The sequence below is a fragment of the Chryseobacterium sp. MYb328 genome (assembly GCF_037572595.1).
Lineage (GTDB): Bacteria > Bacteroidota > Bacteroidia > Flavobacteriales > Weeksellaceae > Chryseobacterium > Chryseobacterium pennae.
On record NZ_JBBGZQ010000018.1, the window covers coordinates 1 to 57671 of the forward strand.

The 57671-nt window shown below is 36.0% G+C and carries 42 protein-coding genes and 1 pseudogene; 11 read left to right on the forward strand and 32 right to left on the reverse strand.

What is annotated here, in order from left to right; all coding sequences use genetic code 11:
- Nucleotides 1-212: 212 nt before the first annotated feature.
- Nucleotides 213-1409 carry a glycine C-acetyltransferase gene (kbl, locus tag WH267_RS16745; protein ID WP_340009868.1) on the reverse strand — a complete coding sequence of 399 codons (1197 nt, stop codon included), beginning with the start codon at nucleotides 1407-1409 and terminating at the stop codon, nucleotides 213-215.
- A 158-nt stretch (nucleotides 1410-1567) separates the two neighbouring features.
- On the opposite strand from kbl, the gene WH267_RS16750 reads away from it, so the two are divergent.
- On the forward strand, nucleotides 1568-2446 hold the full coding sequence (locus tag WH267_RS16750; RefSeq protein WP_340009870.1) for a cupin-like domain-containing protein: 879 nt from the start codon (nucleotides 1568-1570) through the stop codon (nucleotides 2444-2446).
- 31 nt (nucleotides 2447-2477) lie between these two features.
- Here the strand turns inward: WH267_RS16750 and WH267_RS16755 are convergent, their stop codons facing one another.
- The 3 genes from WH267_RS16755 to priA all read right to left on the reverse strand — a co-directional run bounded on the left by WH267_RS16755 (nucleotide 2478) and on the right by priA (nucleotide 8568).
- A complete protein-coding gene (locus tag WH267_RS16755; protein WP_340009872.1) occupies nucleotides 2478-4382 on the reverse strand; it encodes a M1 family aminopeptidase in 1905 nt (634 codons plus the stop codon).
- A gap of 111 nt (nucleotides 4383-4493) precedes the next feature.
- Nucleotides 4494-5960: a D-alanyl-D-alanine carboxypeptidase/D-alanyl-D-alanine endopeptidase gene (dacB, locus tag WH267_RS16760; RefSeq protein ID WP_340009874.1), complete on the reverse strand. Its 1467-nt coding sequence runs from the start codon at nucleotides 5958-5960 to the stop codon at nucleotides 4494-4496.
- Between the two features lie 160 nt (nucleotides 5961-6120).
- Complete coding sequence (gene priA / locus WH267_RS16765; protein ID WP_115971001.1) at nucleotides 6121-8568, reverse strand: replication restart helicase PriA; 2448 nt, start codon at nucleotides 8566-8568, stop codon at nucleotides 6121-6123.
- Nucleotides 8569-8670: 102 nt separating this feature from the next.
- Between priA and WH267_RS16770 the strand changes: the two genes are divergently transcribed.
- Nucleotides 8671-9420 (forward strand): sulfite exporter TauE/SafE family protein, encoded by a 750-nt coding sequence (locus WH267_RS16770; RefSeq protein ID WP_340009877.1) that lies wholly within the window; start codon nucleotides 8671-8673, stop codon nucleotides 9418-9420.
- A gap of 13 nt (nucleotides 9421-9433) precedes the next feature.
- Here the strand turns inward: WH267_RS16770 and WH267_RS16775 are convergent, their stop codons facing one another.
- From WH267_RS16775 to WH267_RS16800, 6 genes and pseudogenes are all read right to left on the reverse strand, one after another.
- Entirely contained in the window at nucleotides 9434-10342 is a 909-nt protein-coding gene (locus WH267_RS16775; protein WP_340009879.1) for an AEC family transporter, read from the reverse strand.
- A 149-nt stretch (nucleotides 10343-10491) separates the two neighbouring features.
- Nucleotides 10492-12966, reverse strand: coding sequence for a beta-mannosidase (locus tag WH267_RS16780; RefSeq protein ID WP_340009881.1), 2475 nt, complete (start codon nucleotides 12964-12966; stop codon nucleotides 10492-10494).
- 91 nt (nucleotides 12967-13057) lie between these two features.
- Nucleotides 13058-13345, reverse strand: a pseudogene (locus tag WH267_RS16785) (GxxExxY protein).
- Nucleotides 13346-13659: 314 nt separating this feature from the next.
- On the reverse strand, nucleotides 13660-14322 hold the full coding sequence (locus WH267_RS16790; protein ID WP_340009883.1) for a copper homeostasis protein CutC: 663 nt from the start codon (nucleotides 14320-14322) through the stop codon (nucleotides 13660-13662).
- A 15-nt stretch (nucleotides 14323-14337) separates the two neighbouring features.
- The gene (locus WH267_RS16795; RefSeq protein WP_340009885.1) at nucleotides 14338-14901 is read right to left on the reverse strand and encodes a hypothetical protein; all 564 of its coding nucleotides are present in this window, start codon (nucleotides 14899-14901) and stop codon (nucleotides 14338-14340) included.
- Nucleotides 14902-15059: 158 nt separating this feature from the next.
- On the reverse strand, nucleotides 15060-16055 hold the full coding sequence (locus WH267_RS16800) for an isoaspartyl peptidase/L-asparaginase family protein (RefSeq protein ID WP_340009886.1): 996 nt from the start codon (nucleotides 16053-16055) through the stop codon (nucleotides 15060-15062).
- A 108-nt stretch (nucleotides 16056-16163) separates the two neighbouring features.
- Between WH267_RS16800 and WH267_RS16805 the strand changes: the two genes are divergently transcribed.
- The 4 genes from WH267_RS16805 (at nucleotide 16164) to WH267_RS16820 (ending at nucleotide 19909) form a co-directional block, all read left to right on the forward strand.
- The gene (locus WH267_RS16805; RefSeq protein ID WP_123319807.1) at nucleotides 16164-16769 is read left to right on the forward strand and encodes a Crp/Fnr family transcriptional regulator; all 606 of its coding nucleotides are present in this window, start codon (nucleotides 16164-16166) and stop codon (nucleotides 16767-16769) included.
- A 212-nt stretch (nucleotides 16770-16981) separates the two neighbouring features.
- Nucleotides 16982-17344, forward strand: coding sequence for a DUF3302 domain-containing protein (locus WH267_RS16810; protein WP_115970992.1), 363 nt, complete (start codon nucleotides 16982-16984; stop codon nucleotides 17342-17344).
- A gap of 5 nt (nucleotides 17345-17349) precedes the next feature.
- Nucleotides 17350-18507: an HlyD family secretion protein gene (locus tag WH267_RS16815; protein WP_115970991.1), complete on the forward strand. Its 1158-nt coding sequence runs from the start codon at nucleotides 17350-17352 to the stop codon at nucleotides 18505-18507.
- Nucleotide 18508: 1 nt separating this feature from the next.
- Nucleotides 18509-19909 carry a TolC family protein gene (locus tag WH267_RS16820; protein WP_340009887.1) on the forward strand — a complete coding sequence of 467 codons (1401 nt, stop codon included), beginning with the start codon at nucleotides 18509-18511 and terminating at the stop codon, nucleotides 19907-19909.
- Between the two features lie 60 nt (nucleotides 19910-19969).
- On the opposite strand, the gene WH267_RS16825 is transcribed toward WH267_RS16820, so the two are convergent.
- The 6 genes from WH267_RS16825 to WH267_RS16850 form a co-directional block, all read right to left on the reverse strand.
- Complete coding sequence (locus WH267_RS16825; RefSeq protein WP_340009888.1) at nucleotides 19970-20443, reverse strand: DUF6691 family protein; 474 nt, start codon at nucleotides 20441-20443, stop codon at nucleotides 19970-19972.
- A gap of 25 nt (nucleotides 20444-20468) precedes the next feature.
- Entirely contained in the window at nucleotides 20469-21032 is a 564-nt protein-coding gene (locus WH267_RS16830; RefSeq protein WP_340009889.1) for a YeeE/YedE family protein, read from the reverse strand.
- 16 nt (nucleotides 21033-21048) lie between these two features.
- The gene (locus tag WH267_RS16835; RefSeq protein WP_340009890.1) at nucleotides 21049-22461 is read right to left on the reverse strand and encodes an MBL fold metallo-hydrolase; all 1413 of its coding nucleotides are present in this window, start codon (nucleotides 22459-22461) and stop codon (nucleotides 21049-21051) included.
- Nucleotides 22462-22772: 311 nt separating this feature from the next.
- Complete coding sequence (locus WH267_RS16840; RefSeq protein WP_340009891.1) at nucleotides 22773-23567, reverse strand: sulfite exporter TauE/SafE family protein; 795 nt, start codon at nucleotides 23565-23567, stop codon at nucleotides 22773-22775.
- 252 nt (nucleotides 23568-23819) lie between these two features.
- Complete coding sequence (locus WH267_RS16845) at nucleotides 23820-24455, reverse strand: Crp/Fnr family transcriptional regulator (protein WP_340009892.1); 636 nt, start codon at nucleotides 24453-24455, stop codon at nucleotides 23820-23822.
- Between the two features lie 19 nt (nucleotides 24456-24474).
- Nucleotides 24475-26655, reverse strand: a complete 2181-nt coding sequence (locus WH267_RS16850; protein WP_340009893.1) for a glycoside hydrolase family 20 protein — start codon at nucleotides 26653-26655, stop codon at nucleotides 24475-24477.
- A 378-nt stretch (nucleotides 26656-27033) separates the two neighbouring features.
- Here WH267_RS16850 and WH267_RS16855 point away from each other — a divergent pair, with 378 nt between their 5' ends.
- Complete coding sequence (locus WH267_RS16855; RefSeq protein ID WP_185148463.1) at nucleotides 27034-27861, forward strand: DUF4197 domain-containing protein; 828 nt, start codon at nucleotides 27034-27036, stop codon at nucleotides 27859-27861.
- A 264-nt stretch (nucleotides 27862-28125) separates the two neighbouring features.
- Here WH267_RS16855 and WH267_RS16860 read toward each other — a convergent pair whose 3' ends face one another.
- Entirely contained in the window at nucleotides 28126-28779 is a 654-nt protein-coding gene (locus tag WH267_RS16860; protein ID WP_115970983.1) for a CoA transferase subunit B, read from the reverse strand.
- A gap of 247 nt (nucleotides 28780-29026) precedes the next feature.
- Here WH267_RS16860 and WH267_RS16865 point away from each other — a divergent pair, with 247 nt between their 5' ends.
- Nucleotides 29027-30829 (forward strand): ABC transporter ATP-binding protein, encoded by a 1803-nt coding sequence (locus tag WH267_RS16865; protein WP_340009894.1) that lies wholly within the window; start codon nucleotides 29027-29029, stop codon nucleotides 30827-30829.
- A gap of 68 nt (nucleotides 30830-30897) precedes the next feature.
- Here the strand turns inward: WH267_RS16865 and WH267_RS16870 are convergent, their stop codons facing one another.
- Entirely contained in the window at nucleotides 30898-31599 is a 702-nt protein-coding gene (locus tag WH267_RS16870; RefSeq protein ID WP_115970981.1) for a CoA transferase subunit A, read from the reverse strand.
- Between the two features lie 386 nt (nucleotides 31600-31985).
- Here WH267_RS16870 and WH267_RS16875 point away from each other — a divergent pair, with 386 nt between their 5' ends.
- Nucleotides 31986-33515 carry a membrane-binding protein gene (locus WH267_RS16875; protein WP_340009896.1) on the forward strand — a complete coding sequence of 510 codons (1530 nt, stop codon included), beginning with the start codon at nucleotides 31986-31988 and terminating at the stop codon, nucleotides 33513-33515.
- Between the two features lie 310 nt (nucleotides 33516-33825).
- On the opposite strand, the gene WH267_RS16880 is transcribed toward WH267_RS16875, so the two are convergent.
- A complete protein-coding gene (locus WH267_RS16880; protein ID WP_340009897.1) occupies nucleotides 33826-36573 on the reverse strand; it encodes a fibronectin type III domain-containing protein in 2748 nt (915 codons plus the stop codon).
- A 299-nt stretch (nucleotides 36574-36872) separates the two neighbouring features.
- On the opposite strand from WH267_RS16880, the gene rplS reads away from it, so the two are divergent.
- Entirely contained in the window at nucleotides 36873-37229 is a 357-nt protein-coding gene (gene rplS / locus WH267_RS16885; RefSeq protein ID WP_068942389.1) for a 50S ribosomal protein L19, read from the forward strand.
- 510 nt (nucleotides 37230-37739) lie between these two features.
- Here rplS and WH267_RS16890 read toward each other — a convergent pair.
- Entirely contained in the window at nucleotides 37740-38183 is a 444-nt protein-coding gene (locus WH267_RS16890; RefSeq protein WP_340009898.1) for an SRPBCC family protein, read from the reverse strand.
- A 188-nt stretch (nucleotides 38184-38371) separates the two neighbouring features.
- Complete coding sequence (locus tag WH267_RS16895; protein WP_340009899.1) at nucleotides 38372-39154, reverse strand: AraC family transcriptional regulator; 783 nt, start codon at nucleotides 39152-39154, stop codon at nucleotides 38372-38374.
- A 75-nt stretch (nucleotides 39155-39229) separates the two neighbouring features.
- On the opposite strand from WH267_RS16895, the gene WH267_RS16900 reads away from it, so the two are divergent.
- Entirely contained in the window at nucleotides 39230-40378 is a 1149-nt protein-coding gene (locus tag WH267_RS16900) for an MFS transporter (protein ID WP_340009901.1), read from the forward strand.
- Nucleotides 40379-40497: 119 nt separating this feature from the next.
- Here WH267_RS16900 and WH267_RS16905 read toward each other — a convergent pair whose 3' ends face one another.
- The 11 genes from WH267_RS16905 to WH267_RS16955 form a co-directional block, all read right to left on the reverse strand.
- Entirely contained in the window at nucleotides 40498-40941 is a 444-nt protein-coding gene (locus tag WH267_RS16905; RefSeq protein WP_340009902.1) for a hypothetical protein, read from the reverse strand.
- Nucleotides 40942-40969: 28 nt separating this feature from the next.
- Nucleotides 40970-41542, reverse strand: coding sequence for a hypothetical protein (locus tag WH267_RS16910; RefSeq protein WP_340009903.1), 573 nt, complete (start codon nucleotides 41540-41542; stop codon nucleotides 40970-40972).
- 76 nt (nucleotides 41543-41618) lie between these two features.
- Entirely contained in the window at nucleotides 41619-42548 is a 930-nt protein-coding gene (locus WH267_RS16915) for a hypothetical protein (protein WP_340009904.1), read from the reverse strand.
- A 134-nt stretch (nucleotides 42549-42682) separates the two neighbouring features.
- A complete protein-coding gene (locus tag WH267_RS16920) occupies nucleotides 42683-43678 on the reverse strand; it encodes an alpha/beta fold hydrolase (protein WP_340009905.1) in 996 nt (331 codons plus the stop codon).
- 86 nt (nucleotides 43679-43764) lie between these two features.
- The gene (locus tag WH267_RS16925) at nucleotides 43765-44751 is read right to left on the reverse strand and encodes an EamA family transporter (protein WP_340009906.1); all 987 of its coding nucleotides are present in this window, start codon (nucleotides 44749-44751) and stop codon (nucleotides 43765-43767) included.
- Between the two features lie 128 nt (nucleotides 44752-44879).
- Nucleotides 44880-47522: a T9SS-dependent M36 family metallopeptidase gene (locus WH267_RS16930; RefSeq protein ID WP_340009907.1), complete on the reverse strand. Its 2643-nt coding sequence runs from the start codon at nucleotides 47520-47522 to the stop codon at nucleotides 44880-44882.
- Between the two features lie 219 nt (nucleotides 47523-47741).
- Complete coding sequence (locus WH267_RS16935) at nucleotides 47742-49166, reverse strand: T9SS type A sorting domain-containing protein (RefSeq protein WP_340009908.1); 1425 nt, start codon at nucleotides 49164-49166, stop codon at nucleotides 47742-47744.
- A gap of 133 nt (nucleotides 49167-49299) precedes the next feature.
- Entirely contained in the window at nucleotides 49300-50730 is a 1431-nt protein-coding gene (locus tag WH267_RS16940; RefSeq protein WP_340009909.1) for a T9SS type A sorting domain-containing protein, read from the reverse strand.
- Between the two features lie 320 nt (nucleotides 50731-51050).
- Complete coding sequence (gene rpsA, locus WH267_RS16945) at nucleotides 51051-52841, reverse strand: 30S ribosomal protein S1 (protein WP_340009910.1); 1791 nt, start codon at nucleotides 52839-52841, stop codon at nucleotides 51051-51053.
- 225 nt (nucleotides 52842-53066) lie between these two features.
- Nucleotides 53067-55616 (reverse strand): DEAD/DEAH box helicase family protein, encoded by a 2550-nt coding sequence (locus tag WH267_RS16950; RefSeq protein WP_340009911.1) that lies wholly within the window; start codon nucleotides 55614-55616, stop codon nucleotides 53067-53069.
- 4 nt (nucleotides 55617-55620) lie between these two features.
- Nucleotides 55621-57621 (reverse strand): site-specific DNA-methyltransferase, encoded by a 2001-nt coding sequence (locus WH267_RS16955; RefSeq protein WP_340009912.1) that lies wholly within the window; start codon nucleotides 57619-57621, stop codon nucleotides 55621-55623.
- Nucleotides 57622-57671 lie beyond the last annotated feature (50 nt).

The window sequence follows — 57671 nt, forward strand, 5'->3', positions numbered from 1 at the left end:
AATTTAATATGATTAATTTTTGATTAAATATAATGTTTTAAAAATCCGTTTTTGACAACTCTTTGAATAATAAAAGATTGGAGACAAACGAAACATATCAGAAATCATCGTGTGAAAATAGAGGAATTGATGAATATAAAAAAAGACTTCGGCTCGGGCAACGAAGTTGCCGAGCCGAAGATTATATTGTATTGATTTATTGAGATCAGTAATTAAGAGATCACTCCCAATTCTTTTCCTACCTTTTCGAAAGCAGCAATGGCTTTATCCAAATGTTCTTTCGTGTGAGCAGCAGATAGCTGAACTCTGATTCTTGCTTTTCCTTTTGGTACTACCGGATAGAAGAATCCAATTACGTAGATTCCTTCGTCCATCAGTTTTTCCGCCATTTTCTGAGAAAGCGGCGCATCATAAAGCATTACCGGAACAATTGCAGCATCTCCTTCCGGAATATCAAAGCCTTTAGCTTTCATTTCTGTTCTGAAATATTCTGCATTTTCCATTACTTTATCACGAAGAGAAGTATCATCAGAAATCATATCCAATACTCTTAAAGCAGCACCTACAATTCCTGGCGCTAATGAATTGGAGAATAAGTAAGGGCGTGAACGCTGTCTCAGCATATCGATGATTTCTTTTTTACCGGATGTAAATCCTCCTAAAGCTCCACCTAAAGCCTTTCCTAGCGTAGAAGTAATAATATCTACTCTACCCATTACTTCATTAGCTTCATGAGTTCCTCTTCCTGTTTTTCCGATAAATCCTGTTGCGTGAGAGTCGTCAACCATTACCAACGCATCATATTTATCAGCGAGGTCACAAACTCCTTTCAGGTCTGCTACAATACCGTCCATTGAGAATACTCCATCGGTAACGATAATTTTGAAACGGTGATTTTTTTCTGAAGCAGCGATCAACTGTGCTTCAAGATCCGCCATATCGTTGTTCTTATAACGGTATCTTGCTGATTTACAAAGACGTACACCATCAATAATAGAAGCGTGGTTCAGTTCATCAGAAATAATTGCATCCTCTTCAGTGAACAGAGGTTCAAAAACTCCCCCGTTCGCATCAAAAGCAGCTGCATAAAGGATCGTATCTTCAAGTCCTAAGAAATCAGCAATTTTTTTCTCTAATTCTTTGTGAATATCCTGAGTTCCACATATAAAACGTACGGAAGACATTCCATATCCATGAGACTGGATCATTTCCTGAGAAGCTTTCATTACTTCCGGATTGTTGGATAATCCAAGGTAATTATTGGCACAGAAGTTCAAAAGCTTTTTCCCGTTGGCCTCAATTTCTGCACTTTGCTGAGATGTGATGATTCTTTCTCTTTTGAAAAGTCCGTCATTCTCAATATTTTGAAGTTCGTTCTGTAAATGTTGAAGGTATTTTTCAGAAATCATTTTTAGTAATTTTTTAGATGTGCTAATTTAATAAAAAGGCAGTAAAATAAAACCTTTTATAAGCTTAATTCTAAAATTTGACCTTTAGATTCATTTTTAACACTATTAGTCTACAAATTTAGTAGGATAATATTTATATTTGTTTAAAATTTCTGAATATGCAATTGATCCCGGTAAAGAAAACGAAGAAACTTATTTCAAGAAACTTTATAGCCAACCACATGAAACCTCGAATCCCTATAATTATCGAAGATTTTGTAGACGCTGAAAGCCCCGCATTCCAGAAATGGAATTATGAATATTTCAAAGAAATAGCAGGAAATCAGAAGGTAGACATCTATGGCAGTGAACTGGATTCTATGGATCGAGTAGCAAGCCAGCCCATTGCACAGAGCACTTTCTCAGAGTATCTCGACCTTATAGACTCCACTCCTACTGAACATCGGCTTTTCCTATTTAATTTACTAAGTATACAACCTGAACTGAAAAATGATATTATCTATAATGATGTTACCAACGGCAAACTATTAAAATGGCTACCTTTTATGTTTTTCGGAGGCCAGGGTTCTGCGACCCGAAATCATATTGACATTGATATGTCCCATGTATTCATTACCCAGTTTGAGGGAATTAAACGGATCTGGCTATTTCCCTGGGAGCAGTCTGACCTCATGTATAAACTTCCTTTTAATTTCCACAGCCTGCCTAATATAAAGACCCCTGATTACAGCCAATACCCTGCCCTACTGTATCTAAAAGGCTATGAAGCTATCCTTCATCCGGGTGAAACACTTTATATTCCGTCCGGATGGTGGCATTATATACAATATGAAACCGGCGGATATTCTGTGTCAGTCAGAGCGCTCCCTTCAAGTCTCCTTGAAAAATGGCGTGGCTTTAAGAATTTGGTCATTACAAGAAATTTTGATAACATTATGCGAAATATCTTTAAAGAAAAATGGTTCAGATACAAGATAAGAGCAGCAAGAAAAAGAGGAGCAAAAGCTTTCAAAAAACAAAAAAGCTTTCAGATTTGAAAGCTTTTATAGTAAATAAATAAGTCGTTATTTAATGTTTCATGAATTTAATATTCTTTTCTTTCAGTGTAAAAATATAGGTTCCGGGAACCAATTCTCCAATCTGTATGGCTTTTCCCGGATGATAAACAGCCTTTCTCACCAATTTTCCATCTATAGCATGAATAGAAAATTCTGTTGTCTTATCTACTCCTTTTAAATAAAGTTCATTTTTGGCAGGATTAGGATATAAATCAAACACCTCTTTCTCTACAGAAGCTACACTTAAAGTATTATCCTGCATAACAGTGGAGCTCTTTTCCAGAATCTGATATTCATAATTAAATTGGACATTGGCTACAGGAAACAATATATTTTCAGTAAAATATTGGTTATTGAAACTGTTATTCAATACTAAATAAGCAGTCTGGCCACCGGTTCCGGTAACTTTTACGGGCAAGGGCATTTCAAAAAAGCTTACTGCAGGACTGCTCTGTGTCTGGGACACATTAAAAACCAGCTGGTTACCTGTCTGTTTCCATTTTATCATATAGGTAGGATATCCTTCTCCATACACCCAATCATTTAAAAACTCTGTAAAGTCTTTTCCTGTAGACTGAAGTAATGAGGCCTTAAAATCTGCCGTTCTCACATAATTATAAGCAAGTGCAGGCCTTGCATGATATTCCTTAAGTGCCTGATAAAATGCATTGTCTCCTAATATCCATTTTATCATTCTTAAAGTATAGCCTCCTTTGGCATAGGTCAGTCTGCTGTCAAAAATTCTATAGATATTGTTCAATCCTGAATCAGGAACATAAATACTCCCTCCTGCACTACTGGTAATATAATCTATCTGCCCGGAAAGGTAATCCATAAACTCAGCATTATTCATAATCAGTTTTTCATTCGTTACATGTTCTCCAAAGGTTGCAAAACCTTCATTCAGCCATATATCATTCCATACGCCACAGGTTACTTTATCTCCAAACCATTGGTGAGCAAGTTCATGGGCAATAAGCGGTTTGCTCCACCCTCTCATGGAAGACATCGTCTGATGTTCCATTCCACCGGTATTAAGGTATTCCATGTGCCCATATTTCTCATTACGGAAAGGATAAGCTCCAAAGTAGGCTTCATAAACATCCATCACCTCTTTCGTCCATTCTATATTAGACATTAAAGAAGCATCTCCCGCTGTAGAGGGATAGACATAATTTACAAATGGGAAGGGAGGATTTCCGATGGTTGTGACCTGTTTAGCAAAATTTGTAATGGACAATGCAATAAGATAGGCTGCAGTAGGATACATAGTTCTCCAAAAAGTAAGCTTTTGCCCTGTAACGGGTGAAATTATTTCAGACATCAATTTCCCATTGGCGGCTACACTATATTGTGAGGGGGTAGTAATTTTAAAATCAAACTTTTCAATCTTATCATTAAGACTTTGCTTGGTAGGAAACCAATCCTGTGCACCGTACGGCTCGCTTAAGGTAGAAATAGCAGGTATACCGGGCCCTTGAGTTCCTGCAACAACTGTACTGTTAGCAGGTGAACCGGAATAATGAATCGTTAATGAATCCAAAGTATTGGCTGGAACAGAAGCGGGAAAATCTATTTTAATTTCGTTGGCAGACAGTTGCTGGAAAGGGATACTGTTCCCATGATACTGTACCTGGGAAACCGTAAGAAGATTAGTAAGATCAAAGTAAATACTTCCCATGGCCTGATTAGGCTTAAAATGTGAAGTCACAGATCCCGAAACATTATGGAATACCGGATCTATACTGAGATCCATTCTCTGATACTGCAAATCGTAATTCAGAGTATTGGGATTCACACTTCCGATACCCATTTTCTTTGTGAAGGACTTCATTTCTTTTTCGGTAAGACCTTTCATGTCGATATTAGAAATCTTTTTTTGGCTGTAAAGCTGCTGAACAATCAAAAAACTCATTATCAGAAAGTAAAATTTTCTCATATGCCGTGATATTGTATTTCCCAAATATAAAAAAAACCTCTTAATCATTGATTAAAAGGTTTTTATAATATATAAAATAAACTATTTTTAAAGATCCAGAGCCGGCTCAAGAATCTTTTCCATTCTTTTCTTAACCATATCTACTGATCCTGAATAATTATTTACCATCAGAGAGAAAACTAAGGTTTTTCCTGAATTTGTCTTCAGATATCCCGCTAATGTTTTCACTTTATTTAAAGTTCCTGTTTTTGCAAAAACCTGCCCGTTTCCAGTTCCCAGAAACATTCTTTTTAATGTTCCGGACTGTCCGCCAATAGGTAAAGACGTTAAATAAGATCTGTAATATTTTTCATCCATTAAAGAAGTCAGAAACTTCACCTGAGAAATTGGAGTTACATTATTACTTCTTGAAAGTCCGCTTCCATCTATATAATTAAGGCCTAGCATATCAAAACCGGCATCCTTTAAGTGATCTGTCACTACAATTCTTCCGGATTCCGATGTTTGATCTCCCAGTCTCTGGAATCCAACTGTTCTTAATAAAGCTTCTGCTAAAGAGTTATCGCTATGCTGATTGGTATAATATATAATATCAGCCAATGTAGGAGATTTATAGGCAGATATCATTTTTCTGTTCTCCGGAGCCGGATCTGTCATTTTTGCAACTACTTTTCCGGTAACAGAAATTCCGCTTTTCACCATCGTCGTTCTGAAAGAATTTGCAAGATACGCTGGTGCGTCCGGAAGTTTGGTTGTTAAGATCCCATCTCCGTCATACTTTTCTGCATATACCATTTGATGGGCATATGGTGAAACATAGAAAAACTTCTTTTCTGTAGAAAAACCGGATTTCTTTACGATCAGCTTTTCATTAGCCGGGTTAATTGCACGGGTGGTTCCAGCTGGCAAATAATAATTATTGTTCTCTAACCATACAACATTTTCCGGAAGCATTGCAATATTGCCTTTGAAAAGCGCTGTCTGAATGATAATATCACCATTTACCTTTCGGATTCCCTCACGTGAAAGCCCACCTATGAAGTCTGAAATAATATCCCTGTAAGATCCTGCTCCTGCTTTGTTTGTTCCCAGAGATGGATCTCCACTTCCAACCACATACAGGTTACCATTTAACGTTCCGTTTTCATCTACAGATCCTGCATACTCCAGCTGAGTGATCCAGCGGTAGTTTTCTCCCAGTAGATTCAATGCGGTTTCTGTGGTCAGTAATTTTGTAGTGGAAGCTGGAACCAACGGTGAGCTTTCATTGTACGAAGAGATTACTTTCTTCGTTTTCGGGTCATACACTACGAATCCCCAGGTTGCATTTTTCAGCACAGGATCCGCCATCATTGTGTTTACATTAATGTCTACAAGTTCTTTAGCCGACAAAACGCTTCTCTCCATCGAGCCTGCAGGCGACGGAAGGTTTAAGCTGTTTTTCTGATTGTCGTAATTCTGAGAGTAAAGAACAGTAGAAACGGTAGATTGAGCCAGGAAGAAACCGGAAGCCAACACCGCTGCACTTGAAATATATTTTCTGAAATTTACCATCTATCCTTTTTTTGTTCTATAGTTTGAGCCTATAAAAAATGATAAGTTAAATCATTCAATTAAAAAGCCAAACACTTAATCAACGACCAAAAGTAGAAATTATTGTTATAAAACGGATCACAGACGTCTTATAAAAGACTGTAAAGTTTGTTAAAAATTGTTAAAAATCAACAAAAACATCTTTTTTAATGCTTTGATAAGCAGTAATTTCATCAAATTCCTTCAAACTTATTAAAACCAGGCTTTTGAACTTTTCATAGTTTTTCCCACGGGGTAACTTCAATAAAATCTGGAACTGATATAAATTATTCAACCTGGCAATCTGAGCTCTTTCCGGTCCTAAAATACATTCTTCAGGAAGATATTTTCTCAGGATTGAACCCAGAAACTGAGAGGCACGGTCTACCTTATCATCTCTCCGGTGTTTCAGTTCGATCATAATAAGCTTGGTAAACGGCGGATAGTGGAATTTCTGACGTTCGGTAAGGATATATTTATAGATTTTTGCCGGATTATTCATTTTAATCAACTGGAAAACAGAATGATCTGGATTATAGGTCTGAATCAGGATTTTCCCTTTCCCGGAAACTCTTCCTGCTCTTCCTGAAACCTGAGTAATTAATTGATATGCGCGTTCTTCCGCTCTGAAATCCTGTACATATAATAATGAATCAGCTTTAGGAATAGCTACCAGTTCTATATGGTCGAAATCTAGCCCTTTGGAGATCATCTGCGTACCTACCACAATATCAGTTTCTCCATCTTCAATTTTTTCATACAGCTTTTCGTAGGCAAATTTCTTACGCATGGAATCCACATCCATTCTGTCTACCTCATTTTCCGGAAACAGCTTGGAAACTTCTTCATGAATCTGCTCTACGCCTACTCCTCTTTCGTTCAGGTTTTCGGAATTGCATTTCGGACAGGTTCTCGGTTTTGAAGCTCTCTGACCACAATAATGGCATTTCATTTCATTGGCAGCCTTATGATACGTCATTACCACATCACAATTGGAACAATAATTAACATAGCCACAGGTTTCACACTCTATAACATTGGCATAGCCACGTCTGTTGTGAAGAACAATAGCCTGCTTCTTTTCATCAATTGTTTTCTTGATCTCATCAATAAGTTTTAAAGAAAAGTTTCCGGATACGTTTTTAGATTCCTGAGCTTCTTTGAAATTAATCAACTCATATTCAGGTAGATTTACATTCCCGAACCTTTCATTCAGGAAAATATATTTCATTTTATCTTTTCGGGCCCGGTAATAACTGTCAACTGAAGGTGTTGCAGATCCCAGAATCACTCCGGCTTTATACAAACCTCCCAAAACCAGTGCAGCATCTTTAGCATTAAAATAAGGGGTTACCTCTCGTGGCTTATAGGCTGAATCATGTTCTTCATCCACTACGATCAATCCCAGATTCTTATACGGCAAAAACAAAGCATTTCTGGTTCCCACCAGGATACTAATATCATTCTGCTTAATTCTCCGCCATACTTCAACTCTTTCAAAATCTGTAAGTTTCTGATGATAGAAACCTAGCTGCCTGCCATATTTTTTTTCCAGTCTTTGGGTAATCTGTTTGGTCAGTGAAATTTCAGGAAGCAAAAACAGTACGTTTTTTCCGTTTCTGATGCATTCTTCAATTTTCTCTAAATAAATATGGGTTTTTCCCGATGATGTTACGCCATGAAGCAGTACATTTTTCCCTTCTTCAAATGCTTCATCTATTTCGGATTTTGCTATTTTCTGCTCTTCGGAAAGTTCTTCAATCTCTTCAATCTCCCCTTCGTAACTTTCAATCCTGTCTTTCTGCATATAATACTCCTCCACAAGACCTTTGTCTGCCAATGCCTTGAAATGAGAGCTTCCAAAATAGCCATCTTCAAACAATTCGGCTTTTTTAATATGAAGATCAGGTTTTTCCGTTTGTTTCTCCAAAATGAGAAGGAACAGATCTTTCTGTTTAGGAGCTTTATTTAATTTTAAAAGAATTTCTGTAAGATTCTGATTGCTTAAAACCTCACCATTGATTCTTACATAAGCTACCTCTTTAGCCTTATATTTTTCTGCAATTTTTTCATCAATCTCTATATATTGAAGATCAATTAATGAATTGATGGTTTTAATAATTTCTTTCTTGGGAATAAAGGCTTCAATATCTGTAAGATTTACCAGCTGTCTTACTTCCAGTGCCTGGATAAGATACATTTCATTGACATCCAGATTTTCAAAATCAACAGTTATCCCCGGTTTTAATTTCAAATAGGTTTCACTCTCCAGCTTTAAAGAAGACGGAAAAGCTAACCTGTAAATTTCTCCAAGATTACACAGATAATAATCGGAAAGCCAGTTCCAGAATCGAATCTGCTCTTCAGGAAGAATAGGCTTTTCATCCAACATACTGATCACTTCCTTTGCTACAAAATCATCCGGAGCATTATTGTGAAGTTCCAAAACGATTCCGGTATAGATCTTTTTCCCTCCAAATGGAACCAGAACCCGCATTCCCGGCTGAATTTCAGAGATTAGTTCTTGTGGAACCTTATAGGTAAAGGATCCTTTTAAATTCAGCGGTAAAACAATTTGAGCGTATTGCAAGGGAAATATTTAAAGTGTAAAATTAGATTTTTCTTTAGAGAACTGCAATTTTTTGTTAATGATTACACCTATTTTGTATTATCTTTATTCACCATTTTTTTCATGGAAAATTACATTTTATTATTTTTGATAGGACTTATAGCTGGTGCTCTGAATGCGGCAGCTGGTGGTGGATCATTCATTACTTTTCCAGCTTTTATCTATGCAGGTGTTCCTCCAATTCAGGCTAATGCATCCAGTACTGTAGCATTATTTCCTGGAAGTTTAGCCAGTGCCTGGAAATTCAAAGAGTATATTCAGCCTTTTCCCAGTATTTCAATAACGGCAATGATTATTTTTACTCTTTTGGGGGGATGTGCAGGAGGCCTGCTTCTTTTATATACGCCATCAGGAGATTTTAAGCTAATAGTTCCATGGCTTCTTTTATTAGGTTCTCTCGCATTTGCATTTGGAAAACAAGCTGGTAACTGGCTTAGAAAAAGAATTAAGATTGGTTCCGGATTGGTTTTAGGTGCTCAGTTTATTTTAGGAATATATGGCGGTTATTTTGGCGGTGCAGTAGGAATTATGATGATAGCTGTATGGTCATTATTCGGCCTATCAGACATTAAAATTATCAATGCTAATAAAACACTTTTTACAGGAATAGCTAATGCTGCGGCCGTTATTTTATTTATTTCAGCAGGTAAAATATATTGGCCGGAAACCTGTACCATGATGGTTGCTACGATTCTAGGCGGATATTTTGGTGCTCATTTCACCAAAAAACTTAATCCGGTAAAGTTAAGAACCGGAATTATATTCTTCAATTTTCTGATCACCATCGTTTTCTTTATTAAAACTTTTTTCTAGTCGAAATCCATATTTAGAATATAATATCTATTATCTCATACCACATCGCAGAGGTAAAAAATCCTACAATAATGCTGACACCAATAATTAGGTTGGTTAGCTTTGTATTCAGCCTGAACTGCTCTGCAATGATACTTGAAGTTACTAATGTTGGCATCGCTGCTTCAAATATGGTAATTTTTGCTACATCTCCTTTTATTCCTAACAATAAAGCTAATCCTAAAACGATTGCCGGAGCCAGAATCAGTTTATAAAGCATAGAGGCTGACATCTGAGGAATAAGCTTTTTCCAGCCATTAAATTTCAATTGTAATCCAACTGAAAACAATGCGAGTGGACTTACCGTAGCTGCCAGTTTATCAAAAAGGGGCTCAGCAAAGGTCAAATCTATAAATTGAGACAACACCAATGCAGAGATACAGCCTATTAATGGTGGAAATGTAATCAAACGCTTCAGGATAAATACCGCACTCACCTTTCCGGACTTACTTCCACCTTTTACAGCAGCGATAATTCCTAATGTTGAAAGGGCAAAAAACATAGTTTGGTCACAAATAATAGCGATACTTAAAAGTCCTTCACCATAAAAAGCACTGATTAATGGAAATCCGATGAAAGAGGTATTACTATATCCACTGGCTAATTCCAAAGTACTCCTCGAGCGCCTTGAATATCCCCGGCTTTTACTGTAAAACATTACATAAAAGAAACAGAATACAGAAATTAAAAAGGTGGCAGCAATCGGAAAAAGCATTTCCGTTGTCCATTGTACTTTGGGCAGGTATTTAAATGAAACTGCCGGCAGAGCAAGATAAAGAATCCAGGTATTGATCCCCTTATGGGCATCCGGGTGGATAGATTTTGTTGCTTTGAATATCATTCCTGCAATAATGCACACTGCAATCAGAACAAAATTTACCATAACTATAACGAAATATGATGCAAATTTACGGCTGATTTTTGAGTTGGAAGGGTAAAATTTATCTTTTTTGAGTAAAATTTCTGCCAGATCCGAATGGCAAAGAGATTATCAAAGTCACCTGCTTTTGGTAATTCATTCTACATTTTTTTTTAAAAAGTATCAAAGAGACTCATTGCCTCAACTTTATCCAAAGATCTGGAAAGGGTGATCTTTTTTGAAGTTCCCGGTAACAGATCAAAGAAGTTATCACTGAAATGAGTGTCGCCAATCAGGTATACGTCTTTTGCCAGAACATCTGTAGAAACTTCAATTTCCGTTGGGGATACCTTTTTAATTGTGATTTGAGGTTTTGAAAGTTTCAAATCTTTTGGACTCTTAAAGAAAAACAACTTTTCGTGCTTTGCTGAATTGTTATTGAAATAAACCTTTAATACAGTTTTTGACAAATCGAATTCTGAAAACTCTCTTTTCGAAATATCAAAATGTTTCTCGCTCGAATTGGCTGGCAATTTGTCAAGAGCATCTATTCCCCACAGAAATTTACCATTAAAGTCAAATAATTCAGCTCCGGAAACGCCTTCATACTCTTCAATAAGGTCATTAATAAAGTAGATATCATAAGTTTCCTCTGTTTCTACTACTGATGGTAACACAGGCTCGTAACTTCTTTTTGCCTGATAGTGAAATGCCTTCCAATTTCCTGAATAATCAACCGAAGACCATGAAACCACGGGCCAGCAATCGTTGAGCTGCCAATATAAAGTTCCCATATTATAAGGTTTTGCCCGGCGGTGCGCTTCTATTGCAGTCTGCATTCCTCTCGCCTGCAATAATTGGGAAACGTAGTTGTATTTTACAAAATCGGTTGGGGTTTTATAGTCCCTTTCCATGTATTTATTGATGATCTCCCAGCCTCTTGCATGTTTTTCATGAGCTTTAATGGTTGAGTTTTTAAGGCTCAGATCCGGAACACCTGAAAACATTGATTTTGTAGTTTCCAGAGTGGGCATTCCCTGAAAACCATACTCAGACATAAAACGGCCTACTTTTTCATTATAAATTTCAAAGGGTTGTTCTCCCCACCAGACCCCCCAATAGTGGGAATCTCCTTCTGTAAGACTTTCTTTATGCCCCCATCCTATTGACGGAGAACTTGGCCAATATATATTTTTATCCGGACTAAGATTTTCTTTCAATGTATTGGGAATAACTTCATGAAATAATTTTTTATAATCTTTCCAGACCTGTAGCGAATCTACTTTTGAATATTTAAACTGCTTCTGGTATCCCCAATTGACGATGGCTTCATCAATTTCATTATTTCCACACCATAACGCAATAGACGGATGGTTCTGCAGTCTGTTGACCTGATCTTTTACTTCTTCTTTTACATTCTCCAGAAACTCATTGTCTGCCGGATAAAAGCTTCCTGCAAACATAAAATCCTGCCACACCAGAATTCCGTTTTCATCGCAGGCTCTATAAAACTCTTCGTCTTCATAAATACCACCACCCCAGATCCGGATCATGTTCATATTGGCATCTTTAGCCGCTTTAATCAGTTGCTGGTATTTTTCCTTCGTGATTCTTGGAGAGAAACTGTCTGCAGGGATCCAATTTGTACCTTTGATGTATAAAGGATCTCCATTGACTTTAAAAGAAAATGATTTTCCTTTTTCGTCTTTTTTCTGAACAAGTTCAATATCCTTAAGCCCATAAGTAACATTAATATCACGAATAATTCGACCTCCTTTCTTATACAAAGTAATTTTTGTTGCATATTGGTGAGGCTTCCCCCTTCCATTAGGCTGCCATCTCTTTGGATCCTTAATACTATAAGGAAGTTTGATGGTATTAAAACCTTTATTAAGATGGAATTTATGCATTCCTCTATTTAAGTTAAACCATGTAAAATATTCGCCTTCTTCTTCAGCAAAAATGTTCATATTAAATGATACCTCAGCCAATGTATTGGTGAGAGATTTTTGCTGAACCTGAATGTTCTTAACCTTTGCATTTCCCCAGAATTCCAGCTTTACATCTTTCCAGATTCCAGCTGTTACCAATCTTGGTCCCCAATCCCAACCAAACTGATATTGAGCTTTTCTTACAAAACTTCGTGGTGATTCGGGCATCGTAAACGGAACTTTTTTTGCCAGCTCTTTACCTTCATGAACAGCAGACTTAAACTTTACCTGTAGCAGATTATCTCCAAGCTTTACATATTCTTTCACCGGGATTTCCCACTTTCTGAACATATTATCTGTTTTCTTCAGCAGTTTTCCATTAAGATAAATTTCTGAAAATGTATCCAACCCGTTAAAAACAAGATCAATATTTATAAAATCAAATTCTTTGGATAAAATATCAAAATGAGTCTGATAATCCCAATCTTCATTCTCCACCCATTGAACTTTCTTTTCATTTTCGTCTTTGAAAGGATCCGGAATAAGCTTATTATTCATCAGATCCAGATGTACCGTTCCCGGGATCGTTGCTGGAAGCCAGTTTTTATCTTTTGAATTTCTGAACTGCCACTTTTCAGAAGACAGACTTCTTTCAGCATACTGTGCAAAAAGAACATTCTGAATGAGAAGAAAGGCAAAAAGTAGATTTTTATGCATCAATGATTTTATTTACAATTCGATGGATTCCATATTTAATGAGTTCACTGTTAAAATTAATAAGAAGTCCGAGTTTCAGATCAGTCTGCCTTCAATAAGTTAATACCTGAGCATTGAAAATTGGATGTAATTCCAATACAGATTTAACTTCAACAATTACCTTGTCTTCTACAATAAGATCAATTTTATATGCATTTTCTATTGATATTTCTTTGTATTGTAATGGCAAAGCAACTTGTTGTTTTACATTAAGGTTTTAAATTCTTAATTCGTAAGCCAAAGCTGTTTCATATGCGCTTTCTAATAATCCAACTCTTAAATTTTTATGAACCTCTATAGCTGCACCTATTATTTTGTAAGATAATTCGTTTTCGGTCATTTGCGTGTGTGTTCTATTAAACGCAAAGTTTTATTGAGAATGCATTATTTTAAGTGGGCAAAGAAGGAATCGATTATAATGAAGCGAATGTGATCCACAGCTTATTCAGCGGCTTTGCCACATTACTTTGCTTCCTTAAAGATATAATGATATACCCAATAAAACTTTGCGTTTAAATTAATTCTAATACCATTTAGTCTTCAAAAGAAGATAATAGAAGTTTGTTATTCTGAGGAACAAGGGATCTCTGCAATGTTTTGAGGTTCTTCATTCAGTTTTGCTCCATTCAGAATGACAAATTAACTATATAATGATTATTTATTCTTCAATGCTACCACCTCATCAGGATTTGCAAAAGATCCGCCATCTGTAATTGCTGAAGAATGGAAATATCCAGCTTTTGTAGCTTCTCTGATTCCTTCAATATTTGAGGAGCGAAGACCACCGCCTACAAGAATTTCAATTCTTCCATTGGAAAGAGCCACCAATTTTTTCAGGTTTTCCTTTCCTTCTGATACATTAGGTTTCTGGCCTGATGTGAGAATGGTTGTAAAACCGCATTCAATTACTTTTTCTAAAGATTCCTCCAAACCATTTGCTCTGTCGAAGGCACGATGGAATGTACAGGGAAGCGGGGATGCCAATTCTACGAGAATTTTATTCTGCGCTTTATTCACCTCATCATTTTCATCCAGAATACCGAATACAAAACCATCAACATTTAATAATTTCAATGCGGTTAAGTCGGTTTTCATCTGCTCAAATTCAGTATCTGAATAGGTAAAATCACCTCCTCTTGGGCGGATCATCACAAATATTGGAATATTTATTTTCTCTCTTAAGCTTTTTGTAGATTCAAAATCAGGAGTTGTTCCTCCTTCGCTCAATCCGGAACATAATTCTATTCTGTCAACTCCATTTTCAAAAGCAATGATCGCTGATTCAGGATTAAAGCATGCTATTTCTATTTTCGACATGGTCTTTTTTATCTTTTAATTAAATTCGGGAGTATCTTGCAGTACATCGGCAATCAGGAAGGAATTATTTTCTTTACTCACCCTAACTTTGACAGGATATACAGCTTTTAATGCTTTATCATTAAGAACAACATCAAACAAATAATTGTTTTCATTTTCAGAAATCAACTGGCATTTGGTTACCTGCACTTTATCCCAATCCTGTCCTGCGATTAAGAATCCAACGCCTATACCCGCTTTTTGAGTATCGAACTTTCCTTTCCATTTATCATTGAATTCTTTTTGTGTAAGGCTTCCGTCAACATCCATATCAACACTCATGGCATCACCTTTATAATCGTAATATTCCTTGGTTGTTATCTTTTGCATATTCTTATCCAGATTGCCAAGATCTGATTTAAAATACTCTTCAACACTTTTTTCTACCCATTTTTTCGCTTCTTCTGCTTCATTAACCTGAGGCTTAGTTTCCTGAACTACATTTTCCTTTACTTCCGGTTCCGGTTGGGTTGCTGCTTCTTTCTTTTCTTCTTTACATCCTATTATTAAAAACAGGGAAGCGATAATCGTTCTTTTCATATTCTATCTGTCTATTTTTTTGGCGGTGCCACCTATATTTAGTTTCAATTTATTGGTTTGTATAAAGGTGCAGGTAAATCAAAGATTTCCTGTTTTTTTCAGCCACGAATGCACGAATAAATTCATTAGTGCATTCGTGGACATAAGAAAATTGTGCATTACTTCACTGCAAATTCCGGAGTTTCAAGACGGTTCCCTTTCTGGTCGTATACCGCAAAGTTAAATCCGTCCTGAATGCAATAAGCACCATATTCTCCTTTTTTATTGATGGCAATAAAACCTACCTGAATGTCCTTAAGGTTTTTATTTCTTCTCTGATTGATCTTCACAATTCTGTCTACCGCTTCCTTACAGGCCTGTTGCGGACTTCTTCCCTGTCTCATCAGTTCTACCACAAGATGTGTTCCCACGGTTCTTATGACCTCTTCACCATGTCCGGTTGCTGTTGCCGCTCCTACTTCATTATCTACAAATAAACCCGCTCCAATAATAGGAGAATCTCCTACTCTCCCATGCATTTTGAAAGCCATTCCGCTGGTGGTACAGGCTCCGGAAAGATTTCCATGGGCGTCAAGAGCGATCATTCCTATAGTATCATGATTTTCGATATTGGCAATGGGTTTATATTGACTTGTTTTCAACCATTCTTTCCATTCTTTTTCGGATTCCTGAGTCAATAAATTTTCTTTTTTAAAACCTTGTGAAAGGGCAAACTGTAATGCTCCGTCTCCTACCAACATGACGTGAGGTGTTTTTTCCATCACTGCCCTGGCTACGGAAATCGGATTTTTGATATGCTCCAGACATGCCACTGAACCGATATTGTAATTATCATCCATAATACAGGCATCCAATGTCACCCTGCCATCTCTGTCTGGGCGTCCACCATAACCAACACTCCTTTCTTTGGGATCAAGTTCTACAAGCCGAACTCCTTTTTCAACAGCATCCAGGGCCTTTCCTCCTTTTCCAAGGATTGTCCAAGCCTCTTCATTGGCTTTTATTCCAAAGTTCCATGTTGAAAGAACAATGGGCTGATTGGTAACTGTAATATTTTCAGGTAATTCTTTCGCCATTAAATCCAATGGATTTACAGCCAATGCTGCGGTTGCTATTCCCAGTTTTTTGATAAAACTTCTTCGGTTATTGTTCATTGTATATCAAAATTATAGTATCAACAAATCTAAAAAAAACTTCTTTGAAAACCTTGGTATAGCTTAACGAATATCTGTATTCAATTTTTAATTATCTTTACTGCTGTAATGGACCTATTTAAGACTTTCAGGAATATTGTTTTCTTTCAGGAATTATCTGATGAGGAAATTAATGTTTTGATCAGCATCAGCACTCCCAGACTTCTTCAAAAAAAAGAAAAACTGGCAGAGCCCGGGCAGTCTTTTAATCACTTATTTATCCTTTCCAACGGATTACTGAGATTTTTCTTTGATGACGAAAACGGTATTGAGACTAACCTTTTTTTACCCTCAGAAAAAGAAGTTGCCATTATGGAGAGTCCGGAATCCTTTTCGGGAGAAAGTGAAAGAAAATATACGATTGAAGCTGTTATAGAATCCCAGATCTTTTTATTTAACAAAACTGAATTTGAAGAATTGGCATTCCAACACAGGGGAATTTATAATGCTTATCTAAAATCTTTAAAACAGATCATCAACACATTAAAGGTACGCACCGAGCAGCTTTGCTCTACCTCTCCTCATTCACGATATGAAGATTTTCTGGAAACCCGTCCTTTCACTTCTCAAAATGCCAACAGAAAGTATATTGCTAATTTTCTGGGCATTACTCCCAACTCACTTTCAAGGATGACTGCAAGGGTTCATAAAAAAAGGAACGAAAGAAAAAAATAACTTAGGAATACTTTTTCTCACTTTATTCGATTTATTTTTGCTTACTCAAAATACTGTTACACAAATCATTAAAAGCAAAAATGAGAAAGATATTATTTACAAAACATTACCTATTATAGAAACATTACGAGGACTTTAAGCTAGCCGGCTGATATTGATTAACGGCTCGGTTACCATGTTTTACATTTCATTATACCTTATACAATTATATTATGCAAAGAATATTCATCCTTCTCTGCCTGTTACTTTCATGCAATTTTGTTCAGGCCTCTACAGGTGGCATAGAAGACCATATAGCTGATGGTGCATCCTGGCTCATTCTACTTGTTTTACCTTTTGCCGGGATCTATCTTTTCTGGAAAGTTCACATTTATCCGGAGAAAGTAGCCGAAAAAAAGAATCACCCTCAGCTCAACGCCATAAAAAGTATGTGCCTCCTTTCCCTTGTTTTTGGAGGCCTTTTATGGCCGGTTGCTTTAATCTGGGCCAATTATGATTATGACAATCAAAAGCAATCCAAAAATGACCCTGACATTCCTGAAGAAGAAAAAGAACTAAACACAATTGAAAATTAACCGATATGCTAGAACTACTCATTGCCATATATGCCGGGATTTGCTGGCTTCTCATCAAAAAATTAAAATTAATTCCATGGACGTTTACCACTCAGGTTGTGGTATACTCTCTTCCAATTTTTGGGTCTATAGCTTTAATATTAAGTCTTAACTACTACTGTCCCATCACTTCCGATGTGAAAGTAGGAAACAGAAGTGTAGATATTACTACCCAGGTTCTGGGAAAGGTAAAAAAGGTATATGTAAAGACCAATCAGGAAGTAAAGAAAGGTGATACCTTATTTGTACTGGACAGAGAACCTTATATTCAAGAAATTAAATCACTGGAAGCGAAACTCAGCAATATGAAAGCTACGGTGAGCTCTTACAATACAGATATTTCTGCTTCCAGAAAAAACATTACGGGTTTGCAGTCACAGCTTGACCTGGCTAATAAAAGAGTCAGCCAATATAAAGAATTGGTGGAAGCTGGTGCTGCCAATAAATTTGATCTTGAACAGGCAATGACCAATGTTCAGGATTTACAATCCCGTATCAGTGCTGCACAGTCTCAGCAACAGTCTCTTGAAACAAAGTCTAATGCCTCTTACAATGGAGAAAACTCTTCAGTATCTGAAATTCAGGCAAAACTGGATCAGGCAAAATGGAATCTGTCGCAAACGGTTGTTTTAGCTCCTACAGATGGTGTTATTCCCAATGTTCAGCTTAATGAAGGAGCAATAATGGCCCCTTTTAAATCTGCCTTTGTTTTGATTCAGAAACAACAGTCTGTAATTGGTTTCTTTGCACAAAATGAACTTGAAGCTGTAAAAGACGGAGATGAAGTAGAGCTGGCTCTTAAAACGGAACCGGGAAAAGTGGTTAAGGCTAAACTAGAATACGTTATTGACGCTACCAGCCAGGGAATCATGAACAATGCCGGTGGAATGCTTGGTGGAAATGGGTCTACTGCAGGACTTCCTGATACTGCCAGACAATTACCGGAAACAGACGGAAAACTGATTGCCAAGTTTATACTGGAGGACAATCAAAAACAATTAACTGTTGGAGCCAGAGGAACGGCTGTTATTTACTCGGATCATATTAAACCTTTACATCTTATCCGAAAAGTAATGGTACGCATCAACAGTAAAATTAACTTCCTGATCCCAAAACTTCATTAATATGTATAAAAGATTCATCATGGCAGGAATTCTTGTTTTAAGTGTAAGCTCATGCATAGGCTACAAAGAACCTACCAAAGAAAATATAGCCCAATTAAAGGAAAATAGTGAAGTGGCATCTCACATTATCATTCCTGATGATTGGATTTTTGACCGGAATGCTAATGCAAGATCGCTTTCTTATGACTGGGTTACAGATCTTAAAACTCCTCAGCTGGAAGCTCTTATTAATGAAGGAATGCAATATAATGCAGATATTATTATCGCTAAAGAAAAGCTCAATCAGATTGAGCTGGCTATGGAAATTGCAGGAAGCACTCTTTATCCGAGTGTGAGTGCTGTTGCCAATACATCCAATAATCTGGTAAGTGAAAGCCAGATCCGCCGTCTTGCATTGAAAGCCAATTGGGAAATTGATTTGTGGGGTAAAAATAAATCCGCACAGATGGCCAGTACCAGCGATTATTTTTCGGCTAAACATCAAAACATACTGTTGCATCAATCCATAGCTGCTATGATTGCAAAGGCGTATTATCTCAATATTACCGGAAACATTCAGGAAGATATGATTAAAGGGTATATTCAGAAGACAAAGGAGCTTGAGAAAATATATACTGTTCAGAAAAAAGTAGGAACAGCCAATGCTCTGGATTTATCTAATATTGCTGCTGAAATTATTTCTTTAGAGGGTTATCTTGAAAAGATCAGAAATGCCAATACTCAATCCAGAAGATCTCTTGAGCTTCTCACCGGAAAATATCCTGAAGGAAAGCTGACGACCCAAAACTTTTTCAATCCTGTACATCATACTATTCCTTCTTCTTTTCCATTAGAGCTTTTGGAAAGCAGAGCGGATATACAGGCTTATCATTTTCAGATAGAAAAAGCTTTTTATGAAGTACAGCAGGCCAAGGCAGCGAGGCTTCCCTCTCTAACTATAAACTCTTCCTTAGGGACAGCAGGCAGTAATGTAGAATCTATCAATTCTATATTTTCCAATCCTCTGCTCAGAGTCGGTGGTGGATTGGTCTCTCCTATTTTCAATAACGGAAAACTGAAAAAGAATGTAGAAATAAAAACTTCTCAGCAAAAGCAGGTTGTAGAAGAATATTCAAAGGCAGTTTTGAATGCGTTGAATGAAGTGGAATCATCATTAGCGAATCTGAACTCTATTGAAAAGCAGAGCGATTTTAACCGTAAGGCCATCAATGAACTGAAAAATAATATTAATCTTACTCAAAAACAAATTAAAGTAGGAACCAATAACAGTTTTGTGCTGATCCGGAAGCAACGGGATCTTCTTAAAAATGAGATGAACCTCATCAATCTGGAGCTTCAGGACAAAATGGAACGCATCAACCTTTATATGGCTCTGGGTGCAAAAGACTTCATATTTTCATAATTTTATACTCAATAAAGACTGCTGAAATATCATCAACAGTCTTTATTTATTAAATTAGCCTTAATGTGGGAGTTTATCTCTTAAATATCCATACACCCAGGTTCCGGCAACAGCACTTAAAAGAGTGACAGATACAGCCAAAGCTCCTGTTCCTATCTGAGCAAACAATGGTCCGGGACAGGCTCCGGTAATGGCCCAGCCAAAACCGAAAATCAATCCTCCATAAATCTGGCCTTTATTGAATTTTTTGGGTGTTAATGTTATGGGTTCACCATAGATTGTCCTGATATTGAATTTCTTAATCAGCCACACTGAAATCATCCCTACCAAAACTGCACTCCCGATAATTCCGTACATATGAAATGATTGCAAACGGAACATTTCCTGAATTCTAAACCAACTGATGACCTCAGCTTTCACAAAGATGATTCCAAATATGATTCCTGCTGCCAGATATTTTAAATTGTAATACCATGGATGCGCCGGGTTAGTTTCATTGATACAAACTACATTTTCTTCTTGTTCTTTTATCATTGATTTGATTCTTAAAAAATTAGACTTACAGGGAAAGGATCATAGGCAGGATAACATTAGCCATCAAAAATCCACCGATCATGAAGCAAATAGTAGCCACCAAAGAAGGCCATTGCAGATTGGAAAGTCCCATGATCGCATGTCCACTGGTGCATCCACCGGCATATCGGGTTCCAAAGCCTACCAGAAATCCACCTACAACCATCATGATGAATCCTCTTAGGGTCAAAAGACTTTCAAAGTTCATAAGCTCAGTGGGAACAAGGTTAGAATAATCTGTAATTCCATACCCTGACAATTCGGCTTTCAGATTAGGATTAATCGTTATTTCAGCTGGATTAAGCAGCAAATGAGCTGCAATCATTCCACCGAAGAAAATACCCAATACAAAAAACAGGTTCCAGGCTTCCTTTTTCCAGTTATATTTAAAAAAGTTAACATTAGCGGGGATACAGGCTGCACAAATATGCCTCAGTGAGGAACTGATTCCAAAGGATTTATTTCCCATGATCAGCAAAGCAGGGACAGTTAATCCAATCAAAGGTCCCGCTATATACCATGGCCACGGTTGTTTTATAATCTCCAACATATCTATTTTTATTAATTTATTTTAAAATTTTAGTCTGACATACGAAATCACTTTTGGAAATCTCTGTAGAAATAATAGCTTTAAAACCACCTTCAATCTCAGTGAAGTTTCTGTATCCTCTTGCCTGAAGGATACTGGCAGCCATCATACTTCTATAACCACCTGCACAATGCAGATAGAAATGCTCATCCGGAAGAATCTCATCCATCCATTCATTAATATAAGCCAGAGGTTTGCTGTAAGCTTCATTTACATGCTCTGCAGCATATTCACTTTCTTTCCTTACATCTATAATTTTAACTTCCCTGCCTTCTATTTCTTTTTCAAACTCTCCGGCAGAAATGCGGTTGACGGAATCGGTTTCCTTTCCACTGTTCTTCCAGACTTCAAAACCTCCTTGTAAAAACCCCAGAATATGATCAAATCCTACTCTACTTAACCGGGTTACCGCTTCTTCTTCATCTTCTGGTTCTGCTACCAATAGAATGGACTGGCTCACATCTGCAATCAAGGTGCCGACCCAAGGCGCAAAATCACCGTCCAATCCTATATTGACTGATTGTGGAATGAATCCTTTGGCAAATTCACTATTGTTTCTCACATCCAATATCAAAGCTCCGGAAATTTCTGCTGCCTCTTCAAACTGTTTAGGGGTAAGAGCCTGTAGCCCTCTTGATAATATTTCATCAAAACTGTGATTCCCCTTTTTATTCATCATTACATTCATTCCAAAGTAAGCCGGTGGAGGTAAAAGACCATCTGTTACTGACTGAATAAAACTTTCTTTGCTGTTCTGATTGAGAGCATAATTTGTTTTCTTTTGGTTCCCTAATGTATCAACAGTTTCCTTCTGCATATTTTTGCCACAGGCTGAACCTGCTCCATGGGCCGGATATACAATGACACTGTCATTTAAAGGTAAAATTTTGTTGTATAAACTATCATACAGCAACCCTGCCAGCTCTTCCTGTGTCATATCAGCTGATTTCTGCGCAAGGTCCGGACGGCCAACATCTCCCAGAAATAAAGTATCTCCACTAAATAATGCTTTTTCATTTCCCTGCTCATCAATCAACAGATAACATGAGCTCTCCAAGGTATGTCCTGGTGTATGAAGAACTTTTATTTTAATATCTCCTACTTCAAATATCTGATTGTCTTCAGCAATAATCGCAGCAAATTCAGGATTTGCAGTTGGTCCATAAACGATTGGAGCATTTGTTTTTTTGCTTAAGTCAACATGTCCACTGACGAAATCAGCATGAAAATGGGTTTCAAAAATATATTTTAATTGTACTCCATCTCTTTTTAACCTTTCCAAATAAGGTTGGGTTTCGCGTAAAGGATCAATAATAGCTGCTTCTCCTGCTGAAGTAATATAATAAGCACCTTGGGCCAAGCACCCTGTATATATTTGTTCTATTTTCATTTTATTTATTTTTGATTTTCTTATACAAATCTCCTGATTTCTATTTTCCCCTACCGCTACTTTTGTTACATAACAGCATTTTGAGTGTAGACATTGTTAATATTTACTTTTTCTAAACTACAAAAGGCACAAAAGTTTATTTTTTATAACACTTTAGTTCACTTAGAAAGTTAAAAAATTACTGCATAAGAGTTCACAGAAGATGAAAATCAAAGATTTTCATAAAAACTGAAGTGTCATTTTCAGCAGCATACATAATAACTTATCATTACTTAAACGTTATCTCATAATTTCTACCTTACCATAAAAACCTAGAAGAATATTTCCCGGGTGATGATATACATTCCCATCACAAGAATAAACCATCCAAAGGCAGGTTTTAGTTTTTTACCATCAATCTTTTTTGAAATTTGGGAGCCTATGATAATTCCAACTACGGCAATAGCCGCAATAGAAACGAGCAGGTTCCATTCTATTTTTATATTGTTGATGGAAGAGGAAAAACCGATCAGGGAGTTGAGGGAAATAATGACCAGTGAAGTTCCTATGGCCGTTTTTACCGGAACTTTTAAAAGATTTACCAAAGCCGGAATAATCATAAAACCTCCTCCTGCACCTACCAATCCGGTTAAAACACCTATTACCGTTCCTTCTCCGGCAGCCAGCAAAGCTTTATTTCTGTTCAGTTCATTTCTATCTGTATTTTCTGAAGTCTGACTTTTAATCATCTTATAAGAAGCGAGAATCATCAAAGCAGCAAAAATCAACAGTAAAAAAATATTTTTGGTAACTGTAAAGTTTTTTATTTTAAGAAGTTCTTCCGGAATTAACGGCAGCAAATAGACTCGGGTTAAAAGGATTGAAATAATAGAGGGAACTCCAAAAATCAAAGCCATTTTAAAATCAACCAGGTCTTTTTTAAAATAGGTTACTGAGCCCACTGCGCTGCTCACTCCAACAATAAAAAGAGAGTATTCTGTTGCCAGCAAAGCATCAATCCCAAAAAGATACACCAATACCGGAACAGTCAGAATACTTCCGCCACCGCCTATTAATCCTAAAGAAATACCGATTAAAACAGATGCTATATATCCTATGATTTCCATTATTCAAATTATTCTGATACAAAAATGGAAATGTTTAGGCAGAACTACAGCTACTTTTGTTACATAACAGAATTTTAATGTAATGCTTACCTATTTTTTAATCACAAAAGTTTTTTTTCTAACACTTAGTTCACAACTTTTTGTGGTTTTAGTTTATATTAAACCACCCCGTCAAAAATTCATTGAATTTTCGCCACCCCTCCAGAGGAGGGGAATGTGAGCATTTTTTATTAAATGGAAGGAGAAATTGAATTAATTTGTAGTTTTCAGGAGGGTAATTTTGTTTCTTCCCAATTTTACTATTCCGTCTTCTTCAAGTTGTTTCAGAAGTCTTGAGATCACGACTCTAACTGTTCCCAATTCGTTGGCAAGTTGTTCATGCGTGATTGTAATTATATCAGAGTCTGTAAGTTCAGATTTTTTCCGGAGAAAATTTAGTAATCTTTCGTCTACTTTTTTAAAGGCAATAGCATTGATAATATCCAGTAATTCTTCGAATCGTTTATGATAAAGTCTGAAAATATAATCCAGCCATTCCGGATGTTCTTTAATGAATAAAGAAACTTTGTCTACGGGAAGGAAAAGAATCTCAGCATCTTCTTCTATTTCTGCTTTTACAATACTTTTTTCGTTATGCATACCGCCCAGAAAAGACATGATGCAGCTTTCTCCTGCCTTGATATAATACAATAGAATTTCACGCCCATCCTCCTCTGTTCTGATGACCTTCAGCATTCCTTTCATTACAATAGGAATAGAGCGTATAGAAGCGTTTTCATCTAAAATAATATCTCCCTCATGATAATTCTTAGTGATCCCGTACTGGTATAATTTTTCAACAAGATCCGGTGAAGAGGAGAATTCGGTAGAAAGTATTGTATCCTGCATTTTGTTACATTGAATAGGGCTAATTTACGCCAATTTCATCAACAAACAGCCACGCTTTAGAATCTGCACCAGGATTTCCGGCTGGAATAATTCCTGCATTTTCAATAATAACTTTCAGGTATCTTGCATTTTGTTTTCCCAGATTCAATTTTATTTTTCCTTTGGTATTTTGAATTTCCTCCTTTCCTGTTTCTTTGATCATTTTAAAATTCGTATTGTCATCAGAAACAAAAATTTTTGCAGATTTTGCGAGATGAATCCAGCTTCCTTTGTTTTCCAGTGTATTAAAATAAACTTCTGAAAAGTCTGTTTTCTGTCCGAGATCTATTGTTGCTGTTACATCTTTTCCCTGAAAACCCAACCATGTTTTACCCAATTGCTTTACGTTTCCGATAATTCCGTCTACCAAAGTAAAAGCTCCGCCAAATGAATAATTTTCACTGGGCTGCTGCTCAAGGGTAATTTTTTTTCCGGTTGTTTTTGATATGGTAAACTGCTGTGAAGAAACAGCACTTTTTAACTGTCCCGCTTCAAAATAAGCAGATCGAATCGTTAATGAGCCAGGTATAGAAACAGGATTCTGATAGGTCTTTGAATTTATTGTTGGAGTACTCCCATCCAGTGTATACCGAATTCCGTTTGGATTCTGAGAAGTAGAAAGTTCGTAGGCAATCCCGTTGTTTGAAGGAATTACTTTTCCTGAAATATTGTAAATGCTTTTTGCGTAATTAACATTCATTTTGTCCAGAATTTTGAAATGGCTGATGACCCTGTTTTCAAAATCTTTATAATTTTTAGGATCCGAAGTTCCCCAGCCTACTTCAGAAAGTGCCATCAATCTTGGAAAAATCATATACTGCACCTGCTTGAAATCCAGTATATATTCTGTCCATAAATTAGCCTGAACACCAAGGATATATTGTGCTTGTTCAGCATTCAATTCAGCAGGAATCGGATTATAAGAATACACTTTATCCAATGGAGTAAATCCTCCGAATGCATTGGGTTCAGACTGTGGATCACCCTGATAATGATCAAAATAACAATATGCTCCCGGTGTCATTACAGCAAAATGTTTCGCTTTTGCGGCTTCAATTCCTCCGTTTACCCCTGTCCAGCTCATTACAGCAGCATTAGGAGCCAATCCACCTTCCAGAATCTCGTCCCAACCGATAATTTTACGCCCCTTACCATTGATATATTTTTCAATTCTTTGAATAAAATAGCTTTGCAGCCCATGTTCATCCTTTAAGTTATTCTTTTTGATTAATTCCTGACAATGGGCGCATTCTTTCCATCTTGTTTTAGGGCACTCATCTCCTCCGATATGAATATACTGAGACGGAAACAACTGCATAACCTCATCCAGCACATTTTCAAGAAACTTAAATGTTTCGTCTTTAGGACAGAAGACATCATCAAAAACACCCCATTTAGTAGCAGATTCAAAAGGTCCTTTGGTACAGGCTAATTCGGGATAAGCAGATAATGCTGCCAAAGCATGCCCCGGCATTTCGATCTCCGGAACTACTGTTATATGTCTTTCCTGAGCATATTTCACTACATCTTTAATCTGTTCCTGAGTATAAAAATACGGTCCATAAGGTTTTCCATCAAAGGTATTATCCACATAAGCTCCAATCATGGATTCTTTACGTTTTGAACCAATCTGCGTAAGCTTCGGATATTTTTTGATTTCAATTCTCCACCCCTGATCATCGGTTAAGTGCCAGTGAAAAGTATTCAGTTTATACATCGCCAGATAGTCAATGTATTGTTTCACCTCATCTACTGTAAAGAAGTGACGGCAAACATCCAAATGCATTCCGCGCCAGGCAAATTTTGGATGATCTTCGATCTTCATAGCAGGAATTTTCCCAACTTCTTTATATTCTTCAAACAACTGGATCAAAGTCTGAAGCGCAAGGAAATATCCCTGCTGAGTATGCGATTGGATCAGAATCTGCTTTGAATTAATAGTAAGGCTATAAAATTCTTTATTTTCTGTTGGGGCTTTGGATAGCGGTACATACACCAGCTCAGCTTCACTTGGCTTTGAATCCTGGAACTTTAATATAGAATTTAACCGCTTTTTAAAATATCCAGTCTCATTTTTAGGCAAGTTAGCACCAAGTTTTAAGATATCAGGAATTATAAAGCTTCCTTCGCTAAGCTGTACATTTTGGGGGTAAGGAATCAAATTCAATTTATTTTGAGATAAAACAATATTCGAAATTACCAGTAGCAGAGTCAATAAAATACGGGTCATGGAATCAGATTAAGTTGATACTAATATACTTATTTTTCAAAACTTTTAAGTAATCCAGAATCTATATTGCAACCATATAAAAAAATATTGTTTTAATTGCCTAAAAAGGATATTTTATTTTTTGAAAGTTATTAATATCCAGAAATAACTCAATGAATGCTCAATATTTATTTAACTTTACATGAAATTAAAAATCAAACACTTAAACCTACAATATCATCTTTTTTAAATTCAAAAAAAAATGTGGTTTATTTTTTGATAAGCTTACATCACTTAAAAGATTAAATATCTAAATTTCTAAAAAATACAATGAGAAAAAGCATTTTTATAGCAGCCGGATTATTCCTTTCAATTTCTACACAGGCACAACTTCTTGATATTTTAAAATCAACAGTTAAAGATAAAACAGGAATTGATCTTAATAATCCACAGGCAACTAAAGGTTCCACGGCAACGGCAACAACGACTGCCACTACCACGACTCCAACCTCGACGAAAACAACTCCTCTCAATGTTGGAAGTCTTACCTCAACACAGATTTCTTCCGGATTAAAAGAAGCTTTAAGTATCGGAGTAACGGATGGAGTGAAGAAACTGGCATTAACAGACGGTTTTTTGAAAAATGAAGCGGTAAAAATCCTAATGCCTGAAAAATTAAGAAAGGTTGATGCAACATTACGTTCTGTAGGATTAGGCAGCCTTGCTGATGAAGGGGTAAAATTATTAAACAGAGCTGCTGAAGATGCAGTGACTGAAGCCGCACCAATTTTTACCAACGCTATTACTTCCATGACGATCACGGATGCTAAAAATATCCTGTTAGGGAGCAATAATGCGGCAACAAGTTATTTACAGGGTAAAACACAATCTCAGCTATTTACAGCCTTTCAGCCAAAAGTAAAGGCTTCTCTAGGAAAAGTAGGCGCTGATGCAGTTTGGAAAAATCTGATTTCAAAATACAACACCTTTACAGGCCAAGCTGTAACCACAGATCTTAATGAATATGTGACTACAGAAACCATTAACGGAGTATTTAAAATGGTAGCTGATAAGGAAAGTGGAATCAGAAATAGTCCGGCAATGAGAACTACAAGTATCTTGCAGAAAGTTTTCGGAGCTCAGGATGGGAATAGATAGATTAAAAACCAGGTTTAGATAAAATATAAAAGGTTGTTTCAGGGGTGAAGCAACCTTTTTCTGTTTTGATTTCTTTGGCCACCAATGCACGAATAAAATAATTACAGATACTTTACAAGCCTATGTAAAACCTATGTTGTTTAATTTTTTTCACCAAATAGCCACATAGAATAAGGTTATTCGTGTATTCATGGCATTAAAAATCTGCATATTTTTTGATATGAGATAAAAAAAACCTTGCGGATGGCAAGGTTTGTATTGTATTTAGAATTGCATTTCAGGAATTTCACCTTCAATGATAAGGTCTGCTTCTGTTGCTTTGATGATGTCTTCTACTGAAACTCCCGGAGCTCTTTCCAGAAGTTTGAATCCTTTTGGAGTTACTTCCAGTACAGCTAATTCAGTAACCACTTTTTTCACACAGTTTACTCCAGTCAGAGGAAGGGTACATTTTTTAAGGATCTTACTTTCTCCTGCTTTGTTCACATGCATCATGGCAACGATGATATTTTCTGCAGAAGCTACTAAATCCATAGCTCCACCCATTCCTTTTACCATTTTTCCCGGAATCTTCCAGTTGGCAATATCTCCGTTTTCTGAAACCTCCATAGCTCCAAGGATGGTAAGATCTACTTTCTGTCCGCGGATCATCCCGAAACTAAAGGCAGAATCGAAGAATGAACCTCCATCTAAAATAGTAATCGTTTGCTTCCCGGCATTGATAACATCAGCATCTTCTTCACCTTCGAAAGGGAAAGGTCCCATTCCCAGTACTCCATTTTCACTCTGGAATTCTACGGAAATACCTTCCGGTACATAGTTGGCAACCAAAGTAGGAATTCCGATTCCCAGGTTTACATAATAACGGTCTCTCAGTTCTTTTGAAATTCTTTTGGCAATTTGTTCTTTTGTAAGCATAATAAAAACTTAGACTGCAATTTAATTATTTTCAGTCGAATACAAAAGGGATTTCTAAGAGGTGGAGCTGGAAGAAGGAAGCTGGGAGTGAGTTTTAGTCTAAGAACTACTATACTACCCTAATATTACTCATATGCTTTATATCCGGATATGGTTTCCAATCTTCCTCAACTGCAGATCATTGTCATTAATAATTAACATCGTTAGTAAAAATAATATCATTAATTTTGCATCATTATTTAACAGAATGAAAATACTTTTAAGATATCTTAAACCTTACCAATGGCTGATTGTCATTTCTTTACTGCTGGCAACCGTTAATCAGGTTTTCTCTTTATTTGCTCCGGCTATTACAGGGAATATCCTGGACCAGCTGGTCACTCACCCCAATTTTTTCGATAAGGAAAAACTTTTACCAAGAGATATTGATGAATATCTTTACGGAACTTCAGTGTATCATGGCGCTTTCTACTTCTTAGGTTTACTTATCGGAACTGCTATGATAAGCAGAATAGCCAAAGCTTTTCAGGATTATGTAGTGAGTGTTATTACTCAAAAATTTGGGGCTAAAATCTTTACAGATGGTTTAAAGCATTCAATGGCCTTACCTTATCAGGAGTTTGAAGATCAGAGAAGTGGTGAAACCTTGTCTATTTTAACTAAAGTAAGAGAGGATTCGGTTAAGTTTATAACCAATTTCATTAATATTTTCTTTGGGATTTTAGTAAGTATTATTTTCGTTTCGGTGTATGCTATCCGACTGCACTGGTCCATTATGCCGGTATATATCTGTGGAATTTTCCTGATTGCTTTTATTACTAATTTATTGAGTAAAAGAATAAAAGGCATTCAGAAGAATATTGTTTCGGAAACGACAGCATTGGCAGGAAGTACTACGGAAAGCCTTAGAAATATAGAAATTGTTAAGAGTTTAGGGTTAACGAATCAGGAAGTCATCCGTTTGAACAACAATACGTATAAAATTCTTGGACTTGAGCTCAGAAAGGTAAAAAGCATCCGTTCTTTAAGCTTTATTCAGGGAACGATGGTTAATTTTCTTCAACAGATGATTACCCTGACTCTTCTGTATTTAATTTTTAAAAATATTGTAACTCCGGGACAATACCTTTCGCTGATGTTTTATGGGTTCTTTATTTTCGGGCCTATGCAGGAGATAGGAAACATTATTATTTCCTATAGAGAAGCAGAAGCATCCCTTCAGAATTTCCACCGTTTAATGAAAAAAGATGTGGAAGAAAAACCGCTTCACCCTAAGCAGATTGGTGCCATTGAAGAATTGGAATTCAAACATGTTTCTTTCAAACATCAATCGGCTCAGTATAAAGCATTGAATAATATTTCTTTTGATGTTAAAAATGGACAAACGATTGCTTTTGTAGGACCAAGCGGATCTGGAAAAAGTACACTGGTAAAGTTATTGGTTGGACTTTACAGACCTCAAGAAGGGAATATTTTTTACAATGAAATTAACGGAAAGGAATTTGATTTTGATGAGCTGAGAAATCAGATTGGCTTTGTCACACAGGATACTCAGCTTTTTGCAGGAACCATCAAAGAAAACCTTCTCTTTGTGAATCCTAACGCTACTGAAGAGGAGCTCAGAATTGCATTACAGAAATCGAGCTGTACTGCATTGCTGGAAAGAGCAGAAAAAGGAATAGAAACCGTCATTGGTGAAGGTGGGCTGAAGCTTAGTGGTGGAGAAAAACAGAGAATCGCTATTGCAAGGGCACTTTTAAGACAACCTCATTTACTGATTTTTGATGAGGCCACTTCTGCACTGGACAGCATCACCGAGGAAGAAATCACCTCTACAATCAAGAGTATTTCAGAGGAAAGAGAGCAAATTACAGTTCTTATTGCCCACAGATTAAGTACAATCATGCATGCAGATAAAATCTATGTATTGGAACGCGGGCAAATTGTAGAAACAGGTTCCCACGATCATCTGATTGCCGAAAAAGGTCTGTATTACGCCATGTGGAGACAGCAGATTGGAGAAAGAAAAACAACAGTTTTACCATCATAAAAATAAATAAAGCGCTGAAAATATATTCAGCGCTTTATTTTTTATGGTTAATCGTATCTCTTCAGAAATTATTCTTTAGTTCTTACTGTTCTTTGTTCAATTCTCTTTTCAAATTTTTCACCCTGGAAAATTCTCTGAATCATGATGCCCGGAATATGGATTTGGTTGGGGTCTAGCTCTCCCGGTTCTACCAGTTCTTCTACCTCAGCAACAGTAATTTTTCCTGCTCCAGCCATCGGATGATTGAAGTTTCTTGCAGATCCTTTGAAAATAAGGTTTCCGGCATGATCTCCTTTCCATGCTTTTACAATTGAGAAATCTGCTTCAAAGGCATGTTCCAAAATGTGAGGTTTTCCGTGGAATTCCTTCACTTCTTTTCCTTCCGCCACCTCTGTTCCATATCCTGCAGGGGTGTAAAAAGCCGGGATTCCTGCCTGAGCAGCTCGGCATTTTTCAGCTAATGTTCCCTGTGGAGTAAGTTCAACGTCCAGTTCTCCTGAAAGCATTTGTCTTTCAAACTCGGCATTTTCCCCTACATAGGAAGAGATCATCTTCTTGATTTGTCTTTTGTGAAGCAGCAATCCTAATCCGAAATCATCTACACCGGCATTGTTTGAAATACAGGTAAGATCTTTTACATCACTTTCCACTAAGGCGTTGATTGAATTTTCAGGGATTCCGCAAAGTCCAAATCCGCCTAGCATCAGCGTCATTCCATCTTTAATTCCTTCGATGGCTTCCTTTGCATTTTTTACTCTTTTATCTATCATGAAATATTAGATTTTTCTGTTGGCTAAATTTAATAAAAATTTATCGTATCTGCTATGGCTGGAAAAAGATCCTGATGCCTATCCTATTCTGAATACCTGATTTTATGTATTAAGATTTTTATAGTCAGATTTTTACAGCTAAAAGTGAACAAACCGGTTCATTTTTTCTATAAATCTCGTAAAATTGATTTATATTTGGGGCTTAAATTCAAAAAAACCACATATTATTTAATCTTCGGATATAATTGATATAAACACAATCTTAATGTAAAATTATTTCTGACAGTCTAGCTGCTGTCTCTTCAACGCTTTTACCTTTTCCTTTCACCCTATTGGTATACAAAAGCAAATCATCACAAACTTAAAATCAGAACTTAATATAAAACATGAAAAAATTATTTACGTCAGCGTTGCTTGCACTGGTACTCAGCATCAACGTATGTGCACAGGAAAAAACTTATTTTGATGAAAACTGGGAAAAGACGACCAAAGAAAACATGGAATATTACCGTGAAACGTCCCCAAAAGGTAAACTTACCCTAATCAAAGATTTTTATAAAAACGGGAAACTTCAAATGGAGGGGCTTGCTTCTGATACCACTCCGAGCAATGAGGTTTTTGATGGGAAAGTAACATGGTACACTCCTGAAGGAAAGATAATGAGTGTTGTGACTTATTCTAACGGAAAACAGGTTGGAGTCTCTCAGTCTTACGATACTACAGGCAGATTGATGGAAGATATGGTTTATAAAGCTGATGGTACTTTTTCCGGAAAAATGTTTACTTATAAAGATCCGGAAAGCGAGTATTACTATAACTCAATCACCGTATATGAAAACTCCAGTCCTTCTCAGACGATTATTTATGATGAGGATATCAAAGGAATCAGAACAGAAAGTATTACCGGTAAAAACGGCAGCTACGAAAACAAATACTATGGTGATAAAGGTAAATTTATTGGCAGTGTAAGCTCAGAGGGTAACAGTGAAGGTATTCAGGTAGAATATTACTATAACCCTATGAGGGTTTCCAAAATTGAAAAGTATAAGAGCGATGGCACCATCAAGGAAGGTGTTATCTATGCTAAAAACGGCAATCTTTTACAGGAACAGAAGAGAGGAAAAAAGGACGGTTTCAAAACCACTTATGATGAATCCGGAAAGAAAATTGCCCATTTGATTTATCAATATGATAAAGAAAATGATATGTATAAGCCAATGGATGGTGAAGATTATCAGCTTAGTTATGATTACACCCATATTTCAACCATAGATGTTTATAAAAATGGTTCAGTTATCCTGAATAAAGAATTTAACGAAGAAGGAAAACTTTCTACAGAGAAAACTCTAAAGGATGAAGCAATTCAGGAGATTAAATATTATGCTCCGGATGGAAAGCTAAAATCTACGTTAACTTATCAGGAAGACAGTCCTTATAACGGTATTTCTTATGATGGTCTTGACGAAATGCATTATAAAAACGGAGTTTTGATTAATACCAGAAAATTTCATGAAGAGAACAAGCTAAAGTTTGAGAAGAAATTAAACACTAAACAAAACGCTTATGATGCAACAATCTACGATAATAAAGGAGGTATTTTATACACTTATAACCAACCAGTAAGTGAAGATGATTACGCTTTCACTGCGCAGATTGTACAGCATGTAAAAGGGAAACCTACCAACAAATCCTCAGTAAAAGAAGGTATTCTTCAAAGTGGAAAAATCAGAATAAAAGACTATTACGGAGCAAAAGAGCTTGAACGTAACGGAAAATGGGTCTTATTAAAGGTTTATAATTCAGAAGGAAAGCTTGTTCAGGATTCTAAGATTCTGGCTGATACCGGTGAAGATTACTTATCTAGTGATAGCAATACTGCCATTCAGGAAAGTCAATTGTACAGCGATTTTGATTAATAAACAGATCATTTGGATATACAGCAGTTTCAGTTTTTGGAACTGCTTTTTTATTTTGTTCTCGCAGATGGTGCAGCCTTGACAAGGCTCAAACGTAAAGCTTTTATTTTTGATGGAATATTTTAATTCTCTCGCAGATCACACAGATTTTGCAGATGGTTATGAGGATTTGAGCTATTAAGGAAAATGAAGCTTTTATGTTTTAAATGTAACATTTTAAATCTGTGGAATCTGTGGGAAATTTAATACAAGAAAAAAAACAGGCTGTCATTTCTGACAGCCTGTTTACTTCATGGTTATTTTTATTCTGTTATTGGATAATCAGTTTTAAAGTAAATAGTTTTCTTGCGTGAACTTTTACAAAATACAATCCTTTCGGAAGGCTTTCATTCACTAAAGAGAACCGTTGGTTATGAATATTTTTTGATTCATATAATAATTCTCCTGCTGCTGATACCAGTTCTATTTTTTCGATTGGATAATCACTCTTAATAAAGGTTGGTTCACCCGGTTTTGTAGGGTTCGGGTAGAGGATAACATTTTTCTCAGTACTTTTCGCCTCTTCCAATCCTAAAGATCCCGAGCTTACCTGAAACTGTACTCTGTTTGAAACTTCAGTATAAGAATCGTTGGTAAACATCACCATATAATAGTTTCCTGGGGTAGTTGGTACGCCATTTACATTTCCTGTAATAGCTTTGGTTCCTTGTGTTACTCCATCAAAATAAGTATATGAAACAAAGTTATCATCAGGTGTCTGAATGTTCTGAGGATAGATTCCTAACCAGTCTTTAATAATTCCCGGAGAATCTGTCCATGAAGCAGTGATATTCTCTCCTAATGAATATACAGGTTTGTTGATCCATAACTCAGTAACGATATCCCCTACTTTAAAGAATACTTTTTCTCCAATTCCGTTATAGCCATCTTCCAGTAAGTACTGAGCATAATAATATCCTTTTGGAAGACCTGTAAAATTAAGAGTTCCCGATGCTGTAGTTACATAACTCCATTTTATGGAAGTAGTTGTTCCTGGCGTCTGTCCCATTTTATAAATTCCGATCCAGTCTTTTTGAAGGCTCGGAGCATTCGTAAAGTTGATCGTTACTGTTCCACCTACGGGATATGTATCTGCTGTAGCCTGTAATTGTACTTTCGGGCCTACATAGAAACTTTTTCTTGAAGTAATATCTGTATACCCGTTGTTGGCAAAAAATCCTGCAAAATACTGTCCTTTATTAGGCAAACCATTATTGAAAGTAGCTGTTCCAGCGGTTTGTCCGTTTGTGTAAACGTAGGTCTGTGAAGTGGTAGAACCTCCTGGTGTCTGTCCTTTTTTATAGATCCCTACCCAATCCTGCTGATTTCCAGGACCTCCTGTATAAGTAGCAACAATAGGTTCATTTGGGGTATATTCCGTTTTATCTAAAGTAAAGGTAGGGTTTGAAACCACGCTTCCTGTAATTTCAAACTGCTTTACCTCACTCCAGTCGCTCCACTCCAGGTTTCTGTCTCTATAGCGGATTTTCACGTAATAAATTCCGTTCGGAATTGAGTTTGCGGCTAAACTTGCCTTGGTAATATCTACGCCTTCATTTAAATTCTTGGCTTTATCCGGATTTCCGTTTCCATCTTTTCCGAACCAGTTTTCAAAATCGCGGTAGAATTCCTTTTCAATCACAGAAAAATCGGATGCTTTACTGATCAGAAACTGTGTTGTATTTAAAAGTTCTCCATTAGATGAGGAGAAAGCACTCCCATCCAATGTTAAAGGCAACGTGGTTGGACCTGAAAATGTATTGGTAATAGATGGTTTTGCAGGCTTTGGCTGATTTTTATACCTGTGGAATGAATCCACCAGTTCATTATTTTTCTTGGTATATTTTCCACCAATAGAGTAACATTCTATATCTACTTTTCCGGTTGGAATATCTACTTCAACGATCTGATAGGTCCAATCTGTAAGGGTTTTCTGAACATCGTCAAAATCCTGTTCATTAGACATTCCCCAATACTGATCCCAAGCTGTTCCTCCTGAAATAATCTGGTAATTCGGCGTGTTTTTCAACTGTCCCCTGTGGTACAAGTGATGGTGGGCTCCAACGTGCATCAGGTATTTGTCAGACGTTACCAAAAGTGGAACTGCATTGTTTCTTACCCAAGTGGAAATATCCCCTACATATTGTTCAGCCTGATAAGGTCTGTGGCTTAATGAGATGATCCAGTCTACTGTAGAATCATTATTGGCTTCGTTTAAAACCTGTTGCAGCCAGGTCTGCTGAGCAGCCCCTGTATGCTCAGAACTTAAACTGATAAACAGTACATTTCCTGCCTGCTGAGCATAATAATTCTCATTTCCTGAAGTTATTCCTTTATACTTAATCTCATCGATATAGAAATGTGCATAGTAAGAATTCATTCCAAGAGTTCCATACGTCTCATGGTTTCCTACAGTGGTCTGGATCGGCAGGTAAGGTGATAATTTGATGTTCTTTTTGAAGTGAACATTCTCATAATGGTCCAATGTTCCTACATCCACCTGGTCTCCAACCATGAAAGTAAGGGCAATATTATCCGATGGATCTGAGGTCGCTCCGAATTTTTCTTTTAATTTTTTAAAAGCATTCAAAGTAAGGCTGTCATATCTCGGTTCTGCTTTGATCTGGTTATCTCCCATGATCAGGAAACGGATCTTTCCATTGGCTGTTACAGGCTGCCCCGGTAAAGGAAGCGTTCTGAAATTATATACCGCAGATTCATTAGTTCCGGTCTTTATTTTATAATAGTATTTGGTATTCGGCTGCAGGTTGGCAATTTTTGCCGTGTGATAATAGTAGTTGTTATTGTATCCTGTATCTGAAAAGATGTTTGTAGTACCGGTTACCGTCACATTCAGATTGGTTGGGGAATCACCGTAGATTACGGTAGTTTCGTTATCGGAAGCTGTCTTCCAATTGACGATCATGGAACTCGGAGTCGGGTTTTGCAGATATGGGAACAAAACCTGCCCGAATGCCATCTGGACCGCGAAACAAAAAAAGAAGAAATAATGTTTCATATATAGTTAAATTTTAAGTAGTTAAATACAAAGTAACAAATAATTAATTCAAAAATAAGTGAAAAACGTTTATTGAATTTTTACTTTGGGCAAAAGTATAATTCCAGTATAAACTCAATCTGATGGAATCTTAAAGAATCTGTTAATTTTTCACCAAAACCTGAATGAAAAAATTATAGTTTTTAGCACATTAAATATTTGGTGTATTCAAAAACTATTTTGTACATTTGCAACCTGTTATTCAACCTCTGACGATAAGCGTGTAAGTTGCTTAGCTTTAACATTTTATTTTATTAATAATGGATTTATTAAAGTACGTTCAAGACAAGTACATTGCGAAAAAAGAATTCCCTGAATTCAAAGCAGGTGATACAATTACTGTGTATTACGAAATTAAAGAAGGACAAAAGACTAGAACTCAGTTCTTCAAAGGAACAGTTATCCAATTAAGAGGTACTGGTTCTACAAAAACTTTCACGATCAGAAAAATGTCTGGTGATGTAGGTGTAGAAAGAGTATTCCCTATCAACTTACCTGCACTTCAAAAAATCGAGGTTGACAGAAGAGGTAGAGTTAGAAGAGCTAGAATCTATTACTTCAGAGATCTTAGAGGTAAAAAAGCGAGAATTAAAGACGCTGCTTACAAGAAGAAATAATTCAGACAACAATAAATGCAAAAAGAAGCTGTTTACATGTAAACGGCTTCTTTTTTTTGGGGTAATCTGTAAGGAGCAATATTCTATATATAGGTTTTGTATTTCCTACAAGTTTTGTCATACCTTTAATGTACAATATTTTTCTTTTTATCTCACTTATACTTTTGTCTTGAAACAAAAGTATACAAAAGTTCAAGACTGGAATTATCCGCTAAAAATTCAAATGTACTCCTAAAATTTCCAAACTCGCATGGATCAGTTGATACTGCTTTGATTCAAAATTGAAGACCATGCTCAGACAGTGGAAATTTCTTAACGGATTACATTCAAATTTTCTTAACGCTCCTAATTCCTAGGTCAATTAAAGAACCAGTTTACTTCTATTCTCAAACATCTGTGAAAATTTATGTCATCTGTGGTTAATGACATGAGTAATCAGTAATATTCTATATATGGAGTTTTGTATCCTAAGTGTTCAAAGTATGGCTTATTATCATTTTTGAATACTTATTATTCTTTGTATGGAGTCCCTTTTCCGGTTTCCAGAAAGAGTTTCAGACTGGCCAGAAATTGTATCCAGCCATTGGAGCATATATCGTAACATTCAATTTCCGGGCTCAAGCCGATATGTATAACTGTTATCCGAGTATTTTCTTCTATTTGTTTTATTTCCCAAACGATTCCTGTTCCAATCCATTCTGTCTGGTTCTTTAATTCAGGAAGAGCAATGAGTGAATCTTCAACATACCAGATCATCTTTGATTTGGGGATTGATTCCTTCACCCGCATCGTTTTGTGAATAGCTGCTCCAAATCTTATCGTGAATACATCTCCTGTTTGTACGGAAGATCCCTCAAACATTTCAGTCCACCAAAGCGGAACCTGATGAGTTAAAGCCTCATATGCTTTATCTGCAGTAGATTTTACTTCTATTGTATTGGTATAATTTTCCATATTATCTATTTTGGTTGGTGTATACAATTTTATGGAAATTATTTCTCAGAGGACTTTGCATAGGGTAAGAAATGGGATCAAGGGTAATAAGTTAGCCACCCTGTCAAAAATTCAAAGAATTTTTGCCCCCCTTTAGAGGAGGGAAATGATTACGTCTTCAATTGGGATATTGGGAATAATTTGCAGATTTATTCGTTTTTCATGAGATATTGTAGCGGTGTAGCTCCGGTATGTTTTTTAAAAAATTCAATAAAGGCACTGTCTGAGGAGAAATCTAAGATATGAGACACCTCTCCTATTGAGTTTCCATCTACCAAAAGTTCTATTGACCGCTGAAGACGCCATTGCTGCCTCCATTCCTGATAAGAAAGGCCCGTTTCTTTTTTGAAAATTCGGGTAATCGTTTTTTCAACAGCTCCGGTTTCTTCTGCCAGATTTTTCAGCATGGGAGGTATGGAAGTTCGGGTTGTCCACTCTTCCACAATCCTCTTAAAACGTCTGTCAGTGGGCATTCTAAGTTTCAATTTTTCTTCAGGAGCTTGTTTTATTTCGTCCCAGAAAACGTTTAAAAGACTCTTTTGAGCAGTATTCAAAGCAGTCCATTCCCAGAAGCAGATTCTTTCGATAATTTCTTTCAATAAAGAGTTGACATGCAAAACCTTAAGGCTTGAGTCCATGTATTTTTTAGCGTAATCATTGTCAAAATAAACAGATCTGTAGGCTACAATATTCCTGAAATTCACCCGGTGAATCTCGTTAGCTGGTATCCACAACATCCTGAATGGCGGTAGTACAAACTGTCTGTCAGAAGTAGTTACCGTCATACAACCGGAAGGTGCGTACAGCAGCTGTGCCTTGATTTTATGGTCATGAAATCCAGAATCATGCATAACCATATCGGAGGCTATTCCAATAATTTTTTCTTTAAGAGCATCTGCATTAAATTCATCATTCTGTTTTAATATTGCCATGTCTTATTTTTGATATTTTTTGTTTTTATATCATTATAAATATACTCTGATTTTTTCAAACCTTTGCAGAAAAAAATGAAAAAGACAAATCCTCTTTGGCTGTTGACGTTACTTGTAATGCTTCCTCAGTTTGTGGAAACCATTTACAGTCCTGTTTTGCCAATGGTTCAGGAAAAATTTGGGGTAAATGAAGAATCTGCCACTTTAACGATAAGCATGTATTTTATTGCTTTCGCTCTGGGCGTAGCATTTTGGGGTATACAATGTGACAGAATCGGAAGAAAGAAGTCTCTGGAATATGGGTTGATCACGTATGGAATCGGAACTTTTGCGGCGGTTTTCGCTCCTAGTTTCATGGTTTTGATTGCTGCCAGAATTATTTCGGCTTTTGGAATTGCCGTAGGATCCATTGTCACCCAGACTATTTTGCGTGACACTTATGACAAAGACCATATCAGCAAGGTATTTTCATGGATCGGAATTGGCTTATCCATCAGCCCGGTCATTGGCATGACTACCGGCTCAGTACTGGCATCTTTAACAGGTCACCAGGGAGTTTTTATTACTTTGTATCTGCTGGCAGCTGTATTTTATATTCTTTCCAGGAGAAACATTTCTGAAACTCATCATTCGGTAAAAGAAATCAACTTCCAAATACTGACCGGTTTATTAAAACGAATGCTAAGAGACTGGGAAATCATCAGATGCTGTTTATTGATCATGAGCTTTAATGTGCTCTTATTTTCTTATTATTCACTGGCTCCTTTTATTTTCAAGCAACAGCAATATTCATCTTATATTTTCGGATACAGCAGCATTATACTGGCTGCTGGAACTTTTGCAGGAGCTAAACTTAACAGATTTCTGCTTTTAAGGAATATTACACCTAAGATTTTAGTGACTTCAAGTGTAATAGGTGCATTTATAGCTTCTGTTTTTGTGTGGATGCTAATCGGTTATGGAATTTATTTTCTGATCCCTTACTTCTTTATCGTCATGGCCTTCAGCATTGCTATTCCTAATATTCTGAGCACTGCATTGATTCATTATAAAAACGAAACAGGAAGTGCCGGAGCTTTGTTGGGTCTCATTTACTATATACTGATAGGAACAGGATTGGCAACTATAGGATTTATTCAGAATCTGGGGATCTCATGTTTAATTTTTTCAGGAATTGGGGTCCTGACTTTGCTGGTATTTCATTCAAAAGATAAGACTGTTTAACTATAAACGGTCCTGTCTTCTGAATAATACATGGATATAATATTTAAGATATACTCTGTAAATTCATTTTGTTCCGGAGGTAACAAATTTTCCGTATCTATAGAATAAGCCCAGTTACTTTACTTCATCATCATTCCATGTTTTTTAAAGATATCGGTCAAAGAACGTTTTTCTCTACTGTACATCACTTTCATTTTGGAAAATACATTTATTCCGTCATCTGTTCTCCAAAACAGGCTATTTTTCAGTTCTGGAAGATCGGCATCCGGCACTCCTTTTTTTATCAATATAAGCAGGGGTTCAATTTCATGATCATAATAGGTTCTCTTGATTTCATAGGGATTACTATTGTTATTAGAGATTAAAAAGATCATTTTATTCAGCCATCCTTTCTTCGGTTCATATTGTATTGGCTTGGTGAAAAACATATATAAAGAATACTTTTTGGCAGGAAATTCATTAGAAATGACAATATCATCAATTGAGTTGATATCTATTTTTTCCGAAAGAAAGGTATTTTCAATAACAAGAAAAGAATCATTTAAAGAGAACTTATAAAACATACGTCAATTATTAGATTTTAATTATTTATCACCTTGATTTCAGTAAAAACAGGATTTCAAAAAATAAGAGGATCACATAATATCCGATAACTGCAGCTCCTAAAATAACTGTATTTCCCGATATATTAAAATGTTTCAGCATCAGTCCGACAGGAATTCCATAGATTACAGCCAAAACAAAACAGAAGACAGCCCCTCTTCCACTGATGAATATATCATTGGCAGATACCCCATATTCACCTGACCGGCTTATAAAACCTAAGAAATTAGACACCATAATGATAAGAACAGATAATAATAATTGGATATTGTCCCCAACCGCAATCACAGAACCTATTGTAAATAAAGAGAAAAGAACAACATACATTTTAAAGTCTGCAGCATCTTTTTTTCTAGTGGTATTTTGTCCCAGACCAATCAGGAAGAAACTGGCGGATAAGAGAAATATTTCCAATCCTATCTTTTTTTCAAAAACCGTAAGAAAGGTTTGAGCGTCTGTTTCATTGATCAGACTGATCCATGTGAAAATAATTCCAATATATTTAAATACCGGAGTAAAGGAACCTATTGTCCCAACAAATTTATTTTCTGGTAATTTCAAAATGAACTCGTTTTTTATGATATTACCTGGAATATGATTTTTGCAAATTAGATTGAGATAAAAAAATAATCTTTTATCATCGGATAATTTCTAATTGATCACTTCCTTTGGGTTTATGCAGATAGAAAGTATGTACTTTAGGCATCATATTCTTAGATGTCTTCGATATCAATGGAGAGTACCCGAAGGTAAGGCTGTCCGTACATACCAGAGTAACCACTTTTCCATTTCCAAAAAACTTTAACTCTGTTTGTCTGCACGGATAAATGAAATTCCTTTTTTCTACGGCGTACTCAGCCTTATTTTGAACTATCTGTGATTCAGCAGTTTTATCCCAGGGAACAGATGCAGCCTCTTCATAGATGTTATTTTTCAACATAGAAAGGTATTTGGACCTATCTCCGGTTTCCATGGTTTTCTTGAAATCTTCATAAAAAGCATCAACTTCTTTTTTTATATCCGAATCGTTTTTCAGGTCCTTACTTTCACTCCATCCTATTATTTTCCAATTAATATCTTTAGCTTCTACTTCAAATGAGGTTTTGTATTCCGCATAAGAGGCATTTTTTTTCAATGCTGGCGTTTGGTACGACAGCAACATCCATTTATACTGCTCTCCTTTATCTTTTGCATTAAGCTGATCAAGCATAGACATTGGCTTTTTATTTTTTGAAAGCTCTATCTTCACAAAAGAATTTGTAGTGAGGGATGAAGCAAAAGCATTTTCTTCTTTTTTTGAGGGAGACATTCTTATCGTTATTTCCTGCTTCCCCGGCTGCAGGATATAAGGATTAAGATCTATTGTCTGCCCGGATCTTCCTCCCATACCAAAATAAGTAATCACAGGCATATCATTGATTAAAATTTCATATGAACAATCAGCATGCTCATATTTCAAATCAAACTGCAGCCCATTTTTTTGATATTCTATTATTTTATGCGGCTTCTGAGCATCACTATTGATAGAACTAAAAAATAATACAGTACAAAAAACAAGTTTCATCATTGTTACAAGTTAAAAAATTTTCTTCATCTATTTTTCTCTGCCATTACACCAATATTCTATTTGAAAAGGTATATCCCTATAATAAGCTCCTGCTCCCAACCATCATTCGTTTGATATATTTCAGATTCATCAGATTATTTTATAAAATCATACAAAGCTTCAAAAAACCTGGGATACACTTCAATATGGGGAAGATGGCCTACATTTTCAATTTCCACCAGTTTGGACCCGGGAATTTCATGTTGTGTCTTCTTTCCCAGCTCCTGATACTGTCCCATTTTAGATTGGAGTTCCTTTGGAGCTCTGTCTTTTCCAATCGCTGTTCTGTCTCTGGTTCCTATAATAAGCAAGGTGGGAGTTTTTATATTTTTAAATTCATAACAGACTGGTTGGTTATAGATCATATCGGAAGTAAGGGCTGCATCCCAAGCTACCTGCGGATAATCTTTATGAACAGTCCATCCTGCAATAAGATCAAGCCAGGGCTGGTACTCTTCTTTCCACTTGTTGTCATAATAGAATTTCAGCTGATAGTTTTTATAGGTTTCAGCAGTATTTTTAAGCTCAGACTGGTAGGCCTGATCTATAGTCTGATAAGCAGCAAATACTTTATAGTCTTCAAGTCCGATAGGATTTTCAAGGATCAGCTTCTGAACTTTTTCAGGATAAAGCAAAGTAAACCTTGCAGCCACCATTCCTCCCATTGAATGTCCCAGAACAATGGTTTTATCAATTCCCAACTGATCCAGAACTGCTTTTGTATTTTCTGCCAATTGTGAAAAGGAAAACTGGTAACTGTGAGGCTTCGATGATTTCCCAAACCCGATCTGATCCGGAATAATCACCCTGAATCCCTTCTCCGAAAGGTCTTTGGCGGTCTTCTCCCAATAAGCTCCATTAAAATTTTTTCCGTGAAGAAGGAGGATTGTCTTTCCATTAGCCTTTTGTGGCTTTACGTCCATATAGGCCATCTTCAGATTGTTATCCTGGGATTTTAACTCTAAAAAATGAACTTCGTAAGGATATTGATAATCAGACAGCATCGCATCCAACGGTCTTATTTGTGAAAACAATAATCCTGATCCGGCTACGAATACTATTGCTGAGGCTATATTTCTGAAATATCTCATGGTACTTTATTTTAAGCTTTTAAAATTAAAAAAACCGCTCCAAAAGGAACGGTTTTCAACTGTTATTTTTAGTTAAATATTATCTTTTAAGATACTTCTGCCATAGAAACTTCTTTTTCTTTTTTGGATGGAAGATTCATTAAAACAATTGCAAAAAGAATTAGCGCAATCCCTACCCATTGTATTAAAAACACTTGTTCTCCTAACAGGACAAAGGCCATGGTTACGGAAACCGGAAGTTCCAAGGAAGAAACAATACTTCCCAGACCTAATCCTGCATTCGGGAAACCAACATTGAACAGAATTGGGGGAATAATAGTTCCGAATAAAGCCAGAACAAAACCATATGTTAAAAATATCGAATAATTGAAAGAGTGGATATGCTCTGTATTTTCTGTAAAATTCAGATAAAAAGCTTTTAATCCATCAAAATACATAGGTCCTATCTGTGCAAAAAACAGGAATGCAAAAACCACAATGGAACCTCCTGCCAACATAATAATACTTTTTCTGAAAACAGGTAAATGGGTAGCCAATGTATTAGAAGTAAACATCGTTAATGTATATGAAGCTGCCGCCATCAGTCCCCAGAAGACTCCATGCCAATCAAGATCAATTTCCATATTGATAAGATTGGTCGCTAAAACCGTTCCCAGCAATACGATAATTACAGCAACAATTTTCCTTGCATTTGGAAACTTTTTGGTAATAATACTTTCTACTACTACACTAAACCAAACCGACTGCATCAGCAATACGATAGCAATGGAAACGTTGATATACTGAACCGCTATATAATAAAACAAACTTGTTCCTCCCAATGACGTTCCGGCAAGCATCAGCATTCTGACCTCTTTGGAACTGGGCATTGATAATTTCTTTTTTGATGTCAGGGTTTGAATAAGATTCAGGATCAAAAGTCCGGTTAAACCTAGTACAAATTGGGATGTTGTTACTTCAGACGTTGTAAAACCATCATGATAAGCCATTTTCACAAAAGTGGCCAACATACCGTATATACTAGCACCAATCCCTACAAATAAAACACCTTTTAGTATATTTTTCTTCTTCATAATTTTTTTAACAGCCTGCAAAGTTACGACATATAAATTAAAGTACTTTGAAGTCTTATCATGATATATAAATAAAATCGCCGCAAGCTTTGCTTGCGGCGATCTGTTATATTGATTATATAAATTGGTTATTTTTTTACAATCACTTTAGAATTGGCTTCAAAACCAAGTCCTTTTACTTTTACAATATAAGTTCCATTAACTAAACTGCTTGTAGAGATTGCCTTTTTGTTTTCAGGTGAAATTTTATCTTCAGAAGAAACCAGTTTACCAGACATATCATACAGTTCTACACTTACTTTTCCAAGGGTTTTGCTTGGGAAATTAATATAAAACTCATCTTTTGCAGGGTTTGGATAAACAGAAATCTTATTATCTTTAATTGAAGTAAGCTCATCTGTACCTAGTGAAGCACAGTCTGAAGGTACATCAAAGTTTTGCACCTGATCGTTGATATTCGTTTTAAGTCCTGCTGATGCATTTACCCCTAATCCTCTTTTTGCAAAAACCTTCCAGATCATACATTTATCCTGACCTTCTGTTGCTGCCAATTCAGCTGCTAATATTGCATTTCTACCTTCAATAAAACTAGGATCACAAGTTTGCAGTTTAAGTCCGTTAAGAATCAATTGTAATACTCTCGAACTTCCGTTTGTAGCATTCGCCATTACATCAGATGAATACCCATATTTTTCAACATACTTCCAATGAAGATCCCATAACATAGATGCCCAGATAAAGCCAATAGAGTGTGAATCCGGAACCATTGTCCCGTTATCCGAATACTCCATTCCGTTTGTATCACCGTAAGTAAAATCATTCACAGTGAAATCCGGAGAATATTTTGCAGGTCTGATCCCGTTACCTGTTATTGGCTGTCCCATTGGATAAGTTCCTATCCCTCTGGCAACAGTAGAGTTATCTCCTGGTTTGTTGGTCAGCATCAAAGCAAAGAAGTCAGACCATCCTTCACCCATTTGTTCTGTAGAATAGGTTGTATTTGTACCATAAGGTCTTGCATTTAAGCAGGTATAGCCATCTCCTGTTAACCTGTTGGATATTCCATGACCATATTCATGCGTAACAATACCATTATCAAAGCTTCCATCGTATTTTGTATCGGCTCTCAACGTAGTATTTACTACTGTATTGGCATCAAGTTTACCTTTCATAAACAATCCTTCAGCCTCAGTAATTAATATAGAAGGTATTGTAACAGTTGGAGAAACCACTCCATCTCCTGCCATATTACCAATTGTAGCACCGTTTGCAGCATTGTTATAAATAATAGTTCCTATAGCTCCAGCTGTTTCAGCATTTTTAACTTTAATAGCAAAGCCACATGTTCCTCTTTGAATTAAAGCGATCTTACCGGTTAATTCACCTGCAGGAATACTTGTACAGCCTTCTAAAACACTTGATAATTTAACATCACCTGTAATTCCTATATCATTAAGCTGAGAACCAAACTGTGCTATTCCGGCATTTACAACTCTGGCAGTAGCATCTGAAGGGGCATTATACCAAAGTTTTCTATTAGAACCTAACCAAAGGTACATTTGCATTATCGGATTATAATTATCCATATAAGTTGCAAAATTGGCATTATTAAAACCTCCTCCATCTTGGGATTGAGCAAAAACCTCATCATCATCTAGCCCTCCATTACCAAAATTATTACTTTGGAAATTTCTTGCAGACTCCGTAAACCCGAATTTATAAAAAATATCATGTACCATATTACTGATATAGAATAAATTGGTGGTTGCTGCCGGCAAATTATTATACGTTAGCGCATTGGCATCATATGTAAAATTAAAATTTCTTGTGGCTCCTCCATCAGGTGAAGTTCCGAAAGTAGATTCATTATTATCTTTATCATCGTAAGCATATACGTTATTACCTCTTGTAATCGTATAATGAGTAGTTCCGTTAGAATGCCAGCCTTCAGGTGAAGAAGTCAGATTCCAAGGATTATTAACTAAAGAACGTGAGCCAAAAGTGGGTGATTCCAACGGTAAGGCAAAGACGTTGTATGATGCATTATCCGGAGCAAGAAACATCATATTCTTTTTCTGGATATTATCATGGATATAAAAATCCTGCAGTTGCGGCATCACATTCACCTGACTGTTACTATGGTCATGCCCATAAGCATCGTCGTGGAAGTTACATGAAAGATTCAGGTTCATTTTACTGATGATCTTCCCAGTATTGGCATCTATCAGGATATCCCATGAATTAACAGCATTCGGTTCTTTAAAAACAAATTCATAGGCTAAACGAAGCTCTTTATTTTCATTACTGATGTAGACAAGTCTTTGCTTTGCTGAAACTAATTTAGCTTCACTTTTTTCAAAGAAACCTATGATTGGAAGGTCTGAAATTTTATTATTCTCCAGATCAGCTGCAATATTCTGAAGTGCCGCTTTCTCACTTATTGATGCATTTTTAGCAGAAACCGTCACATAGTCTTTGATAAAGTTATCTGTATAATATGCCACTTTATTATCCTTAATAAGTGCCGTTCCTACTGAACTGTACACCGGTAAGCCGTTATAAGTCTGTATAAACTTCACAACATTACCATTTAATGATTTTGACGAATCTACATTATCAACAATAAAGTTATTAAGATCAGACTTCTTATATTCTCTCATTTTATTCTGAGAAATATAATCCTTAATTAGTTTTTCATTATCTTGTCCGAAAGCAATAGCCGGAAATACAGAAAACACCGCAAATAGAAGAGGTAGAGTTTTATTTTTCATATCCATTATTAAAAGCGCTAATCTACAAATATTTTATGTTAAAATTTAAAAATAAATAAACAAAGCATAAAAAAAATTAATTAATAATTTATTTTTTTCTCAAAGTAGAGAATTCGATTCTGTTATCATGCTCTCCAACCTTATTTGCGATAATTACTATTTTTTTTCATTAATAAATCCAGAAAAAAAACTGCCCGGATGGACAGTTTAATTTTTTATTTATTTTTTGATGATTTTTTCTGAGTAGGTTTCGTTTTTGTCTGTTCTTACATTCACTATATACACTCCTTCTTTGTGGGAACTCAGATCTACTTCTATTTCTTTTTCTCCACGAAGTACTTTGTTACATACTGTATTTCCAACTAAATCCCTGATCTCCATAATTCCTGATTTAACTTCTTTATTAAACACTACCTTAAACAAACCACTTGTAGGATTAGGGGTAAGTTTAAAGATCTTTTCTTCTGCTAAAGACTTTCTGCCTATTGGTTCTGGACAATCCATATTAATATCATAGTCAAAATACGGATATCCATTCCAACTATATGCTTCAGGGCCATTTAAAGAATTGGATACCATCGTTACCCTGAACTTATGCAAACCTGTTGATCCTGCATTCAATACATGAGAAAAGCTATAGGGAGAGAAATTAAAAGTAAACGAATTTCCAGCTCCAAACACAGGATCAGATTCCACAGGATATATTTCACCAGTCTGTAAATTGATTAACTCCAACTTAAGCTCCTGCAGTGTAACTCCAGCCGCAAGATTATATTTCCCAATAAGATTAGAAGCTTGATATGTACACCACCCTGGCTCATAAAGAAAATCCAAAGTTCCTCTACTATTGGAATAACATATATATGCAGCCAAATCTTTCCAATAATTTCTTTCATAATCATACAGACCAAATCCAATAGTCCTATTATAATAAGATCTTGAATAACCATTACTTGGATCTCCAGGAACCGTTTCAAGTGGCCCGGAATAGGGCCCATCAGGGCTCGCAATAGCTGCTGCAGCCTCAATAGCATCGTTATTTGTATTTGAATGAATTACAGTAAATCTTATTGAGCCACCCATTGTCATATTCGTTTTAAACTCCATCACATTGGCAAATGCCTCATAGGAATTATAATTTGATGCATAAACAGGATCTACAAGATAAGAATCAAGACCAGCTGAAGCCCTCTCTGCATCAGTAAACACTATAACCCTTTCAATATTATTCCCATTGAGTGTTTTTTGAGAACTTATAATATCAGGATCCGGAACTCCCATTATTGCATTTTTGACCAACCCTAGAGACTGATGCAAATGATCTCCAAAGTCCAAACGCCGTTCAAAATTCTGGGCGGTAAAAAAATCGTTAGTAAAATCAGATTCAATATAAATCAAAGGTTTATACACCCCGGTATCATTATCAAAAACTCCGGTTCCATATTGCACCACCGCTACTCTATTTTCAGGATTACAAGCTAAAAGCTGTTCTATTAACTTAATAGCACCCCTTCTCATTTTGATATATTCTTGTTTAGTTGTAGAACCTCCATTATCCAACATAATGATATAGTCAGCCTTTGCACTAAGAGTACTCCACGACATCATCAATGTCATGAAGAAAAATAAAATTGTTTTTTTCATAGTTAAAAGTTTTAAATTTAATTTCATTAAAATGATTTAAAATTTTCACATAATTATTGAAATTAATTTAATTTTTACAATAAAATTGCCTTATAAAAATTAAAACTGCCTCGAGAGACAGTTTTAATTTTAATTATTTCTTGATGATCTTTTCTGAGTAGATTTCGTTTTTACCTGTTGTTACATTAACAATATAAACTCCTTCTTTTCGGGAGCTCAGATCTACCTCTATTTCTTTTTCTCCACGTAATATTTTATTGTAAACGGTATTTCCAACCAGATCTCTTACTTCCAATGTTCCTGATTTCACTTCTTTATCTATCATTACTTTAAACAATCCATTGGTAGGATTTGGCGTTAGTTTAAAAATCTTTTCATCCACTGAAGACTTAAGACTTAAAGATTGCGGACAACTCAAGTCAATATCATAGTCAAAAAACGGATATTTGTTCCAGCTATAAGCAACTGAACCGTTCCAAGAACTTGAAGTCATCGTCAACCTGAACTTATGTACCCCTGTTGATCCGGCGCTCAACGCAGCTCCAAAACTACCAGGAACAAAAGTATAAGAGAAAGAATTTCCAGGTCCAAGCACTACAGGATAAGTATCTACAGGATATACTTCCCCGGTCTGCAAACTAATAAGTTCCAATTTAAGATCCTGCAAAGCAGCCCCAGCCTCAAGATAATAATTCCCTTTAAGACCAGAAGTACCATTTATACATGCTCCCGGCTCATAAAGGAAATCTACAGTGCTTCTACCATTAGAAGTACATATATTCGTTGCCAGATTCTTCCAATACTCTATTTCGCCAGGCATCATACTAAATCCGGTAGTCCTATTATAATAAGATCTTGGAATACCATTACCCGGATCCTGTGGAACCGCTTCATATGCACCCGAATATAATCCATCGCCACTCGCAACAGATGCTGCTGCCTTCTTTGCCTCTTCGTTTGTATTTGTATGAATTACAGTGAATCTTATCGTACTCCCCACTGCCACACTCGTTTTAAAATCCATCACATCGGCAAATGCCCCATAGGAACCATAATTTGGTGCGTTGGCAGGATCTACAATATAAGAACTAAGACCATCCGAAGCCCTCTCTGCGTCGGTAAATATAATAAATCTTGCTTCCTGTTTTATATTCAGTGTTTTTTGAGGGCTTACAATATCAGGATCCGGAACTCCCAATATCGCATTTTTGACCAAGCCTACAGATTGTTGCAAATAATCTCCAAAATCCAAACGGCGGTAAAAATTCTGCGCAGTAAAAAAATCGTTGGTAAAATCGGACTCAATATAAATTAAAGGTTTATACACTCCGGTATCATTATCTAATATTCCGGTTCCATATTGTACAACCACAACTCTATTTTCAGGATTACAAGCTAAAAGTTGCTCTATTAGCTTAATGACACCACGTCTCATAGCGAAATAATCCGGCTTAGTTTCCATAGAACCTCCATTATCCACCATAATGATATAGTCACGCTGTGCGCTAAGATTACCCCATGACATCAGGAATATCATGAAGAAAAATAAACATGTTTTTTTCATAGTTAAAGTTTTAAATTTAGCGTGATGAAAATAACACTTTTTCTTTATTTAGTGAAATATTTTAACACAATTAAATAAAAAATAGAAAAATATAAATAAAAACCAAAATAAACATATAATATAACAAACCTGTTAGGTTTACTCATCATGGTCTTTATTTCACCAACTTCCTAGCCCCGATAGTAACGGTTACCCCGCAGCATGCGTTGGAAAGATAAGGAGCGAGGAGTATGAGTGGATAGCGGGAAACAGCTCCTGAAAATACAGCACAAAAAAAGCCGCTCAAATGAGCGGCTCCTTATTTATGAATGGTTCAAAGATTATTTACCTTCTTCCATTTTTCTTTTCAACTCTGCTAATGCATCGATGTCTCCAAGAGTAGATCTTTCTTCGTTGTTTGAAGAAGAAGATACGTTTCTAGAAGAAGATTCTTTAACGTTTTTCTTTTCTTCGTCTCTGAAGATCCCTGTGTGAGAAACTACAACTCTCTTGAATTCTTTGTTGAATTCAATTACTTTGAATTGAGCATCTTCACCTTTCTTGATTTTAGATCCATCTTCTTTCTCTAATAATCTTGAAGGGCAGAAAGCTTCAACCTCAGCATCTTCGAATTGTACAGAAGCTCCTTTATCGTGAACTTCTACCGCTTTACCAGCATGGATAGTTCCTTCAGCATATTTAGTTTCGAATTTATCCCATGGGTTTTCAGTCAATTGCTTGTGACCTAGAGATAATCTTCTAGCTTGGATATCTAGTTCAAGAACTACAACATCTAATTTATCACCTACTGCACAGAACTCAGATGGGTGCTTGATTTTCTTAGTCCAAGAAAGATCAGAGATGTAGATTAATCCGTCGATACCTTCTTCTAACTCTACGAATACACCAAAGTTAGTGAAGTTTCTTACAGTTCCTACATGCTGAGATCCTACCGGATACTTAGCTTCGATGTTTTCCCATGGATCTTTAGACAATTGCTTGATACCAAGAGAAATTTTTCTTTCTTCTCTATCTAAAGTTAATACTTCAGCTTCTACTTCATCACCTACTTTTACGAAATCTCCAGCAGATCTTAAGTGAGTAGACCAAGACATTTCAGAAACGTGGATTAATCCTTCAACACCTGGAGCGATTTCTACGAATGCACCATAGTCAGCAAGAACTACTACTTTTCCTTTTACTTTGTCTCCAACTTTCATGTCAGCAGAAAGAGCATCCCAAGGATGAGCTTCTAATTGCTTCATACCTAATTGGATTCTTGTTTTCTCATCATCGAAATCAAGGATTACAACTTTTACAGTTTGTCCGTCCTCAAGGATTTCAGATGGGTGGTTCACTCTAGACCAAGAAAGGTCTGTAATGTGGATCAATCCATCAACACCTCCTAAGTCAATGAATACACCGTAAGAAGTAATATTCTTAACAGTACCTTCAAGAACCTGACCTTTTTCAAGCTGAGCGATGATTTCTTTTTTCTGACCTTCAATATCTGCTTCGATCAATGCTTTGTGAGATACAACTACGTTTTTGAACTCAGGGTTGATTTTCACAACTTTGAACTCCATAGTTTTTCCTACGAACTGATCGTAATCTTTAATTGGCTTAACATCAATTTGAGAACCAGGTAAGAATGCTTCGATTCCATGAACGTCAACGATCATACCACCTTTAGTTCTTGATTTAACAAAACCGTTAACGATTTCTCCAGTTTCGTGAAGTTCGTTTACTTTATCCCAAGCTTTAAGCGTTCTAGCTTTTCTGTGAGATAATTGTAACTGACCAGTTTTGTCTTCTCTCTTGTCAACCATTACTTCTACCTCGTCACCTACTTTAAGGCCTTGGTTGTAACGGAATTCGTTAAGAGAAATAACACCTTCAGATTTAAAGTTGATGTCTACGATAGCTTCTTTATCAGTTAATCTTACAACTCTACCAACTAAAACGTCATTATCGTTTAGGCTGTTAAGAGATCCGTTATAGATTTCTTCTAAATCGCTTTTTTCTTTTCTCGCATCTGCATCAAGACCTGATTCGAAAGAATCCCAATCAAATTGTTCTGGTGCTACGTTGTGGTTTAATAAAACCTCTGCTGAATTTGTCTCTTTTGACATTTTCTAATAAAATTTGTATTCCTTCTTTTTTAACGGTTTGAATAAATGAGGATTAAAAAATACGGAAGTAATTAATTGTAAGTAATTTACCTTTCAAACCTTTTCACCACAAAAGTGGGTGCAAAGATAGAAATTTTATTTGAGATAAACAATATTTTCAAATTCACTAATTTACTCTACAAACAATTGATTGTCAATATTTAATAATAAAAGAACATTCAGAGATTACATAAATATTTTTTCCAAAGCCTGTTCAAACTCTTTTTCAGTTTCATGGTTGTAAAATGGCACAGCAGTAATTAAATAATGATCAGTATGAATGGTAATGGTGTTTTTTTCATCTCCCATTTCTTTCAAAAAATCATCTTTCCACTTGTCATAATCTATTAAATGAGCTCCTTTAGGCTCTATAAAAACCTGATACGTAAGCTGCTTATCTTTCTTCTGACTGCAAAACAGAATAAAGTCCGGTTCAAAAGCACGTCCTGACTTATCAAAGATCTTAACTTCCCTTTCATTACGGATCAGATGAATATCCTGAAACTTTTGGTTTAGACCTTTGAAGCGTCTGGCAAATAATTCTACAAATCTTTTTTCTTCATTGGTTCCATAATTGGCGTTATAAGCATACCAAGGTTCATCCGAAACCACACTTTCCTGCCCTTTTGCTCTTTCACTATCTTTTTTAACCCTGATTTCTTTATCTCTGAAAACTTCACGAATAGGCTGTGCCTGGAATGAAGACCCTTCATAATCCGGAGCATTATGCTTAATATCTGCTTCTATATTCTGCAACAATCCGTTCAGTGCCTGCAGGTAATCAAAATGTGAAATTTCCTGGAGACGGTTTTGAGTTCCATAGAATATAATTTCCATTCCGCCCAAATATTTTTCATCTACTATAAAATCCCAGATAGATGTTATATTGGGAAAATAACGTGAAAGATGATCAAAGTAGTAAAAAGGATTCCGGCTTAAAGCATATCTGACTACATGTTTCTGAATATCCTGAATTTTGATTCCTTCAGACTTTATTCCCTCATCAGAAGGAACCGGTTTCTCTAATTCAAAAAAGACATTGGATGTTCTTCCACTTCCTGAAGATAACTGATGGCTAAACCTGGGTTTAATAATTCCCAGATCCTTAAAGGATTTTATTTGATCAAAACTTTTGGGAATTTTTCTATTAGAGAATACCACTCCGCTTTTATATAATTCTGAGGTTTTAAATAGAGGTTTCAATTTTAGCTGTTTTGTCTCAAGATTGGTCTCATCTTCGTATATTCCTGAGTCTACCAATGCCTTTTTAAGTTCTGAAATATAACGGCTGTCTTCTTTGGTGTGGTAATACAGTTCCTCTAAAATCTTCAGATCATTTGAAATATCATCATCATATTTCCGTACAAATCTATCTTCTCCTTCTTCCACAGCAAACGGATAATATCTTGCTCCACGACCAATTAACTGAGCCTCGGAAAGGGTTGTTTTTCCAGGCTTTCCATCTTTCCCGTCGCGGTCTTCATACAGTCTTACAATATCAAATAAATTAAGAACATCCCAGCCCTCATTGAGCTTATGGACCGCAAATACGGCACGGATCGGGTTATTTTCTTCTTCCAGCGTATTGAGTAAAATCTGGTTTTTCTCTGCTTCTGAATCATTATTGGCACTCAGACAATTTTCTTCTCTGAAGTTAGCCTGTATCCTTTTTACAATATCATGTTTCGAAATATTTCTGGCTTCAAAAAAATCAAAAGCCTTTTGAATAATAGAAACTGTGGAAGTTTTTCTGATCTTTTCTATCAGTTTTTCAGAAAAATCGTCAATCAGCTTATGGAAGTTCTCTTTATTCTGTTCCGATTCTTTGATCGTTTTTTTAGCTTTGAAAAGAATAACGGGCTTTAGATTAATATGATGAATGGCCGCCAATTCCTGACGGTACAAATTTAAAATCAATGCCTGAATAATTCTTTCCTGTTCATCATACATGGAGCGGACAAGATTAATTTCCTTGGAAAACTTATCAGTTCTAAACTGGGCAAGATCATATTTATAAATGACTTTATCCTTATATTTTTCCGCAATTTCCCGGCTTTCATAATCTAAGGTGGCAGTAAATTCCAAAAGGATATTTTCAAAATTCTGCCGCAGAATCTCCAAAACGGTCTCTTCCCAGCTTCCAAAAAGGGTTCCGCTCTTTGTCCCACTGTTCAGATGATGGGCCTCATCAGCTATCAGAACGATCTTTTTATCCTGGAAATCTTCATAGGTCACACTGTTTTCTTTGGTATTGTTTAAATCAATATGAAGCTGCTGGATTGTGGTAAATTTGATATTGATGTTTTCATGGTCTGACTCGTCAAAATTATCGATCTGTTTCAAAAAAACTTCTTTCCCATTGACGACAATCTTCTCCTGAAATAAATATTTGGACGTATGAGGATTAAGAAAGTTATCTTTCGTTTTCTGAATGATATTATTACTGTTGACAAAAAATAGAAAATCACGATATCCTTTTTCATAAAGATGAAGCATTAAACCACCCATCACCATTGTTTTCCCACTTCCCGTTGCCATATTGTAAAGGAGATGCAGAGGCTTCTTAGGCTTGCCGTCAAAATCTTCCCTTTCAGTATATAAATAACGTCTGAAGGCTTCTTCCTGATAAGGACGAATCCCAAATTTCAGATTATCAGCAATCACATTAGGCAAAACAACATCTGCCAGAGCCTTACGGGCAAACGGATTATTGAATATTTCATGTAAAAATGCCATCTGCTTAGTTTTTAAGTTGATAGAATTCTCTGGTTACACTCTGCTCTTTCGGTGTGCATTCAAAATTCCCATCATTAAGGGAAGAAAGATTGACATACAATTGATTTTTGTCGAGCAGCTCGCAAAGATGTTGTTTCTGTTCCTGTAGGGTTAATGTTTTAAAATCTTCAATACATTGTTCCTGTTTTTGAATGTCTACATTATAGTTCAGAAAAGATTTTGCTTTCATTTCCTCCCAAACCTGAAGAAGGGTTTCTTCATCTTTTGCTTCTTCTATCTTTTCAATGAAGGTTTGATTGTATTTTTTGAGTTCGAGGTAGATGAAAGAGCCACCGCCTTGCCAGTTAACGGATTTAGAGATGCCACCCTGCTCTCCTCTTATAACATTTCCCATCCTTATTATACTATCATTCTCCCCATAATCAAGTTGCTCAAGTCCAATATATTGTCTTTCCATTTTGTGAGCTACAGCTGCGGTCGTTCCACTTCCCAAATGATAATCTAACACTATGTCATTCTTTGTTGTAGATAAACTTATTATCCGCTGTATTAGCTTTTCTGGTTTTTTTCCATTCGGCAAATTAACTCCACCTTCTTTATTTAGATTAATTGTACTAATATCTAACCATAAATCACATAAATATTCATTTATATAATCTTCAAGAAATAACATTTGTTTACCTTCCCACCATATATATTCTATTCCTTTTGCAGAAGTAATTTTTGTAAGTTTTTTCTTAATATTTAATTTTTCAAAAGAACTATTATTAGTTCTATAAACTATTTTATCAGCATTTTTAATCTTAAATTCTTTGTAATTATCATTCGGCTTTTCTAAATTATTAATCTCAAAATATTTGTCAATAGATATAATTTCCCAATCTTCGACAGCTTTTGATTTATCAATAATAATCTTAGAATAATAATTTAAATATCTTTCAAGTTTTAAATTTTCTTCTCCATCTGATTTTTCAATTTTTATTGGATTTATTTTGCTATTTCTACTCTTTGAATAAACTAAAATATGTTCAAAAATATTAGGGAGCCTTTTATCTGTATGAGCCATTTTAACTCCAGAACTTTCACTCATTTTAACTGAAATGCTATTTACTAAATTATTAGAATCAAATATTGAATCAGCTAAAATTTTTAAATGTGCATATCCATCAGTCTTAATTTGAATAAATGTCAAACCATCATCCTTTAATAAGCTCTTTGCTATTTCTAATCTATTTTTCATAAATGTGAGCCAAGTTGAAAGTTTAAAATTTGAATTATATTTAAAACTATCTGTATCAATTGTGTTATTAAAATAATAAGGCGGATCTATATAAATCAGCTTCACCTTTCCCGCAAACTCTTTTTTCAAAGAATGCAGTGCCAAAAGATTGTTTCCTTTGATGATCAGGTTATCTGTAATGGTCCCACTTTCATTTCTATTGAATTGATCAAAAGAATGTTCCCCGTCTTTATCAAACCGTTTGGCATTCGTCAATACTTTTGGATCCAGTAATTCGGTAATTTCATCCTGTGCAAGAGTTTCATTAAAGAAAATTTCTTCTCTTTTATCTTCTTCACGGCTTTGACCACCCTCCAGAATACAGTCTTTAAATGGCCAGACCAATGATACTTCGTTACGCTGTTTCAGATGCTTGCCATCAATGGTTAATCCTACTTTATTTTTAAACTGGGTATAACTGTCGTTGAGATAATTCTTCTGTTCAAGAAACTGGATGAAAAGATTTTGTTTAAATACCCAGACCTCTTTTATTTGTATGAAAAATTTCTCCTTTAAGTCTGCGTCTTCTAATAACAATCCAATCAGTTCTTCATCGAAGTTTTGTGCTTTGTTGAGTACCACCCATTTTTTTATTTCTCCGTTATCGGAAACGTAGTTAGGTTCTTTCTTAATTTGATTTTCTAAGGTTTGATATAGTTTCATAGCAGTAAGTTTTGTTGCTTCAAATTTATCCCCTCTAAAACTTAAACACTTACGGTTTCCCATAAAACGTCAATAGTGAATTTTGCTTCGCAAGTGAATTGTCTATTATTCAG

What these genes read in the sequence shown, in the direction of transcription:
- WH267_RS16820 (WP_340009887.1), top strand. Translation starts at nt 18,509, where the DNA reads ATGTATAAAAGATTCATCATGGCAGGAATTCTTGTTTTAAGTGTAAGC.
- WH267_RS16930 (WP_340009907.1), bottom strand. Translation starts at nt 47,522, where the DNA reads ATGAAAAATAAAACTCTACCTCTTCTATTTGCGGTGTTTTCTGTATTT.
- WH267_RS16780 (WP_340009881.1), bottom strand. Translation starts at nt 12,966, where the DNA reads ATGCATAAAAATCTACTTTTTGCCTTTCTTCTCATTCAGAATGTTCTT.
- WH267_RS16775 (WP_340009879.1), bottom strand. Translation starts at nt 10,342, where the DNA reads ATGGTAAATTTTGTTCTGATTGCAGTGTGCATTATTGCAGGAATGATA.
- WH267_RS16890 (WP_340009898.1), bottom strand. Translation starts at nt 38,183, where the DNA reads ATGGAAAATTATACCAATACAATAGAAGTAAAATCTACTGCAGATAAA.
- WH267_RS16925 (WP_340009906.1), bottom strand. Translation starts at nt 44,751, where the DNA reads ATGAAGAAGAAAAATATACTAAAAGGTGTTTTATTTGTAGGGATTGGT.
- WH267_RS16810 (WP_115970992.1), top strand. Translation starts at nt 16,982, where the DNA reads ATGCAAAGAATATTCATCCTTCTCTGCCTGTTACTTTCATGCAATTTT.
- WH267_RS16790 (WP_340009883.1), bottom strand. Translation starts at nt 14,322, where the DNA reads ATGTCGAAAATAGAAATAGCATGCTTTAATCCTGAATCAGCGATCATT.
- WH267_RS16875 (WP_340009896.1), top strand. Translation starts at nt 31,986, where the DNA reads ATGAAAAAATTATTTACGTCAGCGTTGCTTGCACTGGTACTCAGCATC.
- WH267_RS16940 (WP_340009909.1), bottom strand. Translation starts at nt 50,730, where the DNA reads ATGAAAAAAACATGTTTATTTTTCTTCATGATATTCCTGATGTCATGG.
- WH267_RS16845 (WP_340009892.1), bottom strand. Translation starts at nt 24,455, where the DNA reads ATGCAGGATACAATACTTTCTACCGAATTCTCCTCTTCACCGGATCTT.
- WH267_RS16800 (WP_340009886.1), bottom strand. Translation starts at nt 16,055, where the DNA reads ATGAACAATAACCGAAGAAGTTTTATCAAAAAACTGGGAATAGCAACC.
- WH267_RS16825 (WP_340009888.1), bottom strand. Translation starts at nt 20,443, where the DNA reads ATGATAAAAGAACAAGAAGAAAATGTAGTTTGTATCAATGAAACTAAC.
- WH267_RS16880 (WP_340009897.1), bottom strand. Translation starts at nt 36,573, where the DNA reads ATGAAACATTATTTCTTCTTTTTTTGTTTCGCGGTCCAGATGGCATTC.
- WH267_RS16865 (WP_340009894.1), top strand. Translation starts at nt 29,027, where the DNA reads ATGAAAATACTTTTAAGATATCTTAAACCTTACCAATGGCTGATTGTC.
- kbl (WP_340009868.1), bottom strand. Translation starts at nt 1,409, where the DNA reads ATGATTTCTGAAAAATACCTTCAACATTTACAGAACGAACTTCAAAAT.
- rpsA (WP_340009910.1), bottom strand. Translation starts at nt 52,841, where the DNA reads ATGTCAAAAGAGACAAATTCAGCAGAGGTTTTATTAAACCACAACGTA.
- dacB (WP_340009874.1), bottom strand. Translation starts at nt 5,960, where the DNA reads ATGGTAAATTTCAGAAAATATATTTCAAGTGCAGCGGTGTTGGCTTCC.
- WH267_RS16855 (WP_185148463.1), top strand. Translation starts at nt 27,034, where the DNA reads ATGAGAAAAAGCATTTTTATAGCAGCCGGATTATTCCTTTCAATTTCT.
- WH267_RS16860 (WP_115970983.1), bottom strand. Translation starts at nt 28,779, where the DNA reads ATGCTTACAAAAGAACAAATTGCCAAAAGAATTTCAAAAGAACTGAGA.
- WH267_RS16905 (WP_340009902.1), bottom strand. Translation starts at nt 40,941, where the DNA reads ATGTTTTATAAGTTCTCTTTAAATGATTCTTTTCTTGTTATTGAAAAT.
- rplS (WP_068942389.1), top strand. Translation starts at nt 36,873, where the DNA reads ATGGATTTATTAAAGTACGTTCAAGACAAGTACATTGCGAAAAAAGAA.
- WH267_RS16900 (WP_340009901.1), top strand. Translation starts at nt 39,230, where the DNA reads ATGAAAAAGACAAATCCTCTTTGGCTGTTGACGTTACTTGTAATGCTT.
- WH267_RS16920 (WP_340009905.1), bottom strand. Translation starts at nt 43,678, where the DNA reads ATGAGATATTTCAGAAATATAGCCTCAGCAATAGTATTCGTAGCCGGA.
- WH267_RS16835 (WP_340009890.1), bottom strand. Translation starts at nt 22,461, where the DNA reads ATGAAAATAGAACAAATATATACAGGGTGCTTGGCCCAAGGTGCTTAT.
- WH267_RS16870 (WP_115970981.1), bottom strand. Translation starts at nt 31,599, where the DNA reads ATGATAGATAAAAGAGTAAAAAATGCAAAGGAAGCCATCGAAGGAATT.
- WH267_RS16830 (WP_340009889.1), bottom strand. Translation starts at nt 21,032, where the DNA reads ATGTTGGAGATTATAAAACAACCGTGGCCATGGTATATAGCGGGACCT.
- WH267_RS16755 (WP_340009872.1), bottom strand. Translation starts at nt 4,382, where the DNA reads ATGAGTTTTTTGATTGTTCAGCAGCTTTACAGCCAAAAAAAGATTTCT.
- WH267_RS16805 (WP_123319807.1), top strand. Translation starts at nt 16,164, where the DNA reads ATGGACCTATTTAAGACTTTCAGGAATATTGTTTTCTTTCAGGAATTA.
- WH267_RS16750 (WP_340009870.1), top strand. Translation starts at nt 1,568, where the DNA reads ATGCAATTGATCCCGGTAAAGAAAACGAAGAAACTTATTTCAAGAAAC.
- WH267_RS16955 (WP_340009912.1), bottom strand. Translation starts at nt 57,621, where the DNA reads ATGGGAAACCGTAAGTGTTTAAGTTTTAGAGGGGATAAATTTGAAGCA.
- WH267_RS16950 (WP_340009911.1), bottom strand. Translation starts at nt 55,616, where the DNA reads ATGGCATTTTTACATGAAATATTCAATAATCCGTTTGCCCGTAAGGCT.
- WH267_RS16840 (WP_340009891.1), bottom strand. Translation starts at nt 23,567, where the DNA reads ATGGAAATCATAGGATATATAGCATCTGTTTTAATCGGTATTTCTTTA.
- WH267_RS16935 (WP_340009908.1), bottom strand. Translation starts at nt 49,166, where the DNA reads ATGAAAAAAACAATTTTATTTTTCTTCATGACATTGATGATGTCGTGG.
- WH267_RS16770 (WP_340009877.1), top strand. Translation starts at nt 8,671, where the DNA reads ATGGAAAATTACATTTTATTATTTTTGATAGGACTTATAGCTGGTGCT.
- WH267_RS16815 (WP_115970991.1), top strand. Translation starts at nt 17,350, where the DNA reads ATGCTAGAACTACTCATTGCCATATATGCCGGGATTTGCTGGCTTCTC.
- WH267_RS16795 (WP_340009885.1), bottom strand. Translation starts at nt 14,901, where the DNA reads ATGAAAAGAACGATTATCGCTTCCCTGTTTTTAATAATAGGATGTAAA.
- WH267_RS16915 (WP_340009904.1), bottom strand. Translation starts at nt 42,548, where the DNA reads ATGATGAAACTTGTTTTTTGTACTGTATTATTTTTTAGTTCTATCAAT.
- WH267_RS16895 (WP_340009899.1), bottom strand. Translation starts at nt 39,154, where the DNA reads ATGGCAATATTAAAACAGAATGATGAATTTAATGCAGATGCTCTTAAA.